The organism is Amycolatopsis sp. NPDC114503 (genome assembly GCF_055633655.1).
In genome coordinates, this window is the sequence record NZ_JBVKDT010000007.1 from 195,212 (window position 1) to 251,397 (window position 56,186).

Sequence of the window (56,186 nt, forward strand, 5' to 3'; positions counted from 1 at the left end):
GCCCTGGGGGGTTTTTGTGTGGCTTTGTGGGGGGAGCCGGCAGAACCGCCATTGGGGGCCCCCCCACCCCCCCGACGCTCCCCCCTGCATACGGGTTCCCCTCCCCCCACCCCCCACAGGCCCCGCGCCTTGATCCTCTAGAGCCAAATTCGGCAATGCCGTCCCTGCAAGCCTCCATGTTCGACCCTAACTTGCAGCTCAGCGTGCTCGTGTGCACGTCTTGGCCCTACATGTCGATAACGGATACTGAGCTTCAGGCAACTACTGTAAGATCAGTCACGCGACGTGATTTGGTTAACGAGGGGTGGTGTATGTAGCGATGGAGTTCGCGATTAGACGGGTGCCTATATCCCAGCTGGTTCTCGACCAGGCGAACGCCCGGCTTGGAGAGGTGCAGCCTTCGCAGGAGGCGACATACATTGCCCTCGCCCGACTGGCACCGGACCACATAGTCGCCCTAGCCGATGATATCGTCAAGCGTGGCCTTGATCCTATGACTATGCCAGCCGTTGTTCCTGACCCGGACGTCGCTGGCAAGTTTAAGGTCCTCGAAGGAAATCGCCGGACATTAGCGCTAAAATCACTGAAGAAGCCAAGTGTAATAGACGACACTCTTAGCTCTTCTTTGAGGCGAAAGCTCGGTTCGCTCGCTGCTGAGTTTTCCAAGAATCCTATTAATTCAACGCCGTGTGTAATATTTGAGTCCGAGGATGATGCTTGGCCTTGGATTGAAACGCGTCATACGGGTGCGAATGACGGCGTCGGGCTAGTTGAGTGGAACTCAAACGAGAAAGACCGTTTTAAGAGTCGTCACGGTTCGGTGAAGAAGCGAACAACGGCTGGTCAGGTCCTGGACTTTGTCGACCGAATTTCGCCTCCTGAAGGTGGAGTCAATGGTCGAATAATTACGACGCTTCAGCGCGTTCTATCTACTAAATATGTCCGAGAAGTACTTGGTGTCAGCCTTGACCGGGGTATCCTTCTTGCACATTTTCCCGCGGAAGAGGTCTTTAAGGGGCTATTCAAGGTCGTCTCCGATCTTCGTAGCTCTAATATCAAGGTCACGGATGTTTACTATGAAGATGCGCGAAAGCGCTACATTGACTCGCTGACCACTGACGAATTGCCTGATCCTGCGACTCGTTTCGAGAACCCGGTCGCTCTTGAATTATTGGCAACATCGAGCGGTGAAGAGTCTGCTGTAAGTTCGGGTGCTGGTGAAGATAATGCTAGCTTTACGGCTGGCACTGCGAGTTCAGGTAGTGGGTCAGCGTCGTCGTCGAATCCGGGCCGCGGGGCAGCTGTAAACAATGGTTCCGCTGGTTCCGGCGGCTCGTATTCGGGTGCCAACGTTGCATCTGGGACGGGTGGCACTGGTCGGACTCCGACTATGCGGATACCAAAGCCGCGATTGGCTACGATACCGCGTACGTGCGTTTTGCGAATTCCGTCTCCGCGAATTAAGTCGATCTATCACGAACTCGTGAAGCTGGACGTTGAGCAGTACCCTAATTCGTGTGCGGTTCTACTCCGGGTTTTTGTGGAGTTGAGTATTGATGACTACATTGTCCTCGAAAGCCTAATGGATGAGAACACGAGACGTAATACGCCTCTGGCTAAACGGTTGAAGGAGGTTGCTAGTCATCTGAAGTCGGTAGGTAAGATTGAAGCTCAGTTAGAGCAGTCGGTCATTAAAATCACTGAAGGGCGCAGTCTTTTTTCGGTCTCGACCACAACGCTCAACCAGTTTGTTCACAACTCGTTCGTTTTTCCCAAGGCGTCTGAGATCCGTGTCAGCTGGGACGAGCTGCAGCCCTTCATTGAGCAGGTTTGGAATCGGTGAGATAATTGGCGCAACAACGGGAGGCGGATCGGTATCCGTCTCCGCTCCGGTATCCAGGAGGGAAAGGAAAAGTTGCAAATTTCCTGAAACTCCTGATATCCTATAACTCGCTTACAAAGGTTCAGTATATTGAGCCTTATGCCGGGGGGGCGAGTGTTGCGCTGGCGCTTTTGCTTGGAAACTATGTTGAGAGCATTAAGATTAATGATCTTAATGTGGGGGTTCACGCTTTCTGGAATCTTGCCCTGTATGACACTAAGTCGTTGACTAAGTGGATTAAAAAAGTCGACTTATCGGTTGATGAATGGCGGAAGCAAAAAGAAATCTACCAGAACCCTAACAGTTCTGCGGAAGATATTGGGCGGGCGACGTTTTATCTCAACAGGACAAACCGTTCGGGTATCATTACTCGTGGTGGAGTAATCGGCGGTTTGGAGCAAAAGGGAAACTGGAAAATAGACGCCAGATTCAATCGGCAATCTCTGTGTGAAAGAATTGAACGGATCGCAGAGCGTTCCTCGCAGATTACTCTCACAAGGCTGGATGCTGTCGACGTTCTTGGAAGTGTGACCACTAGAAGCAAGCGCACTCTCCTATACTTGGATCCCCCTTACTACGTCAAGGGGGCGCATCTTTACGACAACTTCTATGAGCATGAGGACCACTTGGCGGTCCGCAATGCTGTGTCGAAAATTCGCACTAACTGGGTTGTGTCGTATGATGCAGCCCCAGAAATTATCGATATGTACAAACGGTATTCGAACATACTTTATACGCTCGGATATAGCGCGTCCACTTCTCCGTCGGGGTCGGAGGCCATGTTCTTTTCAAGTGGGCTGAAGATTCCAGATGTAGCCTCACCTGCAGGGATCAGCGAGTCGCGAGTTCGCCAACTTCAACTCATGGCCTGACATTTTCGAATTGAATCTGTGGCTGCGGTCCTCGGCGGACTGTTAACCTGGCAGCATGCGTGGTGCGGGTGATCAGCTCAGTATCGGGGAGCGTATTGCCTTCTACCGGCGGCGGCGTGGGTTGGCGCAGGCGGTGCTTGCTGACCTGGTGGGCCGCACCGAGGATTGGCTGAGCAAGATTGAGCGCGGCGAGCGGGATATCCGCCGGTTGGACGTCCTGGCGGAGGTTGCGCAGGCGCTGCGGGTGACGCTTGGCGATCTGCTGGGCGAACCGGTCCTGCTGGAGGACCAGGAGAAGAACGACGACGTCCCGGCCATCCGGGATGCGCTCATGGCTCCGCGTCGGCTCTCCCGGACCTTGTTTTCCTCGGCGATGTCGCCCGAGTACATCGACCCCGCGCCGGTTGCGCAGCTGGTGGAAGGTGCCTGGTCCAGCTACCAGAACGGCGAACTCGGCCGGGTGGTTGCGGCGCTGCCTGGGCTAATCAAGACCAGTCAGGCGATGGAGGCCGCGTCCTCGGATGACGCGACGTACAAGCGGGCGTGCGCGGCGGTGTCGGCCCGAGTCCACCACCTGGCCGCGACCACGCTGAGCAAGATCGGCGAGGCTGATCTCGCGTGGATCGCAGCTGAACGGGCGATGCAAGCCGCGGACGACGCGGACGATCCTCTGGTGCTGGCGTCGGCGGCGCGGTCGGGGACGCATGCGCTGCTGGCCGTGGGCCGGTTCGATGACGCGCTGGAGCTGGGCGACGTCGCGGCCAAGTGGCTGCTGCCGCGCATGGCCGAAGGTGATCCGGCGGCGCTGAGCCTGTACGGGATGCTCTACCTCCGGACCGCGGTGGCCGCGGCTCGGCATCAGGACCGGTCGACGGCGAACGACCTCCTCGGCCACGCGGGCCGGGCGGCGGATCAGCTCGGCGTGGATGCGAACTATTGGCAGACCGGGTTCGGACCGGCCAACGTCGAGTTGCACCGGTTGTCGGCGGCGCTGGATCTCGGCGACGTCGGGCAGGTGATCGAGTCCGCGCCGCGCGTCAACGTCGATCATCTCCCGGTGGAGCGCCAGGTCACGCACCTGATCGACTTCGCGCGGGCGTTAAGCCTCGTCGCGAAGGACGACGAAGCGCTCGACGCGCTGCTGGAGGCGGAGACGAAGGCACCGACCGTCGTCCGGCACAACACGATGGTCCGTGAGGTCGTTCGGTCGATGTACCGGCGTGCCCCGGCGTCGGCGGGCAAGAAGTCCTCGGCGCTGCTGGCGCTGGCTGAGCGCTGCGGCGCGGTGAGGTAGGCGGATGACGTCGCGTGTTCTCGGCCTGGTTGGTTCCGGTGCTGGCGGGGTTGAAGATCTTCTTCCGAAGCTGATCCGGCCTGCGCAGGCTGCGGGGTGGACGGTCGCGGTGACGCTGACGCCGACGGCCGGGCGCTGGCTGGCCGAGTCGGGTGCGCTGGCGGAGATCGAGGACGCGACGGGCTACCCGGTGCGGGTCGAGCCGCGGTCGCCGTCTGAGCGCAGTCCGCATCCGGCTCCGGACTGCTTCCTGGTCGCGCCGGCCTCGGCGAACGTGGTCGCGAAGATGTCGCTCGGCATCGCGGACAATCAGGCGTTGACGCAGGTCAACGAGGCGATCGGTACGCGTAACCTGCCGGTCGTGGTCTTCCCGCGCGTGAACGCGGCGCACGCCCGTCAGCCGTTCTGGGAGATGCACATCGAGAACCTGCGGCGCGTCGGCGTCGATCTGCTCTACGGTGACGACGTCTGGCCGCTGCACGAACCGCGCAGCGCTCCCGGCCGGGATCTGCCCTGGTCGGCGATGCTCGATGCGATCGAGAAGGCCGTTCCGGCCGGACGCTAGTCCCTGCTCGAATGCACCCGGACAGTTTGTCCGGGTGATCTGCCTTACCCGGGTGTCTCCTGATCCCAGCGCGCCAGATCGGGCGTGCGGAAGCCGAGACATCGGGAGAACACATGGGCATTCACGTGGTGATTCAGCCCCTCGTCGGATACGGCGCTGCCGTCGTGTCGCCTTCCCCTGGGGTTCGCCAGCTGGTGGCCGGGGGCGATGAGACCGCGATCGTGATCCAGGTACCGGCTCGGATCGGCGGCTTGATGGACACAGCGCGGTTCGCGCGGAGTCTCGCTGTGGCCGCTGGCGAGTTCGGCGAGTGGTGCGAGACGCAGAACCGTACCCGCACCTACTCCTCTCCTCTCGGCGACCAGTGGCCGGAAGAGTGCGACTGAGCGCACAAAAACCAGAGCAGCAAAGGGAATTCAGCATGGCTATCGAAAAGGGACACCGGTTTGCGATCGACTTCGACGAGGCGTTCCCGCAGGGGCTTGTGATGGTGGGGGAAGTGATTCCGGACAACGAGTTTCAGTCGCGGGAGGATCGTGCTGCGGGTCGGCCGGTCCGGCAGCGCATTGACGAAGCGACTGGCAAGCGGCAGTGGCGGGCTGCGGTCACGGATCCGGGCGAGACGAAGGCGAAGCGGGCGTCGTTCGAGGTGACGTTCCTGGCGGACGTGCAGCCAGTGCCTACTACCTCGGAAGCATTGCCGGGCATGCGGCCGGTGGAGCTGGAGGGTTTGACGGCTGAGCCGCGTGTCTGCGGGCAGGGCGAGTTCAAGTACCAGACGTATGTTTTCCGGGCGACCGGCTTCAAGGCTGCGGCCGGAAAGCCGTCTCGTTCTGCGTCTGCAACTGGTGACAGCAAGGCGGCGTAGATGCGTGGGACGGATATGGCGAGCCCGCGTGCCCGTGGTTTGGGTGCGGCGTTGCGAGATGCCCGGATTGAGGCGCGATTCGGGTTGCGGGAGCTGGGGCGGCGGATCGGGGTGAACCCGGCGTTGTTGTCGAACTGGGAACTCGGGCAGCGAGTCCCGACCCCGGAGGAGGTGTCGAACGTGCTCGGCGTGACCGGGGAGCGAAAAGCCTGGATCATGCTGCTGGCTCACGGCGTGACGGGGCCGAGCTGGTCGTCGGTGGGGTCGCAGGCGGACCCGGCGCACTACACGATGTTGATCGCGCACGAGCGGGTGGCGACGTCGGTGACGGTGTGGGCTCCGCTGCTGATCCCGGATCTGTTGCAGGTCCCGGACTACGCGCGACTGGTGTTCGGCCCGGATTTGCGGGACAAGGAGAAGCTGGAGCAGGTCGTGGAGAGCCGGATGGACCGCAACCGGATCCTGTTCGGCGCGGGCGCGGTCAAGGCGCAGATGTTCATCGGCTCGGAGGCGCTGCGGAACCATTTCGGGGACGCGGAGGTGATGCTGCGGCAGACGCGCTTCCTTAAGGACTTGATCGGGTTGTCGCGGACGATGACGATCCGGCTGGCCCCGAGTCAGGCGGTGACGGAGGAGGCGTTCAGCCGGTACACGCTGAAGGACACCTCGGATGTCGTGTACTGCCCGCATCGCGCGATGGGCGTGTTCCTGGTCGGCGATGAAGCGGCCTCGTACAAGGTGACGATCGAGCGGCTTTCGGCGGCGGCGTTGTCCCCGGCGGAATCGCAGGCGCGCCTGTCGGTCGTGGTCGACCAGCTCTTGAAATAGGTGAAGGCGCAGCGGCGGGCGACTGACGCCGGGCTGAACCGGCTACTGACCGGCGAGGAACCCGAAGACTAGCCGAAAACCTCAGCGAGTACTGAAAAAAGCGCACGGCGACGTGTGCTGTCTTCAACGCGCCCATGTGTGCTTGGAATTGTTCCGTATAAACGCAGAACCGGCCTCTGGCTGCCAACCTTCACCGGTTCTGCGCTGTCCACTGGGAAGTGAACAATGACGAACATAACCGGTTCTGGACGGCGTGCGTCAACGGGGGTCACCCGGATGCGTTGCGCCGCATGCAAGAAATTCGCCCGGCTCGTTCCGGGTGAGAAGAAATGCGCTGCCTGTCAAGGAATGCTGCCGCTTGACCTCACCGCGGCTGAGAACGGTGAGCGCCGATGAACGCGGCCGTGGTGATCGCCGTCGGCGCGGGTGTCGCGGTGGTGCTGTGGGTGCTGGCCAAACTCGGCCGCGCGCTCGCGGCTATCGCGGAAACCCTGGCCGCACTGGCATTCCTCGGCCTGGCTCTGTGGGGCCTGATGCGGGCGGCGGGCTGGATTGTTCGGCAACTTGCCGCCCACTGGCGTACCTGCCTGGCACTGCTCGCCTTGGGCATGTGGTGGCGGTGGCTCGGCTGGCCTTCGCTGGCCATCGTGGCGGGCTCTGTCGGGCTGGTGGCGTTGGTGTGGCGGCTGGGCTGGCCGGTAGGGTTCGAGCAGTGGTGCGGGCGCTGGGTGCGGGTGTGGTGGCTGCGCTGGGCCGTGTACGGGAGGAAGCTTCCCGGCTGGCTGCATGCCTGTGGGCTGACCGTGCGGGACGAAGCGATCCCGGTGGACGTCACGGTCAACCTGGTGTCTCGCCGTCGCAAGCGCGAAGCGGTGGCCCAGTCCCGGCGTGACGCGGGCGTGGCCTTCCCCCGCGTGCTGCGGGTCCGTTCCGGTCCGTCGTGGGATGAGGTGCGGGTGCGGCTGGTGCCCGGCCAGACTCCGGAGGATTTCGGCGAGGCTGCCCGTGCGCTGGCGACGGCTCGGCGGGTTACTCGGGTGCAGGTGCGGGAAATCTCCCCGGACGTCGTCTCGGTGGACTTCATGCGCCGGGACTTGTTGGCCTCGGCAGTGTCCTGCCTCCCGCTGCCGGACGTGGCCGAGGCGTCGGCGGTGGATCTGCGGCGGGTGTTCGCCGGTTCCACCGAGTACGGCACGGCCTGGCGGCTGCCTCTGCTCGGCGGCGGTGCGCACACTCTCGTGGCTGGAGCCTCGGGTGCGGGGAAGAACTCGGTGATGTGGTCGCCGTTGGTGTCGGCTGCTCCGGCGATCCGCTCGGGGTTGGTGCGGGTGTCCGGTGTGGACCCGAAGGGCATGGAACTCGCTTACGGGCGCGGGATCTTCTGCCGCTATGCGGTCTCGGGCAAAGAGGTATTGGAAGTGCTGGAGGCGCTGCGGGACGAACTGGAACGGCGCAAGCGGGCGTTCGCGGGGCAGACGCGGGAAGTGCCGCTCTCCCAAGACTTTCCGTTGGAACTGCTGGAATTCGACGAGCTGGCCGCGCTGACCCGCTACACCGACCGCAAGACCCGCGACGCGATCACCGAACACATCTCGGTGCTGAACACGCAAGGGCGGGCGGCGCTGATCTCGGTGCGCGGCTATGTGCAGGACCCGACGAAGGAAACCGTCCCGGTGCGGGAGCTGTTCACCCGCCGCGTCTGCCTGCGCGTCACGTCGAAGTCTCAGGTGTCGATGGTGCTCGGCGACGGCGCGTACGAACGCGGGGCATGGGCCAACCGCATCCCCGAGAACACCCCCGGTGTCGGCTACGTCTGGGGCGAAGGCATCCGCGAACCCCTGCGCATCCGTGCCGGATGGGTGTCGGACGCGACGGTGAAGGCGCTGGAGGACTACGTCACCAACGGCGGGGCACAGGTGGTCAACCTCGCCCACAACCGCCGTGACAGCACCGGGAAGGGGGCCGCATGAACCAGCTGATGGTCTTCCTCGACGCAATCCGCGATCACCTCGACTCGTACGCGTTGCCTCCGGCTTGCTCGGTGGAGGTCACCGCCTGGTCCTCGCCGGTCACGGTCGCTCTGGACACCGACACCCTGACTGGCGTCGTGTCCGGCCTGGCCACCTGGTCGGCCACCCTCGACGGGGCACGGGTGAGCCTGTGGCGGACACCGGGCGGGACGCGAGTGCGCCTGGCGCTGACCGGACGTACTCCGTGCGGCATCCCCGTCTACGTCTGGGGCTACGCGCCGTACGACCCGGCCACCTTCCCGGACCTGCCTCCCCAGACCGACCAGGAGATGCCGGTCTGGCTGTTGCGGCAGTGGGCACGCGCCGGAGAGGAGGCCGCATGACCACCTCTGCACGGGAAACCGCTGGTCAGGCAATGCCGGCTGCGGAGCCCCGGGAACGAATCCGCGGTGCCCTGGCATCCGACGTGGTGAAGGCGACGGCAGAGCAGCACGGGGTGTGCGTGCGGCCTTTCACCATGGAAGTGGCCGACACCGACACGGGGGAGTTGCGCTACGTCCCGGTGCCGTGCGGCTCGACGGTGGAATCGGTATGCCTGTCCTGTGCCCGCAAGGCCAAGGCTCTGAGGCAGGCCCAGTGCCGCGAAGGCTGGCACCTCGCCGAAGAACCCGTGATCACCCGCGCGGAGCCCACCGAGACTCAACGGGAGCTGCTGACCTACCGGGCGGATCTGGCCGCGCACTATCGGGATGCGGTCGAGGCCGGAAACGATCCTGAGGCGGAGGAACTGCGCGCCGAAGTGTCCAGTGTGGACGCGGAGCTGAGGGAATCCGGCTTGAAGGGACGGCTCCCGGCTCTCGACGCGCCGGAGAAACGTCCGGTGAAGCGTTCGACCCGGCGGCGTCAGGACGCGGCGAACCTGCCTCGTAAGAAGGTCGCGAAAACTACGGTCGGGCGGGAGTTCGCGGGCCGGTTCCGGCCGTCGATGTTCGTCACGCTCACCTGCGACACCTACGGCCGTGTCCGGCCGGACGGCTCCCCAGTCGATCCCGCCAGCTATGACTACCGGCGGGCTGCGCGGGATGCGGTGCACTTCGCGGCCCTGGTGGATAGGTGGTGGCAGAACCTGCGCCGGGTGGTCGGGTTCGAGGTGCAGTACTTCGCGACCGTGGAACCCCAGCGTCGGGCCGCGCCCCACCTGCATACGGCGCTGCGGGGAGCGATCTCACACGAGGTCATCCGGATGGTCACCGAAGCGACCTACCGCCAGGTGTGGTGGCCGAGCCATGACGTGATGGTCTACGACGGGGACCGGAAACCGTTGTGGGACCCGGATGTTCGTTCCTTTGTGGACCCGGACACCCGGGAGCCGTTGACGGCGTGGGATGACGCTGTGTCCGAAGTGGAGGAACCGGCGCACGTCGTGCGGTTCGGGGAACAAGTGCACTCGAAGGGCATTCTCGGCGGGACTGAGGAAGCCGGGCGGCACATCGGCTACCTGACGAAGTACCTCACCAAATCCACGGGTGAAGTCGTGGACGCGGACACCTCGGCGCAGCGGGACCACCACGACCGGCTTCACGCTGAACTGGCAGTGACCCCGTGCTCGCCGCGCTGCCCGGTGTGGCTGCTCTACGGCATCAACCCCAAGGGGGCCAACGGAAAAACCACTCCTGGGCACTGCCGGGGTCGGGCGCATCGGCGGACCACGCTCGGGCTGCCCGGCCGTCGGGTGCTGGTCTCGCGCAAGTGGTCCGGCAAGACCGTGGCCGACCACAAGGCCGACCGGGTCGGGTTCGTGCTCTCCGCCCTGGCGGCGGTCGGGATCGAGAAACCACGCCCTGATCCGGAAAAGCTGGCGTGGCGCAAGGTCGAGCCAGGCGACCCGCAGTGTCCGCCCCGGGATCAGCTCGTGATGCGCGCCATCGCTGAGCGCCGCGTCTGGAAGGCCGAGTACGAAGCGGCCCGACTCGCGGCTTCTGGCTCACCGCCTGAGCCAGAAACTTCGGCAACTCCGGCGCTGGCGGCCTGACCTGGAAAGGGGGAGACACATGAGCGACAACCCGCGTGTGCGGCTGGTCAGCGTTGAGGGCTTGTGGAGCCCCGAAGACCTTTCCGCCTACCTCGGCATTTCGGAGGACACGCTCAAGGACTGGCGGCACAAGAACTACGGCCCGCCGTGGCGGCGGATGGGAAAGCACGTCCGCTACGACCCGGCCGCTGTCCGGGGCTGGCTCGACGGCCCCGAAACCATGCCTGCTGCATAGGGGGATTCTGATGGCGCACATTCAAGATCGTTGGTTTAGCGACAAGATCGACCCCGAAACGGGCGAGGTCGTCCTCGATGCCAAGAACAAGCCGGTTCAGGAGCGCACCAACCGTTACGGCAAAGGCGCTCGGTACCGGGTGCGTTGGACCCAGCCGGATATGTCGGAGGGTTCCAAGGTCTTCCCGGACAAGAAGCTCGGTGCGGCGAAAGAGTTCAAGACCAAGATCGAGAACGAGCTTTACGCCGGGGTGTACCGGGATCCGAACGCGGGCAAGGAAGCATTTCGGTCTTATGCCAAGGAAGTGCTACAGAGCCGTCCGCTCGGTGAATCGTCCTTGAACACGATGACGTCACAGCTCGAAAAGTATGTGTTCCCGTTCTTTGGAGACCGCAGCCTCGACGCGTGCGAAAGCTCTGGGCTTGCGCGGAAGTGGCTGGCATGGCTCAACGACAGCGAGCGGAACCTCTCCGGTGTCTACCAGCGTCAGGTGTTCGACCTCGTGCTGTCCATTTGGGATGCTGCGGTCGTAGACGAGAAGATGCGGTCGAACCCGCTCAAGAAGGCGACCATTCCGCGGCCGAAGGCGACTGCCAAGGAGGTTCAGGTCTGGCCGGAGAAGAGGGTTCACACCATCGAAAAGGCCGTCGACGCCCGGTTCAGGCCAGTGGTCGCCATCGGTGCGGGGCTTGGGCTGCGTCCGGGCGAGGTGCTGGCGTTCAGCCCGGACAACATCGACCGGAAGAAGATGGTCTACCGGTGCACCCGACAACTCGTGGTGGTCAAGGGAGTCCAGAAGTTCAAGCTTCCGAAGGGGCGGAAGGTGCGGGAGATCCCGTTGGGCTACGGGCTGCTGGAGAAGATCGACGCCTACCTGGAGAAGTATCGGCCCGTGGCGGTCACGCTTCCCTGGGGTGAACGGGACGGGCAGGAGTTCGAGACGGTCAAGCTGCTCATGACCAAGCCGAGCGGCATGCCGTACAAGAACCAGACATTTCACATGGTCGTGTGGCTGCCTGCGTTCGTCGCGGCAGGGCTCGACTATGTCGGTGACCGGGACGGCATGCACGCGCTCCGGCACCTGTTCGCCTCGCTGATGCTGTCACGTGGCGTGAGCATTAAGGAACTCTCTGCTTACCTAGGACATTCGAGTGAAGCGTTCACTCTCCGTGTCTATACCCATCTTATGGAGACGAGTTACGACCGGGCTCGCGCGGCGATCGACAGCGTCTTCCGGCCGACCGCCGAATTGCCATCGGCGGCCTGACCTGCGCGGCTGACGGCCCAGAGACGGCCCAGACCCCTCCGGAGACCCCTGATTGAGCCTCGAATCCGAGGTCAGGAGGCAACACGCTGGTAAATGTGCTACTTGTCACAGTGCACCGCGCGAGGCAGAGTCGTACCTGGCGACGTTGATCGTCACCCGAACTGCCGGCCCCACCATCAGGGAGGCTTCCGATGTCCACCACAGAGATCGCCGAACTTCGGCGCACCATCGGCCAGTTGCGGCAGTGCGTGGGCGCATTGCGATCGCGCTACGGCGACGCGTCCGCGGTGCGCCGGCTGGCCAACGACGTTGAGCGGCTCGACATTGACACCGCTGACCTGGACGGGCATCCGCCCGCTGTGCCCGCGCAGGCGAAAGCCGCCGAGCGCGTTCCGGTTCCCGATACTCCCTACGATCCGGCGCTGTGGAGCGGCGCTGACGACGAAGGTGTCGGTGGCTACAAGCGCGACCAGCGGTGAGCGCCCCCGCTGACAACGACGTCAGCCGCGCCCCCACCGGCGTTCGGGCGCCGGGGCGGGCGCGGCTCGCCGCCCGGACACTGCGCACCGACCGGTGGTGGCTGTCGCCCTTGCTCACTGTGCTGGGGCTGGCCACCTTCGTCGTTTACGCGACTGTCCGGGCATTCGTGCGCACCGCGTACTGGGTGCCCGAATACCATTACCTGACGCCGTTTTACTCCCCGTGCGTGTCCACCTCGTGCGTCGAGGGATCCAGCCACTTCGGGCATTGGTTCGGCGAGATGCCGACCTGGTTGCCACTCGGCGTGCTCGTGCTGCCGTTCCTGCTCGGGTTCCGGTTGACCTGCTACTACTACCGCAAGGCCTACTACCGCTCGGTGTGGTTTTCCCCGCCGGCCTGCGCGGTTGCCGAACCGCACGCGCGCTACACCGGTGAGACGCGACTGCCGTTGATCGTGCAGAACGTGCACCGGTACTTCTTCTACGTCGCGTGCGTCGTCTCGCTCGTCAACACCTACGACGCCATCGTCGCCTTCCAGAGTCCCACCGGGTTCGGTTTCGGGCTTGGCAACGTGATTCTCGTGCTGAACGTCGTGCTGCTGTGGGCGTACACGCTCTCCTGCCACTCGTGCCGGCACGTCACCGGCGGGCGGCTCAAGCATTTCTCGAAACATCCCGTCCGGTACTGGATCTGGACGCAGGTCACGAAGCTCAACACCCGGCACATGGCCCTCGCGTGGACGACGCTCGGCACGCTCGTGCTGACCGATTTCTACGTGATGCTCGTGTCGAGCGGCGCGATCTCGGACCTGCGATTCGTGGGCTGAACCCCGGAAATCCAGCAGTGCAAGGCAGTTCTCCCCAGCTCGTGAGGTGGCTTATTCCATGACCGAGGTCGAACGGCACAGCTACGACGTGGTGGTGATCGGTGCCGGCGGCGCCGGTCTGCGCGCGGTGATCGAAGCGCGCGAACGCGGGTTCAGCGTCGCGGTGGTGTGCAAATCCCTGTTCGGCAAAGCGCATACGGTGATGGCCGAGGGCGGCTGCGCGGCGTCGATGGGCAACGCGAACTCGAACGACAACTGGCAGGTGCACTTCCGCGACACCATGCGCGGCGGGAAGTTCCTCAACAACTGGCGGATGGCCGAGTTGCACGCTCGGGAGGCACCGGACCGGGTTTGGGAGCTGGAGACGTACGGGGCGCTCTTCGACCGCACCGCGGACGGACGGATCAGTCAGCGCAACTTCGGCGGACACACTTATCCGCGGCTCGCGCACGTCGGCGACCGTACTGGGCTTGAGCTGATCCGCACGATGCAGCAGAAGATCGTTTCGTTGCAGCAGGAGGATTTCAAGCAGTACGGCGACTACGAGGCGCGGATCAAGGTCTTCGCCGAATGCACGGTCACCGAGTTGTTGCTGGACAACGGCGCGGTCGCCGGCGCGTTCGGGTATTGGCGGGAGAGCGGGCGGTTCGTGCTGTTCGAGGCTCCCGCGGTGGTGCTCGCGACCGGTGGCATCGGCAAGTCGTTCAAGGTGACGTCGAATTCGTGGGAGTACACCGGCGACGGGCACGCGCTGGCCCTCCGTGCCGGGGCGAAGCTGATCAACATGGAGTTCGTGCAGTTCCATCCGACCGGGATGGTCTGGCCGCCGAGCGTGAAGGGCATCCTCGTCACCGAGGGCGTGCGCGGCGACGGCGGGGTGCTCAAGAACTCCGAGGACAAGCGGTTCATGTTCGAGTACGTGCCCGAGGTGTTCAAGGGCCAGTACGCGGACAGCGAGGACGAGGCTGACCGCTGGTACGCCGACCAGGAGAACAACCGCCGCACGCCGGACCTGCTGCCGCGCGACGAGGTGGCGCGGGCGATCAACTCCGAGGTCAAGGAGGGGCGCGGCTCCCCGCACGGCGGCGTGTTCCTCGACATCGCGAGCCGGTTGCCCGCCGAGGAGATCCAGCGGCGGCTGCCGTCGATGTACCACCAGTTCAAGGAACTCGCCGACGTCGACATCACCAAGGAGGCCATGGAGGTCGGCCCGACCTGTCACTACGTGATGGGCGGCGTGGAGGTCGACCCGGATACCGGCGCGGCGAGCGTGCCCGGGCTGTTCGCGGCGGGCGAGTGCTCCGGCGGCATGCACGGGTCGAACCGGCTCGGCGGCAACTCGCTGTCGGACCTTCTCGTGTTCGGACGGCGAGCCGGACTGGGTGCGGCGTCCTATGTGGACGGTCTGAAGGGACGGCCCGCGGTTTCGCAGTCCGATGTGGACGCCGCGGCCGCGATGGCGCTCGAGCCGTTCAACCCCCCCGCCGAGGGTGCTCCGGAGAACCCGTACACGCTGCACACCGAGCTGCAGCAGTCGATGAACGACCTGGTCGGCATCATCCGCAAGGCCGGGGAAATCCGGCAGGCGCTGGAAAAGCTCGCGAATATCCGCCAGCGCGTGGGACAGGTGGCGGTGGAGGGTCACCGGCAGTTCAACCCCGGCTGGCACCTCGCGCTCGACCTGCGGAACATGCTGCTGGTGAGCGAATGCGTCGCCCGCGCGGCGCTGACCCGGACGGAAAGCCGCGGCGGCCACACCCGCGACGACTATCCGTCGATGGACGCGGACTGGCGGCACCGGCTGCTCGTCTGCTCCGCGCGGCCGGGCGACAACCCGCTCGTGCCGGACGTCGACGTGGCCGTGAAGGAACAGGTCCCGATGCGGCCGGACTTGCTGGAGCTGTTCGAACTCGACGAGCTGGGCAAGTACTTCACCGACGGCGAGCTGGAGACCCACCCCGGGAGGACCGCGTGAGCTACCAGGCGAAGTTCCGCGTGTGGCGAGGCGACGCGACCGGCGGCGACCTGCAGGACTTCACCGTCGAGGTGAACGAGGGCGAGGTCGTGCTCGACATCATCCACCGGCTGCAGGCCACCCAGGCCGCCGACCTCGCCGTGCGCTGGAACTGCAAGGCGGGCAAATGCGGCTCCTGCTCGGCGGAGATCAACGGCAGGCCGCGGCTGCTGTGCATGACGCGCATGTCGACGTTCACCGAGGCCGAGGTCGTGACGGTCACGCCGATGCGCACCTTCCCGGTGATCCGCGACCTTGTCACCGACGTGTCGTTCAACTACACGAAGGCTCGCGAGATCCCGTCCTTCACCCCGCCGGAGGGGCTGAAACCCGGCGAGTACCGGATGCAGCAGGTGGACGTCGAGCGCTCGCAGGAGTTTCGCAAGTGCATCGAGTGCTTCCTGTGCCAGAACACCTGTCACGTCGTCCGCGACCACGAGGAGAACAAGGAGAGCTTCGCCGGACCTCGTTACCTCATGCGGATCGCCGAGCTGGAGATGCATCCGCTGGACGTCGCCGACCGCCGCGACGCCGCCCAGGACGAGCACGGGCTCGGGTTCTGCAACATCACCAAATGCTGCACCGAGGTGTGCCCGGAAGGCATCCACATCACCGACAACGCGCTGATCCCGATGAAGGAACGCGTCGCCGACCGCAAGTACGACCCGATTGTCTGGTTGGGAGACAAGCTGTTCCGCCGTAACCGGTGACGTCTGCCGCCGCGGCTGGGTTCGCGGGCGCGGACCTGTTGAGGTGAAGGCTGCGGGCGTGCCCATTCGCTGGAAGCAGGCCTGCTTGTTTGCGGGCAGGCGGGCCTGCTTGTCCATGGCACCGGGCTTGCTCGGTCGCCAGTGGCGGGCTTGCTCATTCGGGGCTGCGGGGCTGCGGGGCTGCGGGGCTCCGGGGCTGCGCTTTTGCGGGCGCGGGGCTGCGCAGGTGGGGCCGCGCACGCGTGGCCTGCGGGCGTATTCAGTCCGGCGGGCGTATTCAGTTGTGGGTGGGCGATAGGCGATTCCTCCTTGGTCGATGAGTCTGGTGGTGGCGGCAGGTCGCCGGGCAGATCCCAGCGGCTTGACCCCGGTCGCTGGCTTCGATGCCGTGCGGCGATCCGGCGGCGCGACTCGGCGGCGCGGCTCGTCGGTGCGCGGCCGGGCGACGCGCGGTTTCCTTGTCCCGGTCGGCGTGATCTCGTCGCGCGCAGACGAGATCACGCCGACCAGCGTGCTGGCCAACACACTGGGAGGGAAAGGAAAGTCGCGACGGCCGCTACGAGGATGCTCGTGGGCTTACATCACATGAGACGCACTTGCTTTGATGAAACCAACGTTAGCAGGCCCCGCGACCGGACGGCATCACTCGATCGGCTCGACCCCGCAAAGAAACGATTCCCGTTGCCCTGAAACAACTTCCCGAAAGGACAGAACCATGATCACCGGCGCCCACGTGATCCTCTACAGCAAAAACGCAGCAGCAGACCGCGAATTCCTGCGAGACGTCCTAGACCTAGGTCACGTAGACGCAGGCGACGGCTGGCTCATTTTCCGTTTGCCCCCAACAGAACTAGCAGTACACCCAACCGAAGGAGAACCGCAGCAGGAGTTCTACCTGATGTGCGACAACCTCGACGAAACAGTCCAGCAGCTCACCGAAAAGGGAGCCGAAGTAGCCGGTGAGCCGACCACGGCAGCGTGGGGCACACGAGCATCGATCCGCTTGCCCAGCGGCAGCGTCTTACCGCTGTACCAGCCACGCCACCCCACAGCACACGGCTGAAACAAGAAACCCCCAGCGCCGCAACGAAAGCAGCGCCAGGGGCTTCAAGCGAAAGACGAACGAACCGTCAGAAAGGGCCTCCGCGCAGGCCGCCAGTGGCCGCGGTGGTGAGTTCCACAGCGTCCTTGGCCCCGGTGTCGATGTGCTTCTTGCTGCGGCGGTTGCGGCGTTCGAGGTACGTCGCGAGCGCGGTCAGCAGCAGGCACATCGCGATGTAGATCGCGGCGGCCACGAGGGTCGACGGGACGATCGGGCGGCCGAAGTCGCCCTGGCTGCCGATGTAGCGGGCGTAGTACAGCAGTTCCGGGTACGTCACGAGGAAGCCGAGCGCGGTGTCCTTGAGCAGCACCACCAGCTGGCTGATGATCGTCGGCAGCATCGCGCGCAGAGCCTGCGGCAGCAGGACCGTGAACATCACCTGGGTCTTGCGCATGCCGAGCGCGTACGCGGCTTCGCTCTGGCCCTTCGGCAGCGACTGGATGCCCGCGCGGAACACCTCCGCCAGCACCGAGCCGTTGTACAGCGTCAGGCCGAGCACCACCGCGAACAGCGGCGACGTGTCCACGCCGAGGGTCGGGAGGCCGTAGTAGAACAGGAACATCAGGATCAGCAGCGGGATCGCGCGGAAGAACTCCACGACGAACGTGCAGATCCCGCGGATCCACGCGTGGTCGGACAGCCGTCCGGCGGCGAACACCGCGCCGAACACGATGGCCAGCACCGCGCCCAGCGCGAACGCCTTCACCGTCGCCAGCACGGCGGTCGCGAGGTCGCTCTGCACCTGGGAGTACTGCAGCCACTCCCATTTGCGGCCGGAGAACTGGCCGCTGTCGATGAAGCGGAAGACCACGAACGCGATCAGCGCCGCGACCACCAGGATGCCGAGCACCGCGTAAATCCGGTGCCGCATCCGCGCTTTCGGGCCCGGGGTGTCGAAAAGAACCGTGCTCATCGGGCCACGCTCCAGCGCTTCTCCAGGCTGCGCTGCACGAGCGACAGCACCGACACGAGGATGATGAAGCCGAGCGCCACCCACAGCAGCGCGACCATCTGGTTGTCGCCTCGTTCGGACACGTACTGCCGGATCGCGCCGGCCTCGGCGACCGAGAACCCGCTGGCGATCGTCGTGTTCTTCAGCAGCGCGATGAGCATGCTGACGAGCGGCGGCACCACTGACCGCAGCGCCTGCGGGAGGACGATGCCGCCGAGGATCTGCCCGGACGACAGGCCCAGCGCGCGGCCCGCCTCGGCCTGGCCGATCGGCACCGTGTTGATGCCCGAGCGCACGACCTCGCAGATGAACGCCGACGTGTAGATCGTCAGCGCCACCGCGGCGGTCGGGAAGTAGTCGATCTTGACGATGTCGAGCAGCGGGTAGGCGAACACGAGGAACGCGAACACCAGCGTCAGCGGCGTGTTGCGCAGGACGGTGACGTAGGTCGTGCCGATCGCGCGCAGCATCGGGACCGGGCTCACCCGCAGCATCGCGAGGATCGTGCCCAGCACCAGGCTGCACGCTCCCGCGATCAGGAACAGTTCGATCGTGCTGAGAAAGAACGGACCGAAGAGGTCCAGATTGTCGAGCAGGACGTCCATGGAGCCTTCCCCGCGTCCGTGTGCCGATAGTGGGTGTGCGGCGGCCGGTGGGCGAAAGCTTCGCCCACCGGCCGCCGGATCAGGTCAGTACCGCTCGATGGCCGGCGGCGTCGCGGGCGCGCCGGACTTGCCGAGGGTGGCGTCGTAGATCTTCTTCCAGGTGCCGTTGGTCTCGGCGGCCTGCAGCAGGTCGTTGATCTTGTCGCGCAGCACCTTGTCGTCCTTGTTCAGGCCGATGCCGTAGGGCTCCTTCGAGAACGGCTTGCCGACGACCTTGAAGCTGTCCTTGTCCTGCGCCGCGTAGCCCTTGAGGATCGCGTCGTCGGTGGTGACCGCGTCGACGTCCTTGGTGCTCAGCTTCTCCACGCACTGCGAGTACTTCTGGAACTCGACGATCTGGTCGGTCAGCTGCTTCTCGCGCACGCGCTGGATCGGGGTCGACCCGGTGACCGAGCAGACCTTCTTGCCCTTCAGCGTCTCCGGCCCGGTGATCGAGTTGTCGTCGGCGCGCACCAGCAGGTCCTGCCCGGCCTGGAAGTACGGGCCGGCGAACGACACGAGCTTCTTGCGCTTGTCGCTGATGGTGTAGGTGCCGACGTAGAGGTCGACCTGGCCGTTGGAGATGGCCTGCTCGCGGGCGGCCGAGTCGACCGTCGTGAACTTGATCTTGTCCTCGCTGACGCCGAGGCCCGCCGCGACCATCCGGGCGATCTCGATGTCGAAGCCCTGGAACTTGCCGGTCTTCGGGTCCTTCTGGCCCAGCTCGGGCTGGTCGTCCTTGACGCCGATGGTGATCGCGCCCGCGTTCTTGATCTTCGTGAACACCGGCGAGCCGTCGAGCTTGACGTCCTTGGCGACCTCGTAGGTCGGCAGCGCCGCGGCGTTGGTGTTGGAGTCCCCGCCGGAACCGGCCGGGGTGCCTTCCTTGCCGCAGGCGGTGAGCAGCAGCCCGCCGGCGAGCAGAGCGGCCGCGAGGGTGCGGATCCTCATGTCAGTCTCTCCAATATCTGTCCGGGAAAAATCTGTCCGGGAACGTCGGTACCGGTCGGGGTTAGCGCCGGTGGACACGGCCGATTACAGCCATCTCGGCCGCGGGGCGCCGGGGGATTCCCCCGAACGGGTCAGTGGGTCAGGATCTTGCCGAGGAAGTCCTTCGCGCGGTCGGACTTCGGCTTGGTGAAGAACTCCTCCGGCGTCGTGTCCTCGACGATCTCGCCGTCGGCCATGAACAGGACGCGGTCGGCGGCGCGCCGGGCGAAGCCCATCTCGTGCGTGACCACGAGCATGGTCATGCCGTCCTTCGCCAGCCCGGTCATCACGTCCAGCACCTCCTGGACCATTTCCGGGTCCAGCGCCGAAGTGGGCTCGTCGAACAGCATCACCTTGGGCTTCATCGCGAGCGCGCGGGCGATCGCCACGCGCTGCTGCTGGCCGCCGGACAGCTGCGCCGGGTACTTGTCGGCCTGGTTCGCGATGCCGACGCGCTCGAGCAGTTCCATCGCGGTCTTGCGGGCCTCGGCCTGCGCGGTCTTGCGCACCTTCGTCGGCGCGAGCATGACGTTCTCGAGGATCGTCTTGTGCGCGAAGAGGTTGAACTGCTGGAAGACCATGCCGACGTCGGCGCGCAGCGCGGCGAGCGCCTTGCCCTCGGCGGGCAGCGGCACGCCGTCGACGGCGATCTCGCCGGAGTTGATCGGCTCGAGCCGGTTGATCGCGCGGCACAGCGTCGACTTGCCCGACCCGGAGGGCCCGAGCACGACGACGACCTGGCCGCGCGGCACCTCGAGGGTGATCTCGCGCAGCACGTGCAGCTCGCCGAAGTACTTGTTCACGGCGGCCGCCTTGATCATCGGCGTCGCCACCTCGGTGGTCATCGTGGCCTCCAGAGCTCCGTTGGTCGTCGGCGTCCGCGGAACCGGGGTTCCGCAACGCTTGCGGAAACCTACTACCGGGACATCTGTTGTAAAGACGGCTTGAGCAATACTTAGGGTTTCAACTACGTATCGGATGCGGCCGTCGTGGCGGCTTTCAGCCTAGTCGGGACTGTGGCGGCCGCCACGCACCGTGTCCGCGGGGCGTGGCGCCCTAAAGTCCGGCTAACGTGGTCGGGATCACCGGGGAGGCTGAAGCGTGCGCGTGCTGCTGGTGGAAGACGACGACCGGGTCGCGGGCGCGCTCGTCCCCGCGCTGGTCCGCCGGGGCCTCACCATGCAGCGGCTGCCGTCCGGGGCCGGCGTGCTCGACCGGGTCCACGACGTCGACGTGATCCTCCTCGACCTTGGCCTTCCCGACGTCGACGGCGTGGTGCTCTGCCGCCAGATCCGGGCGGTCAGCGACGTCGCGGTGATCGTCGTGTCCGCGCGCGGCGAGGTGAACGACCGCGTGCACGGCCTGCGCGCCGGCGCCGACGACTACCTGGTCAAGCCGTACGACGTGGAGGAGCTGCTCGCGCGCGTCGAAGCGGTGCGCAGGCGGCGCACCGAACGGCCCACGCCGACGGTGCCGGTGGTCGAGGTCGGCGACGTCCGGATCGACCTCTCCCGGCACGAGGTGCTGGTCTCCGGCGAGCCGATCGCGTTGTCCCGCAAGGAGTTCCAGGTGCTCGCGCTGGTCGCGGCGGCCGGCGGCGCGGTGTGTTCGCGCGAGCAGGTGCTGAACGAGGTGTGGGGGCACCGCGGCGCGGCCGAGAGTCGTTCGCTGGACGTACATGTCGCCACCCTGCGCACCAAACTCGGCCGACCGGCGCTGATCGAGACGGTGCGCGGCGTCGGCTACCGGCTGGGCAGCGGACGGGACTGACCGGTGCGCGTCCGGCTGCAGGGCATCGTCGTCACGCTCGTCGCGCTGCTCGTGTTCGGGCTCGGCATCCCGCTCGCGCTGAGCATCGCGAGCAGCCTTCAGCAGAAGCTCTTCCTCGACCGGCTCACCGACACCTCGCGGTTCGCCTCGCTCGCCCAGCGCCCGCTGCTCGACAACCAGCTCGGCAGGCTGGAGCCCGAACTGCGCCGCTACACCGAGGTGTACGGCGTGAAGGTGGTCGTGGTGAACCAGGACGGCGACCCGGTGCTGAGCTCGCCCGGCGGCACCGACGCCCGGCGCGTCGACCGGGCCGCGATCCGGGTGCCGGTGAACGAGGCGCTCGCCGCCCGTCCGCCCGAAGCCGGGCCGCTGCTGATGCCGTGGACGAGCAAACCGCTGGTGCTGGCCGAGCCGATCCTCATCGACGGCGAGGTGCGCGGCGCGGTGGTCACGGAGTCCGCGACCGATCACATCCGCACCCAGTTGCTGTGGCAGTGGTTGCTGCTGGCCGCGTGCGCGCTGGTCGCGTTCGGGCTCGCGCTGCTCGTCGCGCTGCCGGTGGTGCGCTGGACGCTGCGCCCGGTCCGAAGGCTGGACGAGGCGACGGGCGCGCTGGTCGCGTCCGTGGTCAGCGGCCGGGAAGCAGAGCCGGTGGGGGAGAGCGGCGGGCCGCCGGAGCTGCGGCAGCTGGGACGGTCGTTCGACCGGATGGCGGCGAGCGTGTCGGAAGCGCTGGCCGCGCAGCGCGCGTTCGTCGCCGACGCCTCGCATCAGCTGCGCAATCCGTTGACGGCGTTGAAGATCCGGCTGGGCAATCTCGACGGCCAGGTGACCGACGAAACCGCGGCCGCCGATCTCGAAGCGGCGCAGGTGGACGCCAAGCGGCTGAACCAGATCCTCGACGAGTTGCTGTCGATGGCCCGCGCCGAAGCCGCGGGCGGCGAGCTGGTCTCCGAAGACCTCGCCGAGGTGATCGCCGATCGCGTCGCGGACTGGTCGGTGGTCGGAGCGGCTCGTGAGGTCGCGTTGGAGAGCGCGGTGGACGTCAACGGCGCGCGGGTGCTCGTGCCGCCGCGTGGGCTGGAGGTCGTGCTCGACGCTTTGCTGGACAACGCGCTCAAGTTCAGCCCTTCCGGGACCTCGGTGGAGGTGGCCGCGAGCGTTGTCGAGGACCGGGTGACGGTTTCGGTTCGCGACCACGGTCCTGGTCTGCGAGAGGACGAACTGGAGCGGGCGGTCGACCGGTTCTGGCGGAGCACGGCGCATCAGAACGTGCCGGGGTCGGGGTTGGGGCTGGCGATCGTGACCGAGATCGTGCGGCATTCCGATGGCGAGATTCAGTTGTCTCTGCCCGAGGGCGGCGGGTTGCGGATCGCGATGGACTTTCCGGTGGCGGGCTGATGAGTGTCGAGGTTTTCGCTCCGGTGGCTGATCGGGGGTCACCGCTGGACGTGCCCAGGCGTCGATCTAGACCTTCTCCGCGCGGTAATACGCCAACGCCCCGGGATGCAGCGGCAACGGCCCTGTCTCGATCCCCGGATGCACGTCGATCGACAGCGCCGCCCGGTTGACCGCCGCGAGCGCCGGGCGGGCGTCGTACAGGCCCTTCGTGAGCGCTTCCGCGACGTCGGCGGACATCGAGGTGGGCACGACCAGGAAGTTCGGCACGACCAGCGTCGTGACCGGTCCGCCCTGGTCATAGGTGCTGCCGGGGATGGTCGCGGTGCCGTACACCGGGCTGAACCGCTGCATGCCCGGCATCAGCGAGGACATGTCGAGCAGTCGCAGGCCGACCTTGCGGTTGTACTCGGTGATGAGCGGCGTCGGCAGCCCGCCGGACCAGAACATCGCGTCGATCTTGCGGTTGGCCAGCGCGGTGAGCGAATCCTCCAGGCTCAGCTGGTCGACCGTGACCGCGCCTTTCAGCCCGGCGACCTGCAGCACCCGGTCGGCGATGTACTCGACGCCGGACTCCGGCGAGCCCACCGCGATGTGGCGGCCGCGCAGCATCGGCACCGCGTTGTAGGGCGAGTCCTTGCGGACGACGATGTGCAGGTAGTCGTCGTGGATGCGGGCCAGCGCGGCGAGCTTGCCGGGGTGCGCGGCCGCCGCGTCCGCGGCCAGGTCCGCGGCGACGAACGCGACGTCCGCGCCCCCGGAAAGCACTCGGTTGAGGTTGTCGCGCGACCCCTGGGTGGCGAGCACCTCGGGCGTCTCGATGCCGAGTTCGCTCGCCCACGACGACGCCAGCGGCCCGGCGAGGTCGTGGTAGACGCCGCCCACCGACCCGGCCGCGACGCGCAGGTGCAGGTTCGCGAAGCTCGGCCCGCACCCGCTCAGCAGCACCATGAGCACTGCCAGCGCCAGCGTCAGCCTCCATCGCATGGGGCGATGGTGCCAGAGGTCAGCCGGTGACGTCGGTCAGGCTCGTGCCCATCCGGATCTTGCTGAACCATTGCGTCGCCGTCTCGTCGGCCTGGTGGTAGACGCCCCACTTCAGGTAGTTGCGGTCTCCGTCGATCGTGGTGCCGGTGAAGGTGGTCGACCCGTCGGAGAACGTCTGCCGCTTGCCGTCGAACCAGAACTGGATCGTGCCCTTGGTGCGGTCGGTCGAGATCCGGAAGGCGATGTCGTGCCACTGGTCGTTCGAGACCGGCGCGTCCCAGAGCTTGATGCTCGTGTGGTCTGTCGTCCAGTCCTCCAGCTGGAGCCTGCCGCCGGAGATCTTGAGGACGATCGGGTGGTTCGCGGTGCCGGTGCTCGGGCTGCATTTCAGCTGGAACACGTAACGGCTGGTGGAGTCGGTGATGCGGTACTTCGACGACCAGCCGAGGTAGAAGGTCTTGCCCGCTTCGAGGTCAGGGCCGACCGTCTCGCAGCGTTCCTCCTTCGCGAGCTGCTCGGCGACGAACACTTTGCCCTTCGCGGCGTCCGTCGCGGTCTTGAAGTGGCCGTCGGCGCACTGGACCGAGTTGAACGCCTTGGCGCCGTCGGCCGGGTCGGCCGACCAGGTGACCGAGCGGGGAGCCGGGGCCGCGGTGACCGGGGCGGCGGCCAGGGCCGCGACGGCGAGCGTGCTCGCGACAGCAGCCGCGGAGCAGGCGAAAACCTTGCGCACTTTTCCTCCAGAGCGGCGGCGGTCCGATTCGGAACAATGGCGGTGATCTTATCTTCGGGAGCGCGCGGAAAACAATAGAGAAAATTCCGGCGGTATTGTTCTGCGATGGCCGGTTCGGTGCATTTCCGTTCCCGGTCAACGGCACATTTCCCGATTACCGGAATGCCGCGTGAGCCAGATCGCGGGCACCGCCGCATAACGCCCGGCAGGCGGGTGCCGGGTCCGGCTCGGGCCACGGGGTTTAGGCTGGAGTGCGATGAACGCGAAAACGTACCAGATCCGCACGTTCGGCTGCCAGATGAACGTGCACGACTCCGAACGGCTCGCCGGGCAGCTCGAGGAAGCCGGCTACGTCCCCGCCGCGGGGCCGTCGAAGCCGGATCTGGTCGTGTTCAACACCTGCGCCGTGCGGGAGAACGCGGACAACAAGCTCTACGGCACCCTCGGGCACCTCCGCCCGGACAAGATCGCCAATCCGGACATGCAGATCGCCGTCGGCGGCTGTCTCGCGCAGAAGGACCGCGGCGACATCGTCAAGCGCGCGCCGTGGGTCGACGTCGTCTTCGGGACGCACAACATCGGCTCGCTGCCGACGCTGCTGGAGCGCGCGCGGCACAACGCCGAGGCCGAGGTCGAAATCCTCGAATCGCTCGAGACGTTCCCGTCCACGCTGCCCGCGCGCCGCGAATCGTCCTACGCGAGCTGGGTGTCGGTTTCGGTGGGCTGCAACAACACCTGCACGTTCTGCATCGTGCCGTCGCTGCGCGGCAAGGAGCGCGACCGGCGTCCCGGCGAGATTCTCGCCGAGGTCGAGGCGCTGGTCGCCGAGGGCGTGCTCGAGGTGACCCTGCTGGGCCAGAACGTGAACTCCTACGGCGTCGAGTTCGGCGACCGGCTCGCGTTCGGCAAGCTGCTGCGCGCCACCGGCGGGATCGACGGACTGGAGCGCGTGCGGTTCACCTCGCCGCATCCGGCCGCGTTCACCTCGGACGTCATCGACGCGATGGCCGAGACGCCGAACGTCTGCCACCAGCTGCACATGCCGCTGCAGTCCGGTTCGGACCGGGTGCTGCGCGAGATGCGCCGGTCGTACCGGTCGACGCGGTTCCTCAACATTCTCGACGAGGTCCGCGCCAAGATGCCGGACGCCGCCATCACCACCGACATCATCGTCGGTTTCCCCGGCGAGACCGAGGAAGACTTCCAGGCGACCCTCGACGTCGTCCGCGCCGCGCGGTTCTCCAGCGCGTTCACCTTCCAGTACTCGAAGCGTCCCGGCACGCCCGCCGCCGAGATGGCGGACCAGCTGCCGAAGGCGGTCGTGCAGGAGCGCTACGACCGGCTGGTCGAGCTGCAGAACGAGATCTCCTGGGAAGAGAACCGCAAGCTGGTCGGCCGCCGGGTCGAGCTGCTGGTCGCCGCGGGCGAGGGCCGCAAGGACGCCGAAACGCACCGGATGAGCGGGCGCGCCCGCGACGGACGGCTGGTGCACTTCACGCCGTCCGGTTCGGTTGTCGACCGCTCGGTCCGGCCGGGCGACGTCGTGGAGACGGTGATCAGCTACGGCGCGCCGCACCACCTTGTGGCCGACGGCGACCTCCTGACGCATCGCCGCACGCGAGCGGGCGACAACGCCGAAGCCGGTCTTCGGCCCAAGACGAGCGGGGTCACCCTGGGACTGCCGGGCTTCGGAGCCCCGGCGGCGCAGCCTGCCCCGGTGAGTGGGTGTGCAGGATGAGCGAACCGGGAACGCCGGCCGAGGTCGACCGGCGCCTCAGCGACGAGATCGACGACGCGGGCCGCCGTGCCGCGCGCACGGTCGAGCTGGGCAGGCGTGGTTTCACGATCTCGGTGCTGATGTTCGTGCTGCTCGTGGCCCAGATCCTGCCGTGGGCCCAGGGCCGCGCGGGCTGGGAGACGCTGGCAGGCGAGGCGGGCGGGGTCCCGCAGTTGTTCGCCGTGACGTCCACTGGTGTCGGCGTGTTCATCGGCGCGGTCGCACTCGTGTCGCGGCGCTGGTGGGTCGCGTGGTGCTGCGCCGCGGGCGGCTGGTTCGCCTCGGTCGACGGCCTGCTGGCGATCTGGTCGCAGCAGTCCGCGCACGCCAGCGGAGCGGCGGGGGACGGGCCGGGAATCGGGATGATCGTGGCGTGGATCGCGACGATCGTTCTCGCCACCCTCTGGATGCGCACCGCCTTCTCCCGCAATTGACCGCTCCCGGCAAACGTCCGTGAAGGGAACCCTCACGGACTCTGATTCCCTCAGGGTTCCCCTCACGGACTTTGGCCGACAGCGAAAACGGCCGGTACCGAGCGGTACCGGCCGTTTCGGGAAATATCAGCGATCCGCGACCGCGGCTTCCGCGGCCTCCATCCATTCCCGCCACTGAGCAGCCTGCTCATCAGCCTTCTTCGCCCGCCGCTCGTCCCCGGCGGCCCTGGCCTTCGCGGCCTGCGATTCGAACTGCTCGACCCGTTCCCGGAACTGCGCGGCGCGCGCCTGCGCCTCCGGGTCCGTGCGGCGCCAGCGGCTGTCCTCGGCCGACTTCACCGCGTCCTGCACCGCCTTGAGCCGGCCGTCCAGTTCTCGGATGCGCTCGCGCGGGACCTTGCCGATCTCGTCCCACTGCTCCTGGATCCGGCGCAGCGCCGACTTGGCCGCCTCGAGGTTGGCCGCCACGTCGATCTTCTCGGCCTCGACCAGCAGCTCTTCCTTGCGCTGGGCGTTGCCGGCGAACTCCGCGTCGCGCTCGGAGAACACGGCCGAGCGGCGGGCGAAGAACGCGTCCTGCGCCGCGCGGAACCGCTGCCACAGCGCCTCGTCGCTGTCCTTCGGCGCGCGTCCGGCGGCCTTCCACTCGGCCATCAGGTCCTTGTACCGGCCCGCGGTGGCGCCCCAGTCGTCCGAATCGGCGATCGACTCGGCCTCGGCGATCAGCTCTTCCTTGCGCTGCTTCGCGCTCGCCCGCTGCTTGTCCAGTTCGGCGAAGTGCGAGCCGCGGCGGCGGTTGAACGCCTCGCGCGCCTTCGAGAACCGCTTCCACAGCTCGTCGTCGGTCTTGCGGTCGACGCCCTTGACCGTCTTCCACTCGTCGAGGATCGCGCGCAGCCGGTCGCCCGCGGCCTTCCACTGCGTGGAGTCGGCGGCGATCTTCTCCGCCTCGTCGGCCAGCGTCTGCTTGCGCGCGACCGCCGCGGCCCGGGCTTCCTCGCGCTCGTGCTTGACGTTGACCAGCGCCTTCTCCGCCAGCCCGATCACGAACTCGAGCCGCGCGGCGAGCGCTTTGAGGTCGCCGACCACGGCCGCCTCGCCGAGCCCGTCGCGGATCTGGGTGGCGCTCGAGAGCGCGTGCTTCGGGTCTCCCGCTCCGGAGTTCAGCCGCGTTTCGAGCAGTTCGACCTCGGTGCGCACGTCGTCGAAGCGGCGTGCGTAGTGCAGCAGGCCTTCCTCGGGCGTGCCTGCCTGCCAGACCCCGACCTCGCGTTCGCCGTCGGCGGTGAAGACGTAAACGGTGCCTTCCCCGTCGACCCGGCCCCAGGTGGCGGGGGCGGGCTCGGCGGGCGGCACCGGAGGCGCGGCATGGCCGGCGCCGTGCGCGTGCGGCACCGGGTGCGGTGCCGGGGTGCCGGGGGACGTGTTCTCCTGGGCCATCGCAGGCTCCTTATCGCCTGTACGCCCGCGGCTGCGGGCGCCCCGCCGCGTGAGCGGGGCCGGGTTGCGCTGTTGTCGTGCTCTGCCGGGGGCATGGGGCCCCAGCGGCATTCAAGCAGCTCAGCGCGCGCCGTGGTACTGGGTGAGCCGCCCGAAAGCGTTGATCCTACTTCTCCTTGACGCTCCGTGCCCGCGTCCCGCCCCCGCCGGGTACCGTTCACCGGCGTGATCAGCCCAGCTCAACGGCCCCGTCCGGTAGCCGTCGTCGGCCCCACTGCCACCGGGAAGACGGCACTGGCCGTCGAGCTCGCGCTGGCGCTGGACGGCGAGGTGGTGAACGCCGACGCGCTCCAGCTCTACCGCGGCATGGACATCGGTACCGCCAAGGCGACTATGCAAGAACGCAGAGGGGTCCCGCACCACCTGCTGGACGTACTCGACGTGACCGAGACCGCGTCGGTCGCCGCCTATCAGCGTGATGCCCGCAGCACGATCGAGCGGATTCTCGCCGCGGGCCGGGTTCCGGTGCTCACCGGCGGCTCGGGACTGTATGTGCAAGCGGTCCTGGACGACCTCCGTTTCCCCGGCACCGACCCCGCGGTGCGCGCCCGGCTCGACGAAGAGGCCGCCGAACTCGGCACCGCCGCGCTCTACGCCCGGCTGGGGGAGCGCGACCCGGTCGCCGCGGCGGCGATCCTGCCCACGAACACCCGCCGGATCGTGCGTGCGCTGGAGGTCATCGAGATCACCGGCGAGCCGTTCTCGGCGAACCTGCCGAAGCCGGGCCCGGCGCGCTGGGACACCGTGCTGATCGGGGTCGACCGCGAGATCGCCGAACTGGACGAGCGCGTCGACCTGCGGGTGGAGCGGATGTTCGAGGGCGGTCTCGTCGACGAGGTACGGGCGTTGCTCGGCCGCGGTTTGCGGGACGGGAAAACCGCTTCGCGCGCGCTCGGCTACCAGCAGGTGCTGGCCGAACTGGACGGCGAAGGCGACTTCACGGCGGCAGCGGCGGCGACTGCGCAGGCCACCCGCCGATTCGTCCGGCGGCAGCGTTCGTGGTTCCGGCGGGACAAGCGGATCCAGTGGTTCGACGGCGGATCGGCGGACCTGGCCGCGCGGGTCCTCGCCGTGCTCGACCAGTAGCCTGGACGCATGGGCGGCATCGAATTCCTCAAGGGCCACGGCACGCAGAACGACTTCGTGCTGCTGCCTGACGCGGCTGGCCGCCTCGACCTCACGCCCGCGCGAGTCGCGGCGCTGTGCGACCGGCAGCGGGGCATCGGCGCGGACGGCGTGTTGCGCGTCGTGCGTTCGGCGGCGATCGGCGAAGAGTCGGCGGGCGAGTGGTTCATGGACTACCGCAACGCCGACGGTTCGATCGCCGAGATGTGCGGCAACGGCACCCGCGTTTTCGCGCGCTACCTGGTCGACGCCGGGCTGGCCGAGGGCGGCGAGTTCGTCATCGGCACCCGCGCGGGCGACCGGCCGGTCGTCGTGCACCCGGACCGTTCGGTCACCGTCCAGATGGGCCCGGCGGCGATCACCGGCACGTCGGTCACCGTGGTGGCCGGGCAGCCGTTTTCCGGGGTCGCGGTGAACGTCGGCAACCCGCACCTGGTGTCGGTCACCGACACCGACATCGCCGGCCTCGACCTGCGCGACCAGCCCGATTTCGACCACGACGTGTTCCCGGCCGGGGTCAACCTGGAGTTCGTCAACGTGCTCGGCGAGGGAGCGCTGCGGATGCGCGTCCACGAGCGCGGCGTGGGGGAGACGCGCGCCTGCGGCACCGGCACGGTCGCCGCGGTGGCCGCCTCGCTGCACCTCGCGGGCAAGGACACCGGCGAGTCCACAGTGGACATCCCGGGCGGCCGGGTGTCGGTCACGGTCGGACGCGGCGAATCGACGCTGACCGGACCGGCCGAGATCGTGGCCCGCGGCGAGCTGGACGAAGCCTGGTGGCTCGCCGCGGGCGCTTGATCAGCTGATCGTCACCGCGACCGAGAGTTCGCCCTCCTGAGTGGTCACGGTGTTCACCACCCCGGCGATCCGCACGTCCTCGGCGATTCCGGCGAAGCCTTCGAGCACGTCCGCCGGAGCGGTGACCGACAGCGTCTCGACGGCGGTCCGCATGGACACCTTCGCGTCCGTCTTGGCCCGGCGCACGGCAGCGATCACGGAACCGGCCAGCGGCAGCAACGTGCCGTCGCCGTCGACGTCAGGCGCGGTCGGCCAGGACGCCTGGTGCACCGAACCTTCGTGCCACCAGGACCAGATCTCCTCCGCGGAGAACGGCAGCACCGGCGCGAACATCCGCACCAACGCCGACAGCACGGTCCGCAACGCCACCTGTGCCGACTCGGCTGCCTCCGCGCCGAGGTCGCCGTACGCGCGGCCCTTCACCAGCTCCACGTAGTCGTCGCAGAACGTCCAGAAGAACGTCTCCGTCACCTGCAACGCACGCGCCTGGTCGAGCGCCTCGAACGCGGCTGTCGCTTCCTCGATCACCTTCGCCAGCTCGGCGAGCACAGCTCGGTCCAGCGGCTCCGTCGCGACCGATTCCTCAGCGGGAATCCCGAGGCCGAGCACGAACCGGCTCACGTTCAACAGCTTCGTCGCCAGCCGTCGCCCGACCTTCATCTGGCCTTCGTCGACCGCCGTGTCCACGCCCGGCCGCGCGCTCGCCGCCCAGTAGCGCACCGCGTCGGAACCGTGCCGTTCCAGCAGATCCGCCGGGGTGACGACGTTGCCGACCGACTTCGACATCTTCTTGCGGTCCGGGTCGAGCACCCAGCCGGAGATCACCGCGTCCCGCCACGGCAGCACGCCTTCCTCCAGCTCGGCGCGGACCGCGGTGGAGAACAGCCAGGTGCGGATGATCTCGTGCGCCTGCGGTCGTAGCGAGAACGGGAAGACGCGGCGGAACAGGTCGTCGTCGAGGCTCCAGCGCCCGGCGATCTGCGGCGTCAGCGACGACGTCGCCCAGGTGTCCATCACGTCCGCCTCCGCGACGAAACCGCCCGGCACGCCGCGCTGCTCCTCGGTGTAGCCCGGCGGAACGTCGGTGCTCGGGTCCACCGGCAGGTTCGCGTCGTCGGGCACCAGGACGGCGTCGTGGTCCGGCTCGCCGGCGGCGTCCAGCGGGTACCAGACCGGGATCGGAACGCCGAAGAACCGCTGGCGGCTGACCAGCCAGTCGCTGGTCAGGCCCTCGACCCAGCTGCGGTAGCGGACCTGCATGTGCGGCGGGACCCAGTTCAGCTCCTCGCCGCGCGCCAGCAGTTTCGCGCGCAGGGCGTCGTCACGGCCGCCGTTGCGCAGGTACCACTGGCGGCTGGTGACGATTTCCAGTGGCTTGTCGCCCTTTTCGTAGAACTTCACCGGGTGCGTGATCGGCCTCGGCTCGCCGCGCAGCGCGCCCGCCTCCCGCAGGAGGTCCACCACGATCTGGCGTCCAGTGTGGACAGTCTTGCCCGCCAGCTGAGCATATTTGTCCGCCGGAACGCCGTGCGGGGGCTCGGCGCGGAACCGGCCGTCGCGGCCCAGCACCGGACGCGTTTCGAGCTGCAGCGCGCGCCACCAGGTGACGTCCGTGGTGTCGCCGAAGGTGCACACCATCGCGATGCCGGTGCCCTTCTCCGGATCGGCGAGGTGGTGCGCGTGCACCGGCACCTCGACGCCGAACACCGGCGTGCGCACGGTTTTCCCGAAAAGGCCTTGGTACCGCTCGTCATCCGGATGCGCGACGAGCGCGACGCACGCGGGCAGCAATTCGGGCCGGGTAGTGGAGATCAGCACTTCGCCGTCGTCGCCGGTGAACGCGAGATCGTGATACGCGCCAGGACGTTCGCGGTCTTCCAGCTCGGCCTGGGCGACTGCGGTGCGGAAGGTGACATCCCACAGCGTCGGGGCTTCGGATTGGTACGCCTCGCCTCGCGCGAGGTTGCGCAGGAACGCGCGCTGCGAGATTTCCGTGGTCGCTGGGTCGATCGTCTGGTACGCCAGCGTCCAGTCCACCGAAAGCCCGATGCTCCGCCAGACCTCCTCGAACACCTTCTCGTCGGTTTCGGTCAGCTGACGGCACAGCTCCACGAAATTGCGCCGCGACACCGGAATTGCGTTCTTGCCGGGTTTCTCCGGAGGGGTGAAGGACGGGTCGTAAGGCAGCGTCGGTTCGCAGCGCACGCCGAAATGGTTCTGCACGCGGCGTTCGGTGGGCAGGCCGTTGTCGTCCCACCCGACCGGGTAGAACACCGAACGCCCGCGCATCCGTTGGTAGCGCGCGAGAACGTCGGTGTGCGTGTAGGAGAAGACGTGCCCGATGTGCAGCGATCCGCTCGCGGTCAGCGGCGGCGTGTCGATCGAGTAGACGTCCGGGCGCGCGCGGTCGAACCGGTATACGCCTTCGCGTTCCCACATCGGTACCCATTTGGCGGCAAGGCCGTCGACGCCGACTTTGTGCGGGATCTTCTCGTTCATGCCCGCACTTTACGGCGCGGGTACAGCCATTTCCGTGCCGGTCGGAAGGTCCCGCATGCGCCGCAGCGGCGAGCAGAGCACCCACAGCGCGCCCGCGACCGGCCCGGCCGTCCCGATCGCCAGCGCTCCGGCGAGCCCGAGCCATTCGCCGAGCCCGCCGCCCAGCAGCCCGCCGAGCGGCAGCGCTCCCCACACGATGAACCGGACACTCGCGTTCATCCGGCCCAGCAGCCGGTCCGGCGTGATCGCCTGGCGGTAGGAGACCTGCGCGATGTTGTAGAGGATCACGCCGAACCCGAACGCGGCCATCCCCAGCCCGGCGAGCACGATCCGCCAGTCCGGCGCGGCGAACAGGACCAGGATCCCGCCCGGCCACAACAGGACCGGGACCAGCCAGATCGACCGGGCCTGCCCGATTTTCCGGATGATCGGACCGGCGCACAGCGCGGCCGTGATGCCGCCGACGCCGCTCGCCGCGAGCAGGCCGCCGACCTCGGCCGGTTTCAGTCCGGCGGTGCGGGTCAGATACAGCACCTCGACGGCTTGCACCACTCCGCTGAAGAGGTTCGACGTGGCGGTGCAGGCGACGATCGCGCGCAGCGGCCGGTCGGCGACGACGAACCGCAGGCCTTCCAGCATCTGCGGCACCAGACGGTCGTGCTCAGTGCGCTCCGGGAGGGTCTCGACGGTGCGGATGCGCCACAGGCACAGCGCGGACGTGAGGTAGCCGAGCCCGGTGAGCAGTACCGTGCTGGCCGCGCCGACGAATTGCACGAGCACGCCGGCGAGACTCGGTCCGGCGATCTGCGCCGACGACTGCACGCCCTGCAGCTTCGCGTTGCCTTCGAGCAGCTTTTCGCGGCCGACCAGCGCGGGCAGATACGCCTGGTAGGAGACGTCGAAGAAGACCGTCGCGAAGCCGACGAGCAGCACGACCACCAGCACCTGCGCCATGGTGAGCACGCCGGCCCACCAGGCGAGCGGGATGCTGAGCAGCAGGATCCCGCGGACCAGGTCGGCGGCGAGCATGAGCGGCCGTTTGCGCATCCGGTCCACCCAGACGCCCGCGGGCAGGCCGACGACCAGGAAGCCGAGCGTCTCGGCCATGGTCAGCAGCCCCATCTCGAACGGCGTGGCGGCCAGCGTGACCGCCGCGAGCAGCGGAATGGCGGTGATGCCGACGAACATCCCCAGCTGGCTCGCCGTGTCCCCGGCCCACAGCCTGCGGAAGTCGGCGTGGAAGAACAACGAGTCTCGACGCACCCGATCGAGTGTTGCCGAGTGATTGGAAAGAGTCAATCACTTTGTCTAGGCTGCTCGGATGCCGCTGAACCGACGTCCCTCCACCGAAGCCGAGGCGGCCGCGCTCGCGTCCGGAATACGGCTGCGCATCATCCGGTTGACCACCTTCGAGGCGATGACGAACAAGGAGCTGGCGGCGCGCCTGCGCCGCGACCCGGCGACCACGCTGCATCACGTGAGGCGGCTGGTCGAGACCGGTTTTCTTGTTCCGCAGGAGCCGCGACGGGGAGCGCGAGGGGCGAAGGAGATCCCGTACCTGTCCAGCGGGCTTTCGTGGCAGCTGGACCACAGCGACGCGGATCCCCTCGTGGTCAACGAGGCGATGCTCGAGGCCTATCTGGCCGAGATGGCGGAGGCGGACCTGGCGACGACGGACACGACCCGGCTCGTGGTCCAGGTGGGCGCGGAGGACGTCGCGGAGTTCAAGCGGCGGCTCGACGGACTGCTCGAAGAATTCAAGGCCAGGCCTCGCGATCCGGCCGCGGAACGCACCGCCGTGTACGTCTCGGTTTATCCCAGCAGGTAATCCGCTCGGCTCCCGCGCCGAAACGTGGGACCATGGAGGCACGATGACAGAACAGACACACGAAGACTTTTACGACGACAACGACCCCTACGACCCCTCGGTCGGGGAGATGGAGCTCGAGGACCGCGCGTCACTGCGCCGGGTCGCGGGCCTGTCGACCGAGCTCGAAGACATCACCGAGGTCGAGTACCGGCAGCTTCGGCTGGAGCGCGTTGTGCTGGTCGGCGTGTGGACTGAAGGCACCGCCCAGCAGTCCGAGGCGTCGCTGGCCGAACTGGCGCGACTGGCCGAGACGGCGGGCTCGGAGGTGCTCGAAGGCATCGTCCAGCGGCGGCAGAAGCCCGATCCGGCGACCTACGTGGGCTCCGGCAAGGTGCGCGAGCTGCGCGACATAGTCGTGGCGACCGGCGCCGACACGGTGATCTGCGACGGCGAGCTTTCGCCCGGCCAGCTGCGCCAGCTGGAGGAGAAGGTCAAGGTCAAGGTGATCGACCGGACCGCCCTGATCCTCGACATCTTCGCCCAGCACGCCCGTTCCAAGGAGGGCAAGGCGCAGGTCGAGCTGGCCCAGCTGCAGTACCTCGTCCCGCGGCTGCGCGGGTGGGGTTCGGCGCTGTCCCGGCAGGCCGGTGGCCGCGCGGGCGGCGCGAACGGCGGCGTGGGCCTGCGCGGACCTGGTGAGACGAAGCTGGAGACGGACCGGCGGCGGATCAGCAAGCGCGTGGCGAAGCTGCGCCGGGAGATCGCCGCGATGGACACCATCCGCGAGACCAAGCGCGGCAAGCGCGTGGCCAACGAGGTGCCGAGCGTGGCGATCGTCGGCTACACCAACGCCGGCAAGTCGAGCCTGCTCAACGCCCTGACCGGGGCCGGGGTGCTGGTGGAGGACGCGCTGTTCGCCACCCTCGACCCGACCACGCGCCGGGCGCAGACGGCCGACGGGCGCACGTTCACCCTCACCGACACCGTCGGGTTCGTGCGGCACCTGCCGCACCAGCTGGTGGACGCGTTCCGCTCGACGCTGGAGGAGGCGGCCGACGCCGACCTGCTCCTGCACGTGGTCGACGGTTCCGACCCGGCGCCGGAGGACCAGGTCAACGCGGTGCGCGAGGTGCTCGCCGAGATCACCCGCAGCCGCAAGGAGCCGCTCCCGCCGGAACTGCTGGTGATCAACAAGGCCGACGCGGCCGACGCGGTCACCCTCGCCCGGTTGCGGCACGCGCTGGCCGGTTCGGTGCAGATCTCGGCGCGCACCGGTTCGGGCGTGGCCGACCTCGCCGAGGTACTGGCCGAGCGGTTGCCGCGCGCGGAGACGGTGATCGACGTGCTGGTCCCGTACGCGCGGGGCGAGCTCGTGTCGCGGGCGCACGCGGAGGGCGAGGTGCTGGAAGAGGAGCACGTCGCCGACGGCACGCGCCTGCAGGTGCGGGTCCGTCCGGACCTCGCCGCCGCTCTGCGGGCGTTCGAGACCAACGCCTCGGCGCTCTGAACGTCTTCCGTAGTGCACGGCCCGAGCGGGTCGTGCACTACGGAGGTGAACTGGTGCGGGTCGTCCTGGCACTGACGGCTGTCCTGATGCTCGCGGGCGCGGTCCCGGCTGCGGCGGCTCCTGCCCCGGAACCGTTGTGTCAGGTCAAGGACAAGCGCCTCAACGAGCTGTCCGGCCTGGTTTCCGACGGCGAGCAGTGGTACGCCATCAACGACGGCGGCACCCAGGTACAGGTCTTCGTCCTGGACCGGAAATGCCAGGTGAAGGACGTCCTAACCGACCCGACGGACCCGTACGACGTCGAAGACCTCGCCCGAGGCAAAGACGGCACTCTCTGGCTCTCGGACACCGGCGACAACCGCGCGAAACGCGAAACGGTAGCCCTGCTGGAGCTGAAACCGTCCGGCGGCGCCGCGGTCGTGCATCGCCTGACCTATCCGGACGGTCCGCACGACACCGAAGCTTTGGTCCTGGACCAGTCCGGCACGCCGTTCCTGGTGACCAAGGACTTGCTGGGCGTTTCCAAGGTCTACAAGCCCTCGGCTCCGCTGGAGGCTCCCGGCCCGACGAAACTGGAGCAGGTCGGCACCCTGCGCGTCCGCAACACCGACACGCCGGGCGGTCCGGTCGGCTCATTCGGTTCGGCGCTGATCACCGGCGGTGCGACCAGCGCGGACGGCCAAGTCATCGCCCTGCGGACCTACACGGACGCGTACCTGTACGCGGCCCCGGACGGCGATGTTGCGGCAGCATTGCAACGAGAGCCCGTGCGCATTCCGCTGCCGAATGAGAAACAGGGCGAAGCCATTGCATTCGAACCGGACGGCACTCTGCTGTCCGGGAGCGAAGGGGTCGGCGAACCGGTGCGGGCGATCAAAAACGCGACTGCCTTGGTTACGCCGAACGCGCCCGCGCCGAAGCCCGGCGGTGCCGCTACTCCGCAACCAGCTGAGGAAGACGCCGGTGGGTTCCCGCTCATTCCTGCCGCAGGGGTAGCCGCGGTCGTCGTTCTCGCCGCCTTGTTCCTGCTAGCGCGGAAACGCCGCCGCTCCTGACCCGGCTCGCAATCGCAACGCCCGCTGGCGAACGCGCCATCAACCAAAACCTGAGGGCCTGTCCTGGTCCGGGCTAAGAGCTCGTCAGTGGCTATGCCGGTTAGAACCGGCATAGCCGCTCACGAGACGCGGGTCAGCGAGCCGGTCAGAGACGGCGCAGGACCGCCACGACCTTGCCCAGGATCGACGCGTCGTCGCCGGGAATGGGCTCGTACGCCTCGTTGTGCGGCATCAGCCACACGTGCCCGTCCTTGCGCTTGAACGTTTTCACCGTGGCCTCGCCGTCGATCATCGCGGCGACGATGTCCCCGTTCTCCGCGGCGGGCTGCTGCCGGACGACGACCCAGTCGCCGTCGGTGATGGCGGCGTCGACCATCGAATCGCCGGTGACGCTCAACAGGAACAGCTCGCCCTCGCCGACGATTTCGCGCGGCAGCGGGAAAACGTCCTCGACGGCCTGCTCGGCGAGCACCGGACCGCCTGCCGCGATCCGTCCGACCAGCGGCACGTACGCCGCCTTCGGGACGGACGGCTGCTGGTCCATCTCGATGCCCATCGGGTTGTCGTCCGTGGACGCGAGCACGCCCACCGCCCGCGGCCGGTTGGCGTCGCGGCGCAGGTAGCCCTTGCGCTGCAGCGCGCGCAGCTGGTGCGACACCGACGACGTGGACGTCAGCCCCACCGCCTCGCCGATCTCGCGCACGCTCGGCGGGTAGCCGAAGCGGCTCACCCACGTGCGGATGACGTCGAGCACTTGCTGCTGGCGGACGGTCAGCGTCTCGTCCACGTCGTACACCTCCGGCATGGCGCTCACCTTCCCCGTGCTCTCGTGGCCGGATTCGCGCGCGGATTGTGCGGACGCCTTGCCTCGCGAGGCCGTCTTGGCCCCCTTCGCCGCGGTGCCCTTCACCGTGTCCTTCTCCAACGCTGCGTCGCCTCCAGCCGTCCCGCGGTCGCCGTGTCGGCGTCCCGCGCGTATCCGCGTGCGCCGGTCCGAGGTCCGCGTTTTCCGCGAACGCCCGTCCGGCGGCACCCGCCGGAGCCGGTCCGGCAGATGTCCTGGTCACCGACGTTAGCCACCGCGCGCGTCGATTTCAAACATCTGTTCGATCGACACGCCGTGTCCTCTCGATTTTGTCGGTGCGGGGTGGTAGACCTTCGCACGGACGTTCGATAGAACGCCTGTTCGATCTGGACCGCTGCGGCGCAGGTGTACGGCCCGGACCGGACGGATCCGCAGGTCACGAGGAGGTTCCGTCATGTCGATCCTGGCAGATCGCGGGCTCGTCCGCCCGCTTCGGCCCGTCCCCGCCGACTGCCCCGCCGAGGGCGGCGGTGCGTCGGAAGGGGCGGTCCCGGTCCGGAGGGGGCCTGGGTCCGACGGTCCGGCGCGCCGGTCGCGGCGGCGTACGGAGAACATCGATGCCACCCGAAAGGATGGTGTTCCGGAGGATTCCGGCGCTGATCCGGGCCTGGCGGCCGGTTCCGGCGAGGTGGTGGAGCTTCGCGGCCGGGCCGGTTCCCGGCGCGGCCCTGGTGCGGACCGATCCGGCGAGGGCTCGCGCGGCGAGACCGGTCGCGGCGACTCGCGGCGGAGCCGGGGTGCGGGCGAGTTCCGGGGAGGCTCGCGCGGCGAGCCCGGCCGGCGGCGCGCCTGGCGGGCGGCTGCCGAGGCTGGGCTCGCCGGCGGTGAGTTGGCTGATTCCCGGAGGTCCGCGCCGGGCAGTTCGGCCGGTCGCAGCGCCGGGGGAGCCGGTGCGCGGTCGGCGGAGTCCGCCGGTTTCGCGTCCTCGGACGAGCGAGGCGCGCGGGCGATGGAGTCCGCCGGTTTCGCGTCCTCGGACGAGCGAGGTGCGCGGGCGACGGAGAGCGAGGCCGCCGAACTGCGTTCCGGGGCCGTCCGGTCCGCCGAGCGGGCTGGGTTCCAGACGTCGGCCCCCTCCAGGCGAGCCGGATTCCAGGCATCAGTCCCCTCTGAACGGGCCGGATTCCAGACGTCAGGCCTCTCCGAACGGGCCGGATTCGAGACGTCGGCCCTCTCCGAACGGGCCGGATTCCAGACGTCGGCCACTTCCGAACGAGCCGGGTTCCAGACGTCAGCCCCCTCCGCGGTGGAAATCGAAGAAGCCCCCGCCCGCAAGTCCCGCGAGGCGCGCGGCCTCACTGCGGTCCGGTCCATCGCCGCCGCAGTCGAAACCGAAGCGGCCCCCGTCCGCGAAGCTCGCCGACGCACCGCGATCCGGCACATCCCCGCCGCCGTCCCGGCCAACCCCGGACGCACCGCGCGCGAGCGGCGCGGCGAGCCGTTGCGGCCGCCGTCCCGGGCGCGGGTCGTCGCCGGACGTCGCGGCGGCGTGGCCTGCCAGACCGCGACCAGGCCGTCGGTGCGGTGGCCGTGGCTGTTCGCGATCGCCTTCGCGGCCTGCCTGATCGTCACCGGGCTCGGCGTTTTCGGCTCGGGAGCGTCCAGCGGCCCGGTGCCGTCGCGGACCGCGTCCGTCTCCGTTCAGCCCGGCGATTCGCTCGGCGCGCTCGCCGCCCGGTTCGCGCCGAACGCCGACCAGGGCGCGGTCGTCGAACGCATCAAGGAGCTCAACAACCTCGACGACACCGCGTTGCTGCCCGGAATGCCGCTCACCGTGCCGGTCGCCTGGTCCGGCAACGGTTCGGCAAGCGAATCGGCGGGCGAAACGAGCGAAGGACCGGGTTCTGCCGGATGATGACGGTCGGAAACCACCCGGTCGCATCTTGCGCAACCGGTCTTTCACCCTCTCGGGTTTCTTGCGCCCGCCCCGGAGGCGATCTATGGTCTACCCCTATATCTAGTAGTTACACCGCTGTAGTTGGTCCACGGGTAGGGGTAGACTGGCGGCAGTTGTCCACAGCCGGCCGGCAGTTGCCCACCGGATGTCCACAAGTCGATCACCAGGCGCGGGGTCGCGCGCGGTGACCGCGGTCCAGGCCGTAGCGTGGCGGCAGGGGCCGGTTGGGACAGGAATCGACCGGCGCGGAGGGGAAGGTGATCGGCGGATGAGGTGCCCGTTCTGCCGGCATGCGGACTCTCGGGTCGTCGACTCCCGAGAGGTGGACGAGGGACAGGCGATCCGGCGGCGGCGTTCGTGCGCCGAATGCGGCCGGCGTTTCACCACGTCGGAGACGATGGTGCTGGCCGTGGTCAAACGGTCCGGAGCCACCGAGCAGTTCAGCCGGGACAAGGTGGTCAACGGCGTGCGGAGGGCCTGCCAGGGCCGTCCGGTCGACGACGACGCGCTGCAGAAGCTCGCGCAGCGCGTGGAGGAGTCGATCCGTTCCGCCGGCTTGGCCGAGATCCCCAGCCACGAGGTCGGCCTCGCCATCCTCGGTCCGCTGCGGGAGCTGGACGGCGTCGCGTATCTCCGGTTCGCCAGCGTCTACCGCTCCTTCTCCTCGGTCGAGGACTTCGAGAAGGAGATCTCCGACCTGCGGAAAGCCATGGCGGGAACTGCGGAGGACCAGGAAGGCGAGCGCGCCGGCGACGACTGAGCCGTCACCGGGTCGCGGGGAGCGAGGGACAGGACCGCATGACCGAAACCGTGGGAACCGGCGCTGCGGCCGGACAGAACCAGAAGCCGAACAAGGGCCTCACCGTCCGGCGGGTCTTCACCACCGAGGGGACCCACCCCTACGACGAGGTCGCGTGGGAGACCCGCGACGTCGTCATGACGAACTGGCGCGACGGCAGCGTCAACTTCGAGCAGCGCGGGGTCGAATTCCCCGAGTTCTGGTCGGTCAACGCCACCAACATCGTCACCAGCAAGTACTTCCGCGGCGCGGTCGGCAGCCCGCAGCGCGAGAGCAGCCTCAAGCAGCTCATCGACCGCGTGGTGCGCACCTACGTGAAGGCCGCCGCGGAACACGACTACTTCGCCGGTCCGTCCGACCTCGAGATCTTCGAGCACGAGCTCACCTGGATGCTGCTGCACCAGGTCTTCAGCTTCAACTCCCCGGTCTGGTTCAACGTCGGCACGTCCTCGAAGCAGCAGGTGTCCGCCTGCTTCATCCTCGCCGTCGACGACACGATGGAGTCGATCCTCAACTGGTACCGCGAGGAAGGCCTGATCTTCAAGGGCGGTTCCGGCGCGGGCCTCAACCTCTCCCGCATCCGGTCCTCGAAGGAACTGCTCACCTCCGGCGGCACCGCGTCCGGCCCGGTCTCGTTCATGCGCGGCGCCGACGCGTCCGCGGGCACCATCAAGTCCGGCGGCGCCACCCGGCGCGCGGCGAAGATGGTCGTGCTCGACGTCGACCACCCGGACATCGAGGAGTTCATCCAGACCAAGGCGCGCGAAGAGGAGAAGATCAAGGTCCTCCGCGACGCCGGGTTCGACATGGACCTCTCCGGCTCCGACATCTCCTCGGTGCAGTACCAGAACGCGAACAACTCGGTCCGCGTCTCCGACGAGTTCATGCACGCCGTCGAGAACGGCACGGACTTCGGCCTGCGCGCCCGGCTCACCGGCGAGGTCATCGACCGCACCGACGGGAAGAAGCTGTTCCGCAGCATGGCGCAGGCGGCGTGGGAATGCGCCGACCCGGGCATCCAGTACGACAGCACGATCAACGACTGGCACACCTGCCCCGAATCGGGCCGGATCACCGCGTCCAACCCGTGCAGCGAGTACATGCACCTCGACAACTCGAGCTGCAACCTCGCGTCGCTCAACCTGCTGAAGTTCGTGTCCGAAGAGGGCACGTTCGACGCGCCGCTGTTCGCGAAGGCCGTCGAGTTCGTCATCACCGCGATGGACATCTCGATCTGCTTCGCCGACTTCCCGACCGAGCCGATCGCCGACACCACGCGCAAGTTCCGCCAGCTCGGCATCGGCTACGCCAACCTCGGCGCGCTGCTGATGGCGCTGGGCCACGCGTACGACTCCGAGGGCGGCCGCGCGCTCGCCGCCGCGATCACGTCCCTGATGACCGGCGTGTCCTACCGTCGTTCGGCCGAGCTGGCCGGCGTCGTCGGACCGTACGAGGGCTACGCCCGCAACGCCGAGGCGCACCAGCGCGTCATGCGCAAGCACGCCGCGGCCAACGAGCTGGTCCGCACCTATCACGGCAACGACGCGGCGGTTCGCGCGCTCGCGTCGCAGGAGTGGCAGCAGGGCATCGAACTCGGCACCCGCAACGGCTGGCGCAACGCGCAGGCCTCGGTGCTCGCGCCCACCGGCACCATCGGCTTCATGATGGACTGCGACACCACGGGCATCGAGCCGGACTTCTCGCTGGTGAAGTTCAAGAAGCTCGTCGGCGGCGGGTCGATGCAGATCGTGAACCAGACCGTGCCGCGCGCGCTGCGGGTGCTGGGCTACCAGGGCGAGCAGGTCGAGGCGATCGTCGAGTACGTCGCGCAGCACGGCCACGTGGTCGACGCGCCGGGCCTGCGCCCCGAGCACTACGAGGTGTTCGACTGCGCGGTCGGCGACCGGTCGATCGCGCCGATGGGCCACGTGCGGATGATGGCCGCGGTCCAGCCGTTCATCTCGGGCGCGATCTCGAAGACGGTCAACATGCCGGAGTCGGCGACGGTCGAGGACGTCGAGGAGATTTACTTCCAGGGCTGGAAACTCGGCCTCAAGGCGCTCGCGATCTACCGCGACAACTGCAAGGTCGGCCAGCCGCTGTCCACGGGCAAGAAGAAGGAAGCCGCGGCCGAAACCGAGCCGGAGAAGGTCGTCGAATACCGCCCGGTGCGCCGCCGCCTGCCGAAGAAGCGCCCGAGCCAGACGGTGTCGTTCACCGTCGGCGGCGCCGAGGGCTACCTGCACGCGGGCTCGTACCCGGACGACGGCCTCGGCGAGATCTTCGTGAAACTCGGCAAGCAGGGTTCCACGCTGTCCGGCGTGATGGACGCCTTCTCGATGTCGATCTCGGTCGGCCTGCAGCACGGCATCCCGCTCGAGTTCTACGTCTCGAAGTTCTCCAACCTGCGCTTCGAACCGGCGGGCATGACCGACGACCCGGACATCCGGATCGCCACGAGCGTCATGGACTACCTGTTCCGCCGCTTGGCGCTCGACTACCTGCCGTACGAAAAGCGGGCCCAGCTGGGCATCTTCACCGCGGACGAACGCTCCGCGGAGGTCGAGGCGAACTACGGCGGGCAGAACCTCGAGATCGAGGCGCTGCGCAGCAGCGTGGACTCGTCGCCCGCCCGCGCGGAAGAGTCCGCATCGGACACCTCGGCGCCTGACGCGCACAGCACGGCCGAGCTGATGGAACTCCACCTCGGCAAGGCGGCGGACGCACCGCTCTGCATGACCTGCGGAACGAAGATGAGGCCCGCCGGATCGTGCTACGCCTGCGAGGGCTGCGGGGCTACTTCGGGCTGCAGCTGATTCACGCTCTCGAAGGGGCGTCTGCTGATGGAGCAGACGCCCCTTCGGGCGTTCCCAGGAGTGTCCACTGGCGCTGGCAGCAGGTCTTCATGGAAGACCGCGAAAGTCGCACCGCGATCTCTTCGAGCTTGTCGTACTCGCGGTTTTGGACGCCGCTATGCGGTCTTTCATTAGTTTGTCGAGGCGAGCGGTGCTTTGGCGGTGTTCGGAAGCGGAGCCGTCGACCGTTCCCGAGCCAGCCCGAGAACCGCTCAGGGCAGCATCTGCGCGACCCCTTCGCCAAACGACCAGTCCACCTCGTGGTTTTCCGTCAAACTGAAGAACACATTCCTCGGCTCGATCCCCGTCGACTCGGCGATGAGTTCCGTCGCCCGCCGGTACAGCGCGGTTTTCTGGTCGTTCGTGCGGCCGGCGCGCAAGGTGATGGCGATGTACACGATGTCGTCGTCGCGGTGGACGCCCAAGTATCCGGGGTCGTACCGCAGGCGGTCGGCGGCGTGGCTGTTCAAGATCTGGAATCGGTCGTCGCCGGGGACGTCGATGGTTTCGGTCATCGCCTGGTGCACGGCTTCGCCGATGGCGGGGAGACGGTCGGCGTTGGGTTCGGACAGCACGTCGATGCGGACGAGCGGCATGGGGGACCTCTCAGTTCAGCTGGTCGAGATTCGGTTGGGACAGGTGAAGCACCCGGTACTGGACGTCGCTGTCCTCGTCCGGGGTGGTGGTCCAGAGGGTGAAGCGCACGGTTTCCCAGCGCCGCGGGTCGACGGCCAGCGCGGTGGTGTGCACGGCCGGGTTTTGGGACAGTTGCGCGATTTCGGCTAGTTCGCGGTCGATGCTTTCCGAAAACTTTCCCGTGCGTTTGGTCGCGAACCCCGGGGAGACAGCTCGCGCCGGACCGGCAAGACAGCTCGCGCCGGTCCAATGCTGCACGGGTGGTCGGCCGAAATCCTGGACTATGCCGTCGAATCCGCCGCCGCCCCAGAGGAATTGGCTCATTCCGGCAGTGTCGGTCCACAGGTAGAACGGCGCGTATCGATTGTCGCGTACCAAATATGCCTTGAGGCCCAGCCCGGGGAACGCGTCGGTGCGGTGGCCGCGGGTGGCGACCCGGTGCTCGATGTCGTAACCGGCAGGCAGGTCGATCTCGTACTGCATCGCGTACATCGACGGGTCACCGCCTGCCGAGGAGGGCGAGTGCGCCGCGGATCGCTTGGTCGAACGGCTCGACCGTCCCCGACGAGCGGGCGAGGACGTACCCGCCCTGCAGCACTGCGACCAGCGTGGTCGCCGTCGCGGCTGGGTCGAGGTCGCTCGGCAGTTCGTCGTTGGCGATGCCCTCGGCGAGCACTTCGGCGAGACGGCCGCGCAGCCAGTCGAACGTTTCCTCCAGCGGCGCACGCAATTCCGGGTTCGTGACGATCTCGGGATCCAAAGCCAGCCGGCCGACCGGGCAGCCGCGCAGGACGTCGCGCTCGCGCAGCAGGTAGGCGGAAACGCGGTCGACCGCGGTCGTGCCCTGGGCGAACGCGGCCTCGGCGGAGGCACGCAGATCGTCGGCGTTCTGCCGGATCGCGGCGAGCGCCAGGTCTGCCTTGCCGGTGAAGTGGTGGTACATGCTGCCCTGCCCGGCCCCCGCCCGCTGCTGGATCGCCTTCGGGCTGGTGCCGACGTACCCCCGCTCCCACAGCAGGTCCTGAGTGCTCGCGATGAGCTGGTCTCTGGTGGACATGACCTCAGCGTACATACTAGTAGGTACAGAGACAAGAACGGGGGCGGGCCCTACCGCGGGGAGGCGGGCTGGCCGCATGGTCCGGATGATCTTGACCCGGCAGGCTGGTCGCGAGCTGAAGGAAAGGACTTCTCCGTGATCAAGTCTTCCGGCCGCCGGGCGGTCGCCGTGACGATGGCCGCAGCGGTGTGCGCCACCCTGTTTTCGACCGGCACTGCCGAGGCGATCGTGAAGGGCGGCGATTCGACGCAGCGCTACCCGTTCATGGCATCCGTCCAGGAGAGGGTCAACCAGACCGGCGACCGCGGCGTGTGCGGTGCTTCGCTGGTCGATCCCCAGTGGGTCGTGACCGCGGGGCATTGCGTGGACGCGTCCCTCGTGACGCCGGACGGCACCGTCCGGATCGGCAGCGAGCGACAGCATTCCGGCGGAACCGTCCGGAGGATCGCGCAGGTCATCCCGCATCCGGGTTACGCGCTGCAGAGCGAGACCAATCCCTTCAACCGCGACGACGTCGCGTTGATCAAACTGGACCGTCCGGTCGCCGACAAGCCGATCCGGCTGGCTTCGCGGCCGGGTGAGCCCGGTACGCCGACGCGACTGCTGGGCTTCGGCACCACCGTCGACACGTACGACTTCAAGCAGGCACGGTTCCCTGAACGATTGCAGGAACTGGACGTCCGGCGCGGTGCGGAATCCGAATGCGGCCCGGGTTATGCGGGGCGGACGCGGTTGTGCACGGTCAGCCCGAAGCCGGAGGCGATGGCGTGCATCGGAGACTCCGGCGGTCCGCAGATTCGGCGCGGACCTGGCTGGCAATGGGAGCTGATCGGGGTCACTTCGGGGCCGGGCACCGCGCGGGCGGCGTGTGCGGGCGGACCGGGGCTGTACAGCAGCGTTCCTGCTTACGCCGACTGGATCCGGCGGACGATCTGGGCGAACCGCGGAGGAAACTGATCCCGGGCAGGCGGTCGCCGCGCTGCTTCTTCCGGAGCTCCACCGAATCTCCACAACCTCCCCGCCGCAACGGCACATCCAGGCGGCAGCATGACCGCCGTGGACTGGAAAGCGGTGTTCGAGGCGGAGGCGCGGCGGCGGAAGATCCGGCCGCAGCCGGCGTGGGGGAGCGGGGCGCGGCTGGATCCGGTGGTGGCGCGCAGCGTCCGGCGGTTCCGGCAAACGCCGGACGAGCTGACCGCGGAAGACCAGCGGTACCAGGCAAAACTGGTCGACCAGTTGCTCGAAACCGCTGGCCGGCCAGGGAAAAGCGACGTGATGGGCCAGCTGGTCTCCGACGTCCTCGCGCTCGGCTACTACCGCGCGCTGCGGGACGGCGCCCGCGACGCCGTCACCGCGGAGGTCGCCGCGCGTGTGTTCGCCGGGGTGGAACGGCGGCTCAGCTATCACGTGGACCGGTTGCGGCGGCAGAGAATCGCGGCCACGGTGAAGTGGCGAGCCAGAGCAGTACTGGAAACCGGCGGCGTACTAGTCGGTCACGGACGCGCGTTGCGACGGCTCGGGGTGCCGTGGCTCGCATTCGTCACCGACGCCTGGGCACGGTTCGAACTAGCCCTCGCGGAGGTCCGCAGAGAGCCGTCGGTACGCCCGGGGCCGCGTGTGCGGGCGCGGCCCCGGGGTCTGGTCTAGGAAAGCTTCGACCAGAGGAATTCGTACGCGACAGCCGAACGGAACGCGAGTTGTTCGTTGTCCGCGGCCGCTCCGTGGCCGCCTTCGATGTTCTCGAAGTACTCTACGTCGTGGCCCTGCTCGCGCATCCGGGCGACCATCTTGCGCGCGTGCCCCGGGTGCACGCGGTCGTCGCGCGTCGAGGTCACGAAGAGGATCGGCGGATAGCCGACGTCCGCCGAAACGTTGTGGTACGGCGAGTATTTCGAGATGTACTCCCACTCTTCCGGGACGTCCGGGTCGCCCCATTCGGCCATCCACGAGGCCCCGGCGGGCAACAGGTGGTAGCGCTTCATGTCGAGCAGCGGCACCTGGCACACGATCGCGCCGAACAGCTCCGGGTAGCTGGTGAGCATGACGCCCATCAGCAATCCGCCGTTGCTGCCGCCCTGGATGCCCAGCCGTTCCTTCGTCGTGATGCCCCGCGCGACGAGATCGCGAGCCACCGCGGCGAAGTCCTGGAACGCCTTGTACCGGTTCTCCTTCACCGCCTGCATGTGCCAGTCCGGCCCGTACTCGCCGCCGCCGCGGATGTTCGCGACCACGTACGTGCCGCCGCGCGACAGCCAGGACCGGCCGACGACCCCGCCGTACGAAGGGGTCAGCGAAACCTCGAAACCGCCGTAGCCGTACAGCAGCGTCGGGCCGTTTTCCGCACCCGGCGGGCGGACCACGAAGTACGGGATCTTCGTGCCGTCGTCCGACGTCGCGAAGTACTGGCTGACCTCCATCCCGCTTGCGTCGAAGAACGCCGGCGCCTGCTTCAGCACCTCGACGTCGCCGCCGACGACGCCTCGGGTGAGCGTGGACGGCTGGACGTAGCTGGAGGAATCCACCAGGTACTCGTCGTCGACGTCCGGTTCGGTGTCGACGATCTGCGCGCTGCCGAATTCCGGCGCGCCGCCCAGTTCCGCCTCGGCCCAGCCGTCCGGGCCCGGCGTCAGCACGCGCAGCTCCGACTTGACGTCGTGCAGCGTCGCGAGCAGCAAGTGGTTGCGGGTCCACGTGTAGTAGTCCAGCGACGTGTGCGCGTCCGGGGTGAACAGCGCGGCGAAGTCGCGGTCGCCGGACTTGAACGCGTCATAGCGGATCGCGAGCAGCGTGCCCGCGGGATGCTCGGCGCCGCCGACGGTCCACGCGCTGCGCGGGTGCACGAGCAGCCATTCGCGGTGCGTGGAGACCTCGACGTCCTCGGGCAGGTCCAGTTTGGCCAGGCCGGACGGGGTGCGCTCGAAGTACTCGGTGCGGTAGAAGTCGATCGCGCGGCGCACGAAATCGCGTTCGAAACCCTCGGTCGGGTCGTGGACCGCCATCACCGCGACGTCGTCCGGCTTGCCCTCGGCGACGAGCACCGCGTCTTCGAGCGGGGTGCCGCGCCGCCATTCCTTCACCAGCCGCGGATACCCCGACGTGGTGAGCGAGCCCGGGCCGAAGTCGGTTCCGATGTACACCCGGTCGGCGTCGATCCACCCGATCCGGTGCTTCGCCTCGGGCAGGGTGTAGCCGTCCTCGACGAACTCGTGCGCGTCGAGGTCGAACTCGCGGACGACGGTCGCGTCCGCGCCGCCCCGCGACAGCTGGACCAGGCCGAGCCGGTGCCCCGGGCGCAGCACCGCGGCGCCCTTCCAGACCCAGTTCTCGTCTTCGGCCGCGGCGAGCGCGTCGACGTCGAGCAGGATCTCCCAGTCCGGTTCGCCGGTGCGGTACTGCTCCAGCGTGGTGCGCCGCCACAGCCCGCGCGGGTGCTCGGCGTCCTGCCAGAAGTTGTAGTAGTGCGTCCCCCGGCGCGCGACGTACGGGATCCGGCCGCCCGCGTCGAGCACCTCGCGGATCGAGTCCCGCAGCTGCCCGAACCTCTCGCTCGCGGTGAGCACGTCCAGCGTCTCCGCGTTGCGCGAACGGACCCATTCGAGCGCCTCGTCGCCCGTCACGTCTTCCAGCCACAGGTACGGATCTTCGACAGTCATAGCGCCCAGTCTCGCTGCCTGTCGCGAATCAGGCCAGGAGCCCGGCGTTCCCGTTTCGTGATCCAGAGCGGCTCGCGGTCTCCGTATGCTGGCCGGGAGGGGGAGGAATGACGTATTACGCCGGAGGCTCGTGGCCGCAGCCACCGCCGCCGCGTCGAAGGACGGGCCGAGCGCTGGGCGCGGTCGCCGCGGTGGCGATCGTCGCGGGCACGCTCGCGCTGATGGCCGTCGTGCCGCACGAGGTGTCCGGGCACGCGATCGCGGCTCCGGACGCCGACGCGATGCCGGACCGCCAGGACGCCAAACCGGTGCGCAAGCTCAGCGGCAACCCGTTGCTGGCCGAGGGGGTCGCGCTCGGTCCCGTGTCGTGCGACCTGCCGGAGCTGAGCCGGGACCCGGAGCAGCTCAAGACGTTCTACACCGCGCTGGTCGCCTGCTTGAAGCAGGCGTGGCAGCCGGCGCTGGACAAAGCGGACGAGCCGAACCTGCCGGTCAAGGTGTCGGTCACGCTGCCGAAAACGAGCGCCTGCGGCAACGCGCCGTCCCGGGACGAAGCGGTCGCGTACTACTGCGGCGGCGACGCCACGATCTACGCGCCCACCGACTGGATGCTGGCGGACGCCGGGCTGAGCCGTGCCCGGCACCTGGCGACGCTTGCGCACGAGTACGGCCACCACGTCCAGCGGGAGAGCGGCATTCTCGACGCGGCGAGCGCCGAGATGGGTTCGCCGGAGCCGACCAGCGAAGCGGACAAGGCCGTCGTGCGCCGGATCGAGCTGCAGGCCAACTGTTTCGGCGCGCTGTTCCTTCACGCCGCGTCCGATCGCGGGTCGATCAGCCGGGCCACCGCGAACGCCGCTGTCGCCGACTACGGCCGCGCCGACGACAGCGGCGACCACGGCACCCGCGCGAACCAGCTGACCTGGGCGAAGGCCGGCTACACCGGAGCCGGCCCCGCTGCCTGCGACACCTGGTCGGCCCCGGCGGACAAGGTCAGCTGACCCGCCATTCCGGGTCGCGGCCCAGCAGGCCGAGGAGCTGGTCCAGTTCGCTTTCGCCGGTGCTGACGGGCACCACCGGCGCGAAGGTTCCGCGCTCGATTCGGGCCTTCGGGTCGGTCGGGATCATGAGCGCGAACTGCAGGGCGGCGTGGACCGCTTCCGGCACCGGGTCGTACGCGACGTCGAGTGTCTTGGCCAGGTCCCAGCCGTGCGCGACGGTGTCGACGAGGTGCATCGCGATCGCGACTGTGCCCGTGAAGGTACCGAAGGTGTTGATGGCGATCTGGCGCTCCGCGACGTCCGCTTCGCCATATGCGGCGAGGTAGTCGGTCACCGAAGCTGCGTACGCGGCGTACGGGTCTTCGCCGAGTTGACCGCTGTCCCAGTCCTTCGCGGAGCCGTTGCGTGCTGCTTCGGCGAAGGCGTGGTTTTCGCTGACTTGGTGACGGAGCAGGTCGGCCAGCGTCCAGCCGGCGCACGGCGTGGGCCGGTCGAGGTCCGCCGCGGTGGTCTTCGCGACGATCGGGTCGAGGACGAGCAGGGACTGCCGGTCGAGGTCGAACGTGGTCATGGCTTCACGCTAACCGGCAGATCGGTCCAGGAAGAGAGCCAAAGCGGAGCCAACTGCGGTGGACCAATCTAGGCTGGACGCGTGGACCTGCACCTGGACCTGTCCGGCGCCCGCGGCCATCGCGACGAGATCTACCGCCAGATCCGCGAAGCGGTGCTCGACGGGCGGCTCCGCGACGGCGATGCCCTGCCGCCGACCCGGGAACTGGCGCACCAGCTGGCCGTGTCGCGCACCACCGTCACCGCCGCGTACGAACGCCTCGCCGCGGAAGGATTTCTAGCCGGCCGGGTCGGAGCCGGTACGTACGTGCGGGCCGGTGCCGCGCCTCGTCCTGTCGAACCGACTGGGCTCGCGGAGGGCGTCCAGCCGCGTCCAGAGTGGACAGACGTGCCCTCGCCGCCGAAAGCGTTCAGCGATCCGCCGGAGTTCGATTTCCGCGCCGGAGTGCCGGATGTGCGGCTGTTTCCGTTCGACACCTGGCGTCGGCTGATGACCCAGTCGTTGCGCAGTTCCCGCGCGGAGCTGATGACTTACGGCGAACCGCAAGGCGATCCCCGGCTGCGCACCGAACTCGCGCGGCACCTCGCGGTCTCCCGGAACGTTCGCGTCCGCCCCGAACACCTCGTGATCACCTCGGGCGCGCAGCAGACGATCGATCTCGTCGCCCGGGTCCTGCTGCGGCCGGGCGACCTGGCTGCTGTCGAGGATCCCGGTTACCCGCCGCCACGCCTGCTGCTCGGTACGCTCGGCGTACGCGTCGCGCCGGTTCCGGTGGACGACGAGGGAATCGTGGTCGACGCGATCCCGCCGGGCACTCGCCTGGTCCACGTGACGCCTTCGCACCAGTACCCGCTCGGTGTCGCGATGTCGCCGTCTCGCCGGCGAGCGTTGCTGGATTGGGCCGAGGACAACGGGGCGGTGGTGGTCGAGGACGATTACGACACCGAATTCCGCTACTCCGGGCGTCCGCTGGAACCGTTGCACAGCTTGGATTCTCACGGCCGGGTCGTCTACGTCGGCTCGTTTTCGAAGGTCCTGTCGCCCGCGCTGCGGCTGGGTTTCCTCGCCGCGCCGCCCGCGCTGGCGGAGGCGATCGTGAAGGCGAAATACCTCGCGGACTGGCATTCCCCGGGCATCGAGCAGGCGGTGGTCGCGGCGTTCATCGCCGAGGGCGGGTTCGCCCGGCACGTCCGCCGGATGCGCGGCATCTACCGCGCCCGCCACGACCTCCTCGTGGACGGCCTGCGAGCCGAATTCGGCGACGTGCTCGAGCCGGTGCCCGCGTCGGCCGGTCTGCACCTGAGCGCGTCGGGGGACCGGGACCTGCGCGGTTTCGCGCGGAAGGCGACCGGGGCGGGCGTCCGGCTGTTCTCGCTCGGCGACTTTTCCGTGGCGGCGAGGCGGCACGGGCTGCTGTTCGGCTACGGCGCGATCGCGACGGACCGGATCGGGCCGGGCCTCGCCCGGTTGCGCCGAGTGCTCGACGGTTGAGCGCGTTACCACGAACGGACGCGTCCCGCTGGACTTTCGCACACGGCAGCGGGGCCCTAACCTGTGGTGACCCGACTCACCGAGGAGAGGGCATCGCCATGCGGATTGCGGATTTGCTTCAGCGCAAGGGCGCGACGGTCGCCACTGTGTCGCCGGGGACGACGGTCGCCGAGCTGCTGGCGGGGCTCGCCCGGCACAACGTCGGCGCGATGGTCGTGGTGGACGCCGAAGGCGGGATCGCCGGGATCGTGTCCGAACGCGACGTCGTGCGCAGGCTCAACGACCACGGGCCTTCGGTCCTCGACGGGCCGGTCGCGGACATCATGACCACGATGGTCGCCAGCTGCACCCCGGACGATCCGGTGGACCAGCTCAGCGTGGTGATGACCGAACGGCGGATCCGGCACGTGCCGGTGCTCGACGACGGGCGCCTCGCCGGCATCGTGAGCATCGGCGACGTGGTGAAGATCCGGATGGAGCAGCTGGAACAGAGCCAGGAACAGCTCGAGGCCTACATCGCGCAGGGCTGAAGCGCCTTACTCGCGCCAGCCGCTGAGTTCGACGCCCTTCGCGACGTCCACCCGGTAGCCGAGCGAGACCGTCGCGGACTCCCCGGGCGCGATCGTGAGCCGCCAGGTGAACTGGCCCAGTTCGGTGCGCTCGACCGGCTCCGGGCTGAGCCGCAGGTCCCGCACGGTGATCGAGTCGTCCCGCGAGACCGGGGCCTGGTCGAGCACGGCCACCACGGCTTCGCGGGGGCTGTGGTTGGTCACCGTCGTCCGGTAGTCGGCTTCGCGGCGGCGTTGCGCGGAGAACGTCGCCTTGCCGGCGCTGCGCTTGACCAGCTCGCGTTCGACGCGGATCCGGTCGTCGACGCCGAGGGCGAGTTCGAGTTCCTCGCCGGGAGCCCACAGCTCCAGCCGCGTGCTGCCGACGAATTCGGCTTCGTGGAACACCGCGGCGCGACCGGCGCGAAGCGTGTGCTCGGCGGTGTTGACCACCTTCGCGCGCAGGTAGGCCTCTTCAGCCTGCGTCGGCGCGGTCACGTAGTCGAGCTCGGCGGTGAGGTCCAGTTGCGCGAGCGTCGTCCGGTGGCCCTGCGCGCCCGACGGGATCGCGACCGGGCGTGCCGGGCGGAAGGTGACTGCGGTGGTGCCTTGCTCGACTTCGGCGATATGCGCGGCGAAGCCGTCCCTGCCGCCGGCCGCGGCACCGTACGCCATGGCCGCGGGCGCGGGCGGGACCATCGATCGCCGCTCTGGTTGCTGCCGATCCAGGTACCAGGGCTGGAGTTCCGGGATCACGACGGTGTTCGCCGGGCGGGCGGTGGACAGCGTCAGTTCGCACTCCGGCCAGTCCTCGCCGGTGTGCTGGCTTACGAGTCCATACGAGGTGACCGTGACGTCTGTGCCGCGTACGCGGACGTCGTACCCAGATTCCCAGCGCGCTCCGGGGACCACATAGGACAGTTCGATTTCGGCGGTGGCAGGGGATTCCAGCTCCACGGTGATCGTCGAACTGTCCTGTTCGGACTGTGCGCTGCGAGTTTCGATTTGACGGTCAAGCGCAGCGAGGTCTTCGCGCAGCCGTTCCAGCTTCGTGGCGAGCGCGCGACGTTCCTTGAGCGCCGCCGCTAACTGCGTGCTGAGCGCTTCGCTCACTTCTTGCACGCGTCCCGGTTCGGCATCGCCGCCAGCCAACGCCTTCGCGAAGCTTGCTCCGCTGCGTCGCGAGACTCCGGTCAGCAGGTCGACGCGCGCTGCAGCGGCGCTCTCGTCGTCCGCGACCTCGTCGACAGTCGCTTGGTCCGTGCGACGCTGCTCCACGAGCGCGCGCAGTGTTGGGTCCGCAGGCGCGGCGTGCTGCGCGTACGCGACGTCGACGCCTGTGACCAACGCGTCGCCCGCGCCGCTGACGCGCACCGAAGCAGCGTCGAGCGACAGGGGGAGACCCGTGATCTCTACGCGGGAACCGTCGGCCGGAGTGACTTGACAGCGACGGGTGACGCGCGCGTTCTGCGGATAGACCGTGACCGTGGCGATCGGTGCGTCCATGGCTCCGACGTTAGTCGGTTGACGCGACTTGCGGTTGACGGAAGTCTCAACTTGCTCGCCTGCTTCGTCCAACTTGGGGGTTCTGGTGGGAGTTGCCGCTCGGGTCGCTGCCGTTTTCGTCGCAGTGGCCACGTTGTCCGTGCCCGCGGTCGCTGAAGCTGCTTCGCCGCCAGCGCCGGTTTTCACAGACGGTCAAGCACAGCCGGTCTTCGATCCGGCTGACGTCATCCGCGAGGACGTCTGGGTGACCGCGCCTGTCGACAGCGACCACGACGGCAAGCCTGACCTCGTACACGCGCAAGTGGTGCGCCCGCGCGCCACGGAGCAGGGCATGAAGGTGCCTGTCGTGTACGAGGCGAGCCCGTACTTCGCGGGCGGCAACGACGTAACGAACCACGACGTCGACACCGAGCTGTACGTGCCTGGCCCGCACGCCGCGGCACCGATCGGGTGGAGCTACCAGAACTACTTCACCGCGCGCGGATTCGCTGTCGTGTACGGCGAATCCCTCGGCACCGGGCTGTCCACCGGCTGTCCGACGACCGGCGACGTGAACGAGACGATCGGCGCGCGTTCGGTGGTCGACTGGCTGAACGGCCGCGCCGAGGCGCACGACAAGGCCGGAGCGCCCGTCGCGGCGAGCTGGAGCACCGGGAAGACCGGAATGATGGGCGTGTCCTACAACGGCACGCTGCCCAATGCCGTGGCGAGCACCGGCGTCGAAGGGCTCGAGACGATCGTGCCGATCGCCGCCATTTCGAGCTGGTACGGCTATTACCGCAACGCCGGCGCGGTCGTGGCCCCCGGCGGATACCAGGGCGAGGACACGGACGTGCTCGCCGGCTACGTCTATTCGCGCGCTGACCAGCAGGTCTGCCGTCCGGTGCTCGACGGCCTCACCGCTGATCAGGACCGGCTGACCGGGGATTACAGCAAGTTCTGGGACGTGCGGAACTACCGCGACGACGTCGGCAAGGTGCACGCCTCGGTGCTCGCGGTGCACGGGCTGAACGACTGGAACGTGAAGACCGAGCAGGTCGCGACGTGGTACGACGCGCTGAAGAAGCACGGCGTCGAGCACAAGATCTGGCTGCACCAATCCGGCCATGCGGACCCGATTTCGCTGCGCCGCGACGTCTGGCTCACGACGCTGAACAAGTGGATGTCGCACTACCTGTACGGCGTCGACAACGGCATCGAGCGCGAGCCGAAGGCGACCATTCAGCGCGAGGACAAGTCGTGGGTCGACGAGGCCGAATGGCCCGCGCCAGGCACTTCGGACGTCGAGCTGCACCCGTGGCCGGGCGGACGTTCGACCGGGACACTCGACCGGCAGCCCGTGCCGGGCCGTCCGACCGTCGAAACGCTGGCCGACGACGCGAGCAAGAAGATCGAACAGCTCGCTGACGCGGCTTCGTCCGGGAACCGCTTGCGCTACCGCACTTCCGCGACTGCGGAGCCGGTGCGGCTCTCTGGAACCGCGAAGGCCGCGCTGCAGCTGTCGTTCGACCGCCCAGCCGCGAACGTGACCGCGGTGCTGCTCGACCGTGCGCCGGACGGCACTTCCCATGTGATCAGCCGGGGCTGGACGGATCCGCAGAACCGCGTCAGCCCGTCGGTCACATCGCCGATCACGCCCGGACAGCGGTACCGCATCGAGGTTTCGCTGATGCCGAAGGACTACATCGTGGCCGCCGGACACAGCCTGGAGTTCGTGCTGGCTTCCAGCGACCACGACTTCACGCTGCGGCCGGAGCCGGGCACCGGGCTGTCGCTGGACCTGACCGGGACGACGGTGACGCTGCCGATCGTCGGCGGGAAGAAGGCGTTCTACTCGGCGATCCCGGCGCGGTAGGCGAAGGCGACGGCTTGGGCGCGGTCGCGCAGACCGGCCTTGGAGAACAGGTGATTGACGTGCGTCTTCACCGTCGCCTCGCTGACCACGAGGGTGCGCGCGATCTCCGTGTTCGACAGGCCCGCCGCGATCAGCCGCAACACTTCGACTTCGCGCGCGGTAAGGCCTTCCAGCTCCTTCGTGCGCACCGGCGAGCGGCTCGTCGCGGCCGCTACCAGCCGTTGCTGGAGTGCGCCGTCCACAGTGGACTGACCAGCGGCCGCTGAACGGATCGCGCGGACGATCGCGTCGGCGTCGGCGTCCTTGGTGAGGAAGCCGCGTGCGCCTGCTTTGAGCGCGGCGAGCAGGGAATCGTCGTCGGCGTACGTGGTGAGGACGACGACCTCGGTTTCCGGATGCTGCGCGCGCACCAATTCGGTCGTCTCTACGCCGTCGCGGTTCGGCATGCGCAGGTCGACGAGCAGTACGTCCGGCTGGTGTTCCGCGACAAGTTCGAGTGCCTGTACGCCGTCTGCGGCCGCGCCTACG

52 protein-coding genes (1 of these 52 cut by a window edge) are annotated in these 56,186 nt (G+C 68.1%); 35 read left to right on the forward strand and 17 right to left on the reverse strand.

What is annotated here, in order from left to right; all coding sequences use genetic code 11:
* The first annotated feature begins 319 nt into the window (after window positions 1-319).
* The 17 genes from ACZ7OI_RS29110 to ACZ7OI_RS29190 all read left to right on the forward strand — a co-directional run bounded on the left by ACZ7OI_RS29110 (window position 320) and on the right by ACZ7OI_RS29190 (window position 16,906).
* Window positions 320-1,843, forward strand: coding sequence for a hypothetical protein (locus ACZ7OI_RS29110; protein WP_470267330.1), 1,524 nt, complete (start codon window positions 320-322; stop codon window positions 1,841-1,843).
* Between the two features lie 5 nt (window positions 1,844-1,848).
* Window positions 1,849-2,754 (forward strand): DNA adenine methylase, encoded by a 906-nt coding sequence (locus ACZ7OI_RS29115; RefSeq protein ID WP_470267331.1) that lies wholly within the window; start codon window positions 1,849-1,851, stop codon window positions 2,752-2,754.
* Between the two features lie 55 nt (window positions 2,755-2,809).
* The gene (locus ACZ7OI_RS29120) at window positions 2,810-4,048 is read left to right on the forward strand and encodes a helix-turn-helix domain-containing protein (protein ID WP_470267332.1); all 1,239 of its coding nucleotides are present in this window, start codon (window positions 2,810-2,812) and stop codon (window positions 4,046-4,048) included.
* 4 nt (window positions 4,049-4,052) lie between these two features.
* On the forward strand, window positions 4,053-4,613 hold the full coding sequence (locus tag ACZ7OI_RS29125) for a flavoprotein (protein WP_470267333.1): 561 nt from the start codon (window positions 4,053-4,055) through the stop codon (window positions 4,611-4,613).
* Between the two features lie 113 nt (window positions 4,614-4,726).
* A complete protein-coding gene (locus ACZ7OI_RS29130; protein ID WP_470267334.1) occupies window positions 4,727-4,999 on the forward strand; it encodes a hypothetical protein in 273 nt (90 codons plus the stop codon).
* 35 nt (window positions 5,000-5,034) lie between these two features.
* On the forward strand, window positions 5,035-5,481 hold the full coding sequence (locus ACZ7OI_RS29135) for a hypothetical protein (protein ID WP_470267335.1): 447 nt from the start codon (window positions 5,035-5,037) through the stop codon (window positions 5,479-5,481).
* Entirely contained in the window at window positions 5,482-6,309 is an 828-nt protein-coding gene (locus ACZ7OI_RS29140) for a Scr1 family TA system antitoxin-like transcriptional regulator (RefSeq protein ID WP_470267336.1), read from the forward strand. It begins immediately after the preceding gene.
* Between the two features lie 392 nt (window positions 6,310-6,701).
* A complete protein-coding gene (locus ACZ7OI_RS29145) occupies window positions 6,702-8,279 on the forward strand; it encodes an FtsK/SpoIIIE domain-containing protein (RefSeq protein WP_470267337.1) in 1,578 nt (525 codons plus the stop codon).
* Complete coding sequence (locus ACZ7OI_RS29150; RefSeq protein ID WP_470267338.1) at window positions 8,276-8,662, forward strand: hypothetical protein; 387 nt, start codon at window positions 8,276-8,278, stop codon at window positions 8,660-8,662. The genes ACZ7OI_RS29145 and ACZ7OI_RS29150 overlap by 4 nt, the downstream gene beginning before the upstream one ends.
* Entirely contained in the window at window positions 8,659-10,311 is a 1,653-nt protein-coding gene (locus ACZ7OI_RS29155; RefSeq protein ID WP_470267339.1) for a replication initiator, read from the forward strand. The genes ACZ7OI_RS29150 and ACZ7OI_RS29155 overlap by 4 nt, the downstream gene beginning before the upstream one ends.
* A 19-nt stretch (window positions 10,312-10,330) precedes the next feature.
* Window positions 10,331-10,546 (forward strand): helix-turn-helix domain-containing protein, encoded by a 216-nt coding sequence (locus tag ACZ7OI_RS29160; RefSeq protein WP_470267340.1) that lies wholly within the window; start codon window positions 10,331-10,333, stop codon window positions 10,544-10,546.
* Window positions 10,547-10,556: 10 nt separating this feature from the next.
* Window positions 10,557-11,813, forward strand: a complete 1,257-nt coding sequence (locus ACZ7OI_RS29165; RefSeq protein ID WP_470267341.1) for a tyrosine-type recombinase/integrase — start codon at window positions 10,557-10,559, stop codon at window positions 11,811-11,813.
* A gap of 191 nt (window positions 11,814-12,004) precedes the next feature.
* The gene (locus ACZ7OI_RS29170) at window positions 12,005-12,292 is read left to right on the forward strand and encodes a hypothetical protein (protein WP_470267342.1); all 288 of its coding nucleotides are present in this window, start codon (window positions 12,005-12,007) and stop codon (window positions 12,290-12,292) included.
* Window positions 12,289-13,119: a hypothetical protein gene (locus ACZ7OI_RS29175; RefSeq protein WP_470267343.1), complete on the forward strand. Its 831-nt coding sequence runs from the start codon at window positions 12,289-12,291 to the stop codon at window positions 13,117-13,119. The genes ACZ7OI_RS29170 and ACZ7OI_RS29175 overlap by 4 nt, the downstream gene beginning before the upstream one ends.
* 58 nt (window positions 13,120-13,177) lie before the next feature.
* Entirely contained in the window at window positions 13,178-15,094 is a 1,917-nt protein-coding gene (locus ACZ7OI_RS29180) for a fumarate reductase/succinate dehydrogenase flavoprotein subunit (RefSeq protein WP_470267344.1), read from the forward strand.
* A complete protein-coding gene (locus ACZ7OI_RS29185; RefSeq protein ID WP_470267345.1) occupies window positions 15,091-15,843 on the forward strand; it encodes a succinate dehydrogenase/fumarate reductase iron-sulfur subunit in 753 nt (250 codons plus the stop codon). Before ACZ7OI_RS29180 ends, ACZ7OI_RS29185 begins: the two co-directional genes overlap by 4 nt.
* A gap of 715 nt (window positions 15,844-16,558) precedes the next feature.
* Window positions 16,559-16,906, forward strand: coding sequence for a VOC family protein (locus ACZ7OI_RS29190; RefSeq protein WP_470267346.1), 348 nt, complete (start codon window positions 16,559-16,561; stop codon window positions 16,904-16,906).
* Window positions 16,907-16,973: 67 nt separating this feature from the next.
* On the opposite strand, the gene ACZ7OI_RS29195 is transcribed toward ACZ7OI_RS29190, so the two are convergent.
* The 4 genes from ACZ7OI_RS29195 to ACZ7OI_RS29210 form a co-directional block, all read right to left on the reverse strand.
* Window positions 16,974-17,858 (reverse strand): amino acid ABC transporter permease, encoded by an 885-nt coding sequence (locus ACZ7OI_RS29195; RefSeq protein ID WP_470267347.1) that lies wholly within the window; start codon window positions 17,856-17,858, stop codon window positions 16,974-16,976.
* A complete protein-coding gene (locus ACZ7OI_RS29200) occupies window positions 17,855-18,502 on the reverse strand; it encodes an amino acid ABC transporter permease (protein ID WP_470267348.1) in 648 nt (215 codons plus the stop codon). Before ACZ7OI_RS29200 ends, ACZ7OI_RS29195 begins: the two co-directional genes overlap by 4 nt.
* 84 nt (window positions 18,503-18,586) lie before the next feature.
* The gene (locus ACZ7OI_RS29205) at window positions 18,587-19,492 is read right to left on the reverse strand and encodes a glutamate ABC transporter substrate-binding protein (RefSeq protein WP_470267349.1); all 906 of its coding nucleotides are present in this window, start codon (window positions 19,490-19,492) and stop codon (window positions 18,587-18,589) included.
* A 131-nt stretch (window positions 19,493-19,623) separates the two neighbouring features.
* Window positions 19,624-20,352 (reverse strand): amino acid ABC transporter ATP-binding protein, encoded by a 729-nt coding sequence (locus tag ACZ7OI_RS29210; protein ID WP_370940523.1) that lies wholly within the window; start codon window positions 20,350-20,352, stop codon window positions 19,624-19,626.
* A gap of 280 nt (window positions 20,353-20,632) precedes the next feature.
* Between ACZ7OI_RS29210 and ACZ7OI_RS29215 the strand changes: the two genes are divergently transcribed.
* Entirely contained in the window at window positions 20,633-21,301 is a 669-nt protein-coding gene (locus tag ACZ7OI_RS29215) for a response regulator transcription factor (RefSeq protein WP_470267350.1), read from the forward strand.
* Between the two features lie 3 nt (window positions 21,302-21,304).
* Entirely contained in the window at window positions 21,305-22,702 is a 1,398-nt protein-coding gene (locus ACZ7OI_RS29220) for an ATP-binding protein (protein WP_470267351.1), read from the forward strand.
* 66 nt (window positions 22,703-22,768) lie between these two features.
* Here ACZ7OI_RS29220 and ACZ7OI_RS29225 read toward each other — a convergent pair whose 3' ends face one another.
* Together ACZ7OI_RS29225 and ACZ7OI_RS29230 are read right to left on the reverse strand one after the other, a co-directional pair.
* Window positions 22,769-23,686: a TAXI family TRAP transporter solute-binding subunit gene (locus tag ACZ7OI_RS29225; RefSeq protein ID WP_470267352.1), complete on the reverse strand. Its 918-nt coding sequence runs from the start codon at window positions 23,684-23,686 to the stop codon at window positions 22,769-22,771.
* 19 nt (window positions 23,687-23,705) lie between these two features.
* On the reverse strand, window positions 23,706-24,419 hold the full coding sequence (locus ACZ7OI_RS29230) for a heparin lyase I family protein (protein WP_470267353.1): 714 nt from the start codon (window positions 24,417-24,419) through the stop codon (window positions 23,706-23,708).
* Window positions 24,420-24,675: 256 nt separating this feature from the next.
* Here ACZ7OI_RS29230 and miaB point away from each other — a divergent pair, with 256 nt between their 5' ends.
* Window positions 24,676-26,157, forward strand: a complete 1,482-nt coding sequence (gene miaB, locus ACZ7OI_RS29235) for a tRNA (N6-isopentenyl adenosine(37)-C2)-methylthiotransferase MiaB (RefSeq protein WP_470267354.1) — start codon at window positions 24,676-24,678, stop codon at window positions 26,155-26,157.
* Window positions 26,154-26,630 (forward strand): Rv2732c family membrane protein, encoded by a 477-nt coding sequence (locus ACZ7OI_RS29240; RefSeq protein ID WP_470267355.1) that lies wholly within the window; start codon window positions 26,154-26,156, stop codon window positions 26,628-26,630. The genes miaB and ACZ7OI_RS29240 overlap by 4 nt, the downstream gene beginning before the upstream one ends.
* A 126-nt stretch (window positions 26,631-26,756) precedes the next feature.
* On the opposite strand, the gene ACZ7OI_RS29245 is transcribed toward ACZ7OI_RS29240, so the two are convergent.
* Entirely contained in the window at window positions 26,757-28,070 is a 1,314-nt protein-coding gene (locus tag ACZ7OI_RS29245) for a DUF349 domain-containing protein (RefSeq protein WP_344267962.1), read from the reverse strand.
* Window positions 28,071-28,295: 225 nt separating this feature from the next.
* On the opposite strand from ACZ7OI_RS29245, the gene miaA reads away from it, so the two are divergent.
* A complete protein-coding gene (gene miaA / locus ACZ7OI_RS29250; protein ID WP_470267356.1) occupies window positions 28,296-29,216 on the forward strand; it encodes a tRNA (adenosine(37)-N6)-dimethylallyltransferase MiaA in 921 nt (306 codons plus the stop codon).
* Between the two features lie 9 nt (window positions 29,217-29,225).
* Window positions 29,226-30,053 (forward strand): diaminopimelate epimerase, encoded by an 828-nt coding sequence (gene dapF / locus ACZ7OI_RS29255; RefSeq protein ID WP_470267357.1) that lies wholly within the window; start codon window positions 29,226-29,228, stop codon window positions 30,051-30,053.
* Here the strand turns inward: dapF and valS are convergent, their stop codons facing one another.
* Together valS and ACZ7OI_RS29265 are read right to left on the reverse strand one after the other, a co-directional pair.
* Complete coding sequence (gene valS / locus ACZ7OI_RS29260; RefSeq protein WP_470267358.1) at window positions 30,054-32,552, reverse strand: valine--tRNA ligase; 2,499 nt, start codon at window positions 32,550-32,552, stop codon at window positions 30,054-30,056.
* Between the two features lie 9 nt (window positions 32,553-32,561).
* Window positions 32,562-33,815 carry an MFS transporter gene (locus ACZ7OI_RS29265; RefSeq protein WP_470267359.1) on the reverse strand — a complete coding sequence of 418 codons (1,254 nt, stop codon included), beginning with the start codon at window positions 33,813-33,815 and terminating at the stop codon, window positions 32,562-32,564.
* A gap of 58 nt (window positions 33,816-33,873) precedes the next feature.
* On the opposite strand from ACZ7OI_RS29265, the gene ACZ7OI_RS29270 reads away from it, so the two are divergent.
* From ACZ7OI_RS29270 to ACZ7OI_RS29280, 3 genes are read left to right on the forward strand one after another with little or no spacing between them, the layout of a single operon-like run.
* Entirely contained in the window at window positions 33,874-34,380 is a 507-nt protein-coding gene (locus ACZ7OI_RS29270; protein WP_470267360.1) for an ArsR/SmtB family transcription factor, read from the forward strand.
* 43 nt (window positions 34,381-34,423) lie between these two features.
* Window positions 34,424-35,869: a GTPase HflX gene (gene hflX, locus ACZ7OI_RS29275; protein ID WP_344267952.1), complete on the forward strand. Its 1,446-nt coding sequence runs from the start codon at window positions 34,424-34,426 to the stop codon at window positions 35,867-35,869.
* Window positions 35,870-35,922: 53 nt separating this feature from the next.
* On the forward strand, window positions 35,923-36,924 hold the full coding sequence (locus ACZ7OI_RS29280) for a hypothetical protein (RefSeq protein ID WP_470267361.1): 1,002 nt from the start codon (window positions 35,923-35,925) through the stop codon (window positions 36,922-36,924).
* Window positions 36,925-37,069: 145 nt separating this feature from the next.
* Here ACZ7OI_RS29280 and lexA read toward each other — a convergent pair whose 3' ends face one another.
* Complete coding sequence (lexA, locus tag ACZ7OI_RS29285; RefSeq protein WP_037716852.1) at window positions 37,070-37,729, reverse strand: transcriptional repressor LexA; 660 nt, start codon at window positions 37,727-37,729, stop codon at window positions 37,070-37,072.
* Window positions 37,730-38,183: 454 nt separating this feature from the next.
* Between lexA and ACZ7OI_RS29290 the strand changes: the two genes are divergently transcribed.
* The 3 genes from ACZ7OI_RS29290 to ACZ7OI_RS29300 all read left to right on the forward strand — a co-directional run bounded on the left by ACZ7OI_RS29290 (window position 38,184) and on the right by ACZ7OI_RS29300 (window position 43,301).
* Window positions 38,184-39,644, forward strand: coding sequence for a LysM peptidoglycan-binding domain-containing protein (locus tag ACZ7OI_RS29290; RefSeq protein ID WP_470267362.1), 1,461 nt, complete (start codon window positions 38,184-38,186; stop codon window positions 39,642-39,644).
* A gap of 310 nt (window positions 39,645-39,954) precedes the next feature.
* Window positions 39,955-40,446 carry a transcriptional regulator NrdR gene (nrdR, locus tag ACZ7OI_RS29295; RefSeq protein WP_037809784.1) on the forward strand — a complete coding sequence of 164 codons (492 nt, stop codon included), beginning with the start codon at window positions 39,955-39,957 and terminating at the stop codon, window positions 40,444-40,446.
* Window positions 40,447-40,484: 38 nt separating this feature from the next.
* Entirely contained in the window at window positions 40,485-43,301 is a 2,817-nt protein-coding gene (locus tag ACZ7OI_RS29300) for a vitamin B12-dependent ribonucleotide reductase (protein WP_470267363.1), read from the forward strand.
* A 251-nt stretch (window positions 43,302-43,552) separates the two neighbouring features.
* Here ACZ7OI_RS29300 and ACZ7OI_RS29305 read toward each other — a convergent pair whose 3' ends face one another.
* The 3 genes from ACZ7OI_RS29305 to ACZ7OI_RS29315 are packed head-to-tail and all read right to left on the reverse strand — an operon-like array spanning window position 43,553 to window position 45,033.
* A complete protein-coding gene (locus tag ACZ7OI_RS29305) occupies window positions 43,553-43,936 on the reverse strand; it encodes a tautomerase family protein (RefSeq protein ID WP_470267364.1) in 384 nt (127 codons plus the stop codon).
* Between the two features lie 10 nt (window positions 43,937-43,946).
* Complete coding sequence (locus ACZ7OI_RS29310) at window positions 43,947-44,468, reverse strand: DUF4865 family protein (RefSeq protein WP_470267365.1); 522 nt, start codon at window positions 44,466-44,468, stop codon at window positions 43,947-43,949.
* A 7-nt stretch (window positions 44,469-44,475) separates the two neighbouring features.
* Entirely contained in the window at window positions 44,476-45,033 is a 558-nt protein-coding gene (locus ACZ7OI_RS29315; RefSeq protein WP_470267366.1) for a TetR/AcrR family transcriptional regulator, read from the reverse strand.
* A gap of 135 nt (window positions 45,034-45,168) precedes the next feature.
* Between ACZ7OI_RS29315 and ACZ7OI_RS29320 the strand changes: the two genes are divergently transcribed.
* Window positions 45,169-45,990: a S1 family peptidase gene (locus ACZ7OI_RS29320; protein ID WP_470267367.1), complete on the forward strand. Its 822-nt coding sequence runs from the start codon at window positions 45,169-45,171 to the stop codon at window positions 45,988-45,990.
* A 90-nt stretch (window positions 45,991-46,080) separates the two neighbouring features.
* Window positions 46,081-46,680, forward strand: a complete 600-nt coding sequence (locus tag ACZ7OI_RS29325) for a hypothetical protein (protein ID WP_470267368.1) — start codon at window positions 46,081-46,083, stop codon at window positions 46,678-46,680.
* Here ACZ7OI_RS29325 and ACZ7OI_RS29330 read toward each other — a convergent pair.
* A complete protein-coding gene (locus tag ACZ7OI_RS29330; RefSeq protein ID WP_470267369.1) occupies window positions 46,677-48,686 on the reverse strand; it encodes a prolyl oligopeptidase family serine peptidase in 2,010 nt (669 codons plus the stop codon). The two genes, ACZ7OI_RS29325 and ACZ7OI_RS29330, sit on opposite strands and share 4 nt — an antisense overlap.
* A gap of 107 nt (window positions 48,687-48,793) precedes the next feature.
* On the opposite strand from ACZ7OI_RS29330, the gene ACZ7OI_RS29335 reads away from it, so the two are divergent.
* The gene (locus ACZ7OI_RS29335; protein WP_470267370.1) at window positions 48,794-49,687 is read left to right on the forward strand and encodes a neutral zinc metallopeptidase; all 894 of its coding nucleotides are present in this window, start codon (window positions 48,794-48,796) and stop codon (window positions 49,685-49,687) included.
* On the opposite strand, the gene ACZ7OI_RS29340 is transcribed toward ACZ7OI_RS29335, so the two are convergent.
* Window positions 49,680-50,258, reverse strand: coding sequence for a TIGR03086 family metal-binding protein (locus ACZ7OI_RS29340; RefSeq protein ID WP_470267371.1), 579 nt, complete (start codon window positions 50,256-50,258; stop codon window positions 49,680-49,682). The two genes, ACZ7OI_RS29335 and ACZ7OI_RS29340, sit on opposite strands and share 8 nt — an antisense overlap.
* 81 nt (window positions 50,259-50,339) lie before the next feature.
* Between ACZ7OI_RS29340 and pdxR the strand changes: the two genes are divergently transcribed.
* Window positions 50,340-51,749 (forward strand): MocR-like pyridoxine biosynthesis transcription factor PdxR, encoded by a 1,410-nt coding sequence (gene pdxR / locus ACZ7OI_RS29345; protein ID WP_470267372.1) that lies wholly within the window; start codon window positions 50,340-50,342, stop codon window positions 51,747-51,749.
* 98 nt (window positions 51,750-51,847) lie between these two features.
* Window positions 51,848-52,279: a CBS domain-containing protein gene (locus tag ACZ7OI_RS29350; RefSeq protein ID WP_470267373.1), complete on the forward strand. Its 432-nt coding sequence runs from the start codon at window positions 51,848-51,850 to the stop codon at window positions 52,277-52,279.
* A gap of 6 nt (window positions 52,280-52,285) precedes the next feature.
* On the opposite strand, the gene ACZ7OI_RS29355 is transcribed toward ACZ7OI_RS29350, so the two are convergent.
* Window positions 52,286-53,803: a DUF4139 domain-containing protein gene (locus tag ACZ7OI_RS29355; protein ID WP_470267374.1), complete on the reverse strand. Its 1,518-nt coding sequence runs from the start codon at window positions 53,801-53,803 to the stop codon at window positions 52,286-52,288.
* 124 nt (window positions 53,804-53,927) lie between these two features.
* On the opposite strand from ACZ7OI_RS29355, the gene ACZ7OI_RS29360 reads away from it, so the two are divergent.
* Window positions 53,928-55,658 carry a Xaa-Pro dipeptidyl-peptidase gene (locus ACZ7OI_RS29360; protein ID WP_470267375.1) on the forward strand — a complete coding sequence of 577 codons (1,731 nt, stop codon included), beginning with the start codon at window positions 53,928-53,930 and terminating at the stop codon, window positions 55,656-55,658.
* On the opposite strand, the gene ACZ7OI_RS29365 is transcribed toward ACZ7OI_RS29360, so the two are convergent.
* A protein-coding gene (locus ACZ7OI_RS29365; RefSeq protein ID WP_470267376.1) for a response regulator crosses the window boundary here: on the reverse strand, window positions 55,634-56,186 show its 3' portion. It continues 116 nt past the right edge of the window; the window shows 553 of its 669 coding nt (coding positions 117-669); its start codon lies beyond the right edge, outside the window; the stop codon is at window positions 55,634-55,636. The two genes, ACZ7OI_RS29360 and ACZ7OI_RS29365, sit on opposite strands and share 25 nt — an antisense overlap.

What these genes read in the sequence shown, in the direction of transcription:
- ACZ7OI_RS29110 (WP_470267330.1), top strand. Translation starts at nt 320, where the DNA reads ATGGAGTTCGCGATTAGACGGGTGCCTATATCCCAGCTGGTTCTCGAC.
- ACZ7OI_RS29120 (WP_470267332.1), top strand. Translation starts at nt 2,810, where the DNA reads ATGCGTGGTGCGGGTGATCAGCTCAGTATCGGGGAGCGTATTGCCTTC.
- ACZ7OI_RS29125 (WP_470267333.1), top strand. Translation starts at nt 4,053, where the DNA reads ATGACGTCGCGTGTTCTCGGCCTGGTTGGTTCCGGTGCTGGCGGGGTT.
- ACZ7OI_RS29130 (WP_470267334.1), top strand. Translation starts at nt 4,727, where the DNA reads ATGGGCATTCACGTGGTGATTCAGCCCCTCGTCGGATACGGCGCTGCC.
- ACZ7OI_RS29135 (WP_470267335.1), top strand. Translation starts at nt 5,035, where the DNA reads ATGGCTATCGAAAAGGGACACCGGTTTGCGATCGACTTCGACGAGGCG.
- ACZ7OI_RS29140 (WP_470267336.1), top strand. Translation starts at nt 5,482, where the DNA reads ATGCGTGGGACGGATATGGCGAGCCCGCGTGCCCGTGGTTTGGGTGCG.
- ACZ7OI_RS29145 (WP_470267337.1), top strand. Translation starts at nt 6,702, where the DNA reads ATGAACGCGGCCGTGGTGATCGCCGTCGGCGCGGGTGTCGCGGTGGTG.
- ACZ7OI_RS29150 (WP_470267338.1), top strand. Translation starts at nt 8,276, where the DNA reads ATGAACCAGCTGATGGTCTTCCTCGACGCAATCCGCGATCACCTCGAC.
- ACZ7OI_RS29155 (WP_470267339.1), top strand. Translation starts at nt 8,659, where the DNA reads ATGACCACCTCTGCACGGGAAACCGCTGGTCAGGCAATGCCGGCTGCG.
- ACZ7OI_RS29160 (WP_470267340.1), top strand. Translation starts at nt 10,331, where the DNA reads ATGAGCGACAACCCGCGTGTGCGGCTGGTCAGCGTTGAGGGCTTGTGG.
- ACZ7OI_RS29165 (WP_470267341.1), top strand. Translation starts at nt 10,557, where the DNA reads ATGGCGCACATTCAAGATCGTTGGTTTAGCGACAAGATCGACCCCGAA.
- ACZ7OI_RS29170 (WP_470267342.1), top strand. Translation starts at nt 12,005, where the DNA reads ATGTCCACCACAGAGATCGCCGAACTTCGGCGCACCATCGGCCAGTTG.
- ACZ7OI_RS29180 (WP_470267344.1), top strand. Translation starts at nt 13,178, where the DNA reads ATGACCGAGGTCGAACGGCACAGCTACGACGTGGTGGTGATCGGTGCC.
- ACZ7OI_RS29190 (WP_470267346.1), top strand. Translation starts at nt 16,559, where the DNA reads ATGATCACCGGCGCCCACGTGATCCTCTACAGCAAAAACGCAGCAGCA.
- ACZ7OI_RS29195 (WP_470267347.1), bottom strand. Translation starts at nt 17,858, where the DNA reads ATGAGCACGGTTCTTTTCGACACCCCGGGCCCGAAAGCGCGGATGCGG.
- ACZ7OI_RS29200 (WP_470267348.1), bottom strand. Translation starts at nt 18,502, where the DNA reads ATGGACGTCCTGCTCGACAATCTGGACCTCTTCGGTCCGTTCTTTCTC.
- ACZ7OI_RS29205 (WP_470267349.1), bottom strand. Translation starts at nt 19,492, where the DNA reads ATGAGGATCCGCACCCTCGCGGCCGCTCTGCTCGCCGGCGGGCTGCTG.
- ACZ7OI_RS29210 (WP_370940523.1), bottom strand. Translation starts at nt 20,352, where the DNA reads ATGATCAAGGCGGCCGCCGTGAACAAGTACTTCGGCGAGCTGCACGTG.
- ACZ7OI_RS29225 (WP_470267352.1), bottom strand. Translation starts at nt 23,686, where the DNA reads ATGCGATGGAGGCTGACGCTGGCGCTGGCAGTGCTCATGGTGCTGCTG.
- miaB (WP_470267354.1), top strand. Translation starts at nt 24,676, where the DNA reads ATGAACGCGAAAACGTACCAGATCCGCACGTTCGGCTGCCAGATGAAC.
- ACZ7OI_RS29240 (WP_470267355.1), top strand. Translation starts at nt 26,154, where the DNA reads ATGAGCGAACCGGGAACGCCGGCCGAGGTCGACCGGCGCCTCAGCGAC.
- ACZ7OI_RS29245 (WP_344267962.1), bottom strand. Translation starts at nt 28,070, where the DNA reads ATGGCCCAGGAGAACACGTCCCCCGGCACCCCGGCACCGCACCCGGTG.
- dapF (WP_470267357.1), top strand. Translation starts at nt 29,226, where the DNA reads ATGGGCGGCATCGAATTCCTCAAGGGCCACGGCACGCAGAACGACTTC.
- valS (WP_470267358.1), bottom strand. Translation starts at nt 32,552, where the DNA reads ATGAACGAGAAGATCCCGCACAAAGTCGGCGTCGACGGCCTTGCCGCC.
- ACZ7OI_RS29270 (WP_470267360.1), top strand. Translation starts at nt 33,874, where the DNA reads ATGCCGCTGAACCGACGTCCCTCCACCGAAGCCGAGGCGGCCGCGCTC.
- hflX (WP_344267952.1), top strand. Translation starts at nt 34,424, where the DNA reads ATGACAGAACAGACACACGAAGACTTTTACGACGACAACGACCCCTAC.
- lexA (WP_037716852.1), bottom strand. Translation starts at nt 37,729, where the DNA reads ATGCCGGAGGTGTACGACGTGGACGAGACGCTGACCGTCCGCCAGCAG.
- ACZ7OI_RS29290 (WP_470267362.1), top strand. Translation starts at nt 38,184, where the DNA reads ATGTCGATCCTGGCAGATCGCGGGCTCGTCCGCCCGCTTCGGCCCGTC.
- nrdR (WP_037809784.1), top strand. Translation starts at nt 39,955, where the DNA reads ATGAGGTGCCCGTTCTGCCGGCATGCGGACTCTCGGGTCGTCGACTCC.
- ACZ7OI_RS29300 (WP_470267363.1), top strand. Translation starts at nt 40,485, where the DNA reads ATGACCGAAACCGTGGGAACCGGCGCTGCGGCCGGACAGAACCAGAAG.
- ACZ7OI_RS29305 (WP_470267364.1), bottom strand. Translation starts at nt 43,936, where the DNA reads ATGCCGCTCGTCCGCATCGACGTGCTGTCCGAACCCAACGCCGACCGT.
- ACZ7OI_RS29310 (WP_470267365.1), bottom strand. Translation starts at nt 44,468, where the DNA reads ATGTACGCGATGCAGTACGAGATCGACCTGCCTGCCGGTTACGACATC.
- ACZ7OI_RS29315 (WP_470267366.1), bottom strand. Translation starts at nt 45,033, where the DNA reads ATGTCCACCAGAGACCAGCTCATCGCGAGCACTCAGGACCTGCTGTGG.
- ACZ7OI_RS29325 (WP_470267368.1), top strand. Translation starts at nt 46,081, where the DNA reads ATGACCGCCGTGGACTGGAAAGCGGTGTTCGAGGCGGAGGCGCGGCGG.
- ACZ7OI_RS29330 (WP_470267369.1), bottom strand. Translation starts at nt 48,686, where the DNA reads ATGACTGTCGAAGATCCGTACCTGTGGCTGGAAGACGTGACGGGCGAC.
- ACZ7OI_RS29335 (WP_470267370.1), top strand. Translation starts at nt 48,794, where the DNA reads ATGACGTATTACGCCGGAGGCTCGTGGCCGCAGCCACCGCCGCCGCGT.
- ACZ7OI_RS29340 (WP_470267371.1), bottom strand. Translation starts at nt 50,258, where the DNA reads ATGACCACGTTCGACCTCGACCGGCAGTCCCTGCTCGTCCTCGACCCG.
- ACZ7OI_RS29350 (WP_470267373.1), top strand. Translation starts at nt 51,848, where the DNA reads ATGCGGATTGCGGATTTGCTTCAGCGCAAGGGCGCGACGGTCGCCACT.
- ACZ7OI_RS29355 (WP_470267374.1), bottom strand. Translation starts at nt 53,803, where the DNA reads ATGGACGCACCGATCGCCACGGTCACGGTCTATCCGCAGAACGCGCGC.